The following is a 46,753-nucleotide window of genomic DNA, read 5'->3' on the forward strand; positions in this document are numbered from 1 at the left end:
TGTAGCGGGCAGTGGGGATGTTGTGGCGCATCATGAAGCCTTTGGCAAATTCCTTGCTACCTTCCAGTGTAGCACCTTTGGCGGTGGGGCCGATGATGTCGATATGGCAGGTGGCAGGGTCTTCCTTGAAGCTGTCGAAGATGCCTTGTACCAACGGGTCTTCGGGACCCACAACAATCATGTCGATTTCTTTCTCAAGGGCAAAGGCCTTGAGTGCGGGAAAGTCTGTCGCCTTCAGGTTCACATTCTCGCCTGCTTCGCTTGTACCTGCATTGCCGGGCGCAATATATAGTTTCTCTACTTTCGGGCTTTGGGCAATCTTCCATGCCAGAGCGTGTTCGCGGCCACCGGAGCCTAATAATAATACTTTCATGGGTTCATTTACAATTTACAATGTACAATTTGTCTGTGCTGTGGGGCATCAGGTAAGTTGTACAGATTGTTATACTTAATGATTTATTCTCTCTTTTATTCTCTTCTTTCTTCTACCATCTACTCCCTATTTGCACGCCCGCACTGCATAGCAAATTGTACATTGTATATGGTACATTGTACATTAAAGATATTCTTCAAAATATCTTGTTATCTTCTCGTGCAGATGCACACGGTCGCGTCCCAGGACGTTGTGCTTGTGCGTGGGATAGATAAACAAATCGGGATAGGTACGGGCATCCACGCACGCCTTCATGAATGAAAGGGTGTGCTGCAGCACGCAGGTGTCGTCGTGGTCGTCGTGTATGATGAGCAGATGTCCTTTCAAGTTACCGGCAAGGTTTTTCAGATTTGTCTGCTTGTAGCCTTCCGGGTTCGCTTGCGGAGTGTCCATATAGCGCTCACCGTACATTATCTCGTAGTATCCCCAGTCGATAACCGGTCCGCCGGCAACGCCTACCTTGAAAATTTCGGGATAGCGCAGCATCAGCGCCGTAGTCATGTGTCCTCCGAAGCTCCAGCCGTGCACGCCGATACGCTCTCCGTCCACATAAGGCTGGCTTTTCAGGAATTCTACGCCCTTCACCTGGTCTTTGCCCTCTTCGATGCCCAGCTGGCGGAAGGTGGCGTTTTCAAACTCCAGTCCACGGTTGCTGCTGCCACGGTTGTCGAGGCTGAACATGATGTAGCCTTTGTTTGCCATGTAGATGTCCCAGCCGCGGGCATCGTTCATCCAGCCGTTCGTTATCATCTGGGCGTGCGGGCCGCCGTATACGTAGACGATGGCGGGATACTTCTTTGCCGGGTCGAAGTCGGCAGGCTTTATCAGGCGGTAGTACAAGTCTGTCTTGCCGTCGGCGGCTTTGATGGTGCCTACTTCTATGCTGGGCATTTCAAAGCCTTCGTAGGGGTTCTTGGCTGTCAGCAGTGTGTGTTCCCGTTGTTTTTTCGGGTTGGTGGACATCAGTTTTATGATACGGGGGCAAGTGGGCGAAGAGGCATTGTCGATGAGGTAAGTTCCCATGAAACCGGAGATTTGTGCCGAGTGCATGCCGGTTGGGTCTCCTATCAAGCTGCGTTTGCCATTCTTCAGGTTGACAGCGTAAAGGTTACTCTGCAAAGGAGAGATTTCCGTACTCTTGATGATGAGCTCTTTCGTGTTCCGGTTAAAACCTACGATGTCTTGTACAAGCCAGGGGCCGGAGGTGAGTTGCTTCAGCAGTTCCCCTTCCGTATTGTATAGGTACAGATGGTTGAAGCCGTCACGCTGGCTTTGATAGATGAACTTGTGGCTGTCCCATGGCAGGAATAGAATGGGAGATTGCGGCTCCACATATTTGGGATGTCTCTCTTCGATGAGCACTTGTTGCAGCTTTCCGCTTTCCGCATCGTACCGGCACAGTTTGGAGTGGTTTTGGTCTCGGTTTAGCTCTATCAGATAGAGGCTTTTACCATCCGGTGCCCAGGTGATGTTGGTGAAGTAGCGGTCTTTTGGGTCGCCCATGTCCAGGTAGATGGTCTTTTGAGTAGCCGGATTGTAGATACCTACCTTTACCTGATGGCTGAGCATGCCGGCCATGGGGTAGCGTATTTTATCCACCAGTGCTATTCTTGTCGTGATGTCAACCAATGGATAGGGGGTGACCATGCTTTCGTTCATTCGATAAAAGGCCAGCAGGTCCCCGGCAGGATTCCAGAAAGTGCCTTTTGAAATGCCGAATTCATTGCGGTGCACACTTTGTCCGCAGACGATACCTTCCGGTTCGTTGGTGACTTTCAGGGTTTGCCCGTCACCGGTCATCACATAGAGATTATTGCCGATAGTATAAGCCAAATGGCGGCTTACCTCGTTCCAATCCTCATTTGCGGCTTGGGTGGGGCAAGGCTGGCTCCAGATGACTTTTTTCTTCTTCCAGTCGACGAGGGCACGGTACTTGCCGGTGTTCAGCAGCAGGAGTGGGTCTATTTGGACTTGAATACCCAGATTGACGCCTCGGGGTACGTTGACAGCCTTTGCAGCATGAAAGTGACGCAGTTTTCCAAGTCCTTTTTCTTCCAGCAGCGCGTTGGCTTCTTCCAATGTGATGGCAGTGAATTTCTCTCCGGGCTTGGCACCTAATCCTTTGACAGCCCATGTACCTTCTATATTGTCGATGCCAAGTTCCAGACAAGCGGCATCGCCCCACCACTGGTACGATTTGTTTTCCGGTTTGTGGTAGGTCTCACCTCCGGGAATCAGATCTTCCAGGGTCGGCTTTTTTAGTTCTTGTGCCATAGCGTTTGTTGCAAGCAGAGCAGGTACTGTTATCAGCAGTGCAAGAATGCTCTTACTTATTTTCTTTGCATTCATTCTCCTTGTCATTGTTCGTGTTATTCTTCTTCCTTCTTTCCCGCCTCTCTTCTTTTGCTTTCCGGGTAAGACTCACCCGACCTTGTTCTGCGTTCTCCACCGAATTCACGTCTTTCCCTCGGTCTGAACTCCCGTCTTTCCCCATCCTTGAACTCTCTTCTTTCACGCGGACGGAATTCGCGCTTTTCGCCGTCCTTGAATTCTCTTGGTCTGCGTTCGCCGTTGAACTCGCGTCTTTCGCTACCGAATTCACGTCTCTCTCCACTGAATCGGGGACGGAATTCGCGTCTTTCTCCGGGTTTGAACTCTTTCCGTTCCCCAGAAGCCGGACGAAATTCTTTGCGCTCCTTGCTCAACTCCTCGCCTTCGGCACGGAATTCCTTGTACTTTCCATCGAAGATTTCGTACTGGCGGAATTCGCATTCCAGCGCACCATTGAATAAAGGTATCTTGGAGGTGGCTTTTAGCCCGATTTGGTCGAAGCACTCTTCCCGGTAAGAAAGAATCCATGCGGTGTTGCCCGTAAAGGCATGTTTCAGACGCTCGCCAATCATGGAGTAAAGGCCCAGCAGGTCGTTGGTAGAGATACGCTCACCGTAGGGAGGATTGGTGATGATGATGGATTTCTCCGCAGGTTGCTCGAATTGCTGGAAAGGTTGCAGCTTCAATACCACGTCCTTGCTTACGCCGGCAGCCTTTATATTGTGTGTGGCAATTTCGTTTGCCTTCGGGCTGTTGTCGTAACCGTATATCTTATGCGTAAATTCACGTTCCTGGCTGTCGTCATTGTATATCGTGTCGAACAGCTCCTGGTCAAAATCCACCCACTTCTCGAAAGCGAACTCCTTGCGGAATACGCCCGGAGCGATGTTGCGTGCAATCAGCGCCGCTTCGATGGGAATGGTTCCCGAACCACACATCGGGTCTATCAGGTCGCATTCGCCACGCCAGCCGGTCATCAATATCATGCCGGCGGCCAGCACCTCATTCAGCGGGGCCTCTACTGCTTCCTGGCGATAACCGCGGCGGTGCAGCGATTCGCCGCTGGAGTCGAGAGACAGCGTACATTTGGTTTCGGCAATGTGTATGTTCAGCAGCACGTCCGGTTTGTTGACACGCACGCCGGGACGTTCGCCGGTCTTCTCGCGGAAATAGTCCACGATGGCATCCTTCACCTTGTAGGAAACGAACTTGGAATGACGGAACTCTTCACTGAATACAACCGCGTCCACGGCAAAGGTCTTGTCCGTATCCAGATAGTCTTCCCATCGGATGGCTTTAATCTGTTCGTAAACCTCGTCGGCATCCTTGGCTGTGAAGTGTTTGATGGGTTTCAGTATCCGGATGGCTGTACGCAGGCAGAAGTTTGCCTTGTACATCATTTCCTTATCACCACTGAAAGATACCATGCGGCGGCCTATTTCTATTTCGTTGGCGCCCAGTGCAGTCAGCTCTTGTGCCAGTACCTCTTCCAGTCCTTGGAAGGTTTTGGCAATCATTTCAAAAGATTGTTCGCTCATCTATGCATTTACTTTATGTGAATCGGCAATCTGGGTAGTTGTCACTCGTTTCTCTCATTAGTGGCTGATAACCATTTAACTACTTGAACTGCTGATTTGAGTTATTTACGATTTTAATTGTTTATTGGTTGTTTGTGACTTACTTCTTGGCCTTTGTCTGTACAATCCTTGCTCCTGCGGGAACATCTTCTGTCACCCAGATATTGCCGCCTACGGTGGCTCCTTGTCCGATGGTGATGCGTCCCAATATGGTGGCGTTGGAATAGACTATCACATTGTCTTCCAGAATGGGATGGCGGGGAATACCCTTGATGGGCTTGCCGTCTTCGTCTAGCGGGAAGCTCTTGGCACCGAGGGTCACACCCTGGTACAGCTTCACGTTGTTGCCGATGATGCAGGTCTCGCCGATTACCACACCCGTACCGTGGTCGATGGTAAAATAACCACCTATTTCCGCTCCTGGATGGATATCGATTCCCGTTTCACTGTGCGCCATCTCGGTGATGATGCGGGGAATGAGGGGAACACCCAACTTGAGCAACTCGTGTGCGATGCGGTAGTTGCTGATGGCGCGGATGGCCGGATAGCAGCTGATGACTTCGCCGAACGACTGTGCGGCGGGGTCACCGTTGTAGGCGGCTTCCACATCTGTGGCGAGTGTACGTCTCATTGCCGGCAGGTTGCTGATGAACTTGGCAGCCAATAAGGCGGCTTCTTCCCGTTGGAGCTCGGTACAACAGTTGCATTCGCCGTCGCCTGCAAAGCAGAGGCCGGCAAGGATTTGCTCGGTCAGCAGGTCGAACAAGCGTTCGACATTGACACCGATATGGTAAGTCACCGTACGGCTGTTGACCGTAGAATTTCCGAAATATCCGGGGAAGATGATGGCTCGCGCCAGTTCGATGATGTCGCGCAGCACTTTTGCCGAAGGCAGCGGGTTGCCGTCCGTATGCTGGTGAAACAGTCCTTTGTATGATTCGCTTTCCGATAGCTCATCGACTGCTTGTGTCAAAATGTGGGTAAAGTTGAGTGGACTCATTATGATATCCTTAAGTTTAAAAGTGGCAACAAAGATAGGAAATACTCGTCAAATATCCTACATATCCCTCATTTATAGTACGTATTTACCATATTTGTGGTATTTTCTACGAACCAATTTTGCGCTACTTTTGTCTTGTAAGAAATAACATACCTCGTTCCACTCCGGATTGTTAGTCTTTTCCCTTAGGGGAATGAGGAATTTAAAAACAGTTGGATTATGAAGAAGATAGCAGAACGCCTTACCGACCTGGTAGGCAACACTCCCTTGCTGGAGTTGAATAATTATAACAAGAATAAGCGTCTGAAAGCCCGTGTTATCGCCAAATTGGAATATTTTAACCCCGCCGGCAGTGTGAAGGACCGCGTGGCGCTTGCCATGATAGAAGATGCCGAGGCAAAAGGACTGTTGAAGCCCGGTGCTACCATCATCGAACCTACCAGTGGGAATACGGGCGTAGGGCTGGCTTTTGTGGCCGCTGCCAAAGGTTACAAGCTGATACTGACGATGCCCGACACAATGAGCTTGGAACGCCGCAACCTTTTGAAAGCCCTCGGTGCGGAATTGGTACTGACTCCGGGTGCCGACGGTATGAAAGGCGCCATAGCCCGTGCCGAAGAACTGAAAGCCGCCAACCCCGGCTCGCTGATTCTACAGCAATTTGACAACCCTGCCAATCCGGCAATGCACGAGCGTACTACCGGACAAGAAATCTGGCGTGATACAGACGGCCGGGTGGATATTTTCGTGGCCGGTGTAGGTACGGGAGGCACAGTGAGTGGTGTGGGTGCAGCCTTGAAAGCCAATAACCCAAAGGTAAGGATTGTGGCTGTGGAGCCCGAAGATTCTCCCGTACTTTCCGGTGGGAAGCCCGGTCCCCATAAAATACAAGGTATCGGTGCCGGATTTGTGCCGAAGAACTATAACAGTGCCGTGATAGACGAAGTGCTGCTGGTATCCAATGATGACGCCATCCGTACGGGTCGCGAACTGGCGAAGTATGAGGGACTGCTGGTCGGCATCTCTTCGGGAGCTGCCGTTGCTGCAGCTACCCGCTTGGCACGGTTGCCCGAGAATGAAGGAAAGACGATTGTAGCGCTGCTGCCCGATACGGGAGAACGGTATCTTTCGACGCTGTTGTATGCATTTGAGGAATATCCGTTGTAAAAGTAAATATTTCTGCCGGTTATCCGCTCCATCAATGTGGAGCAGGTGACCGGCAGATGGTATTTATAGTTCGCTTGGTCTTAACCCGAATGACCGGCAGCTTATTTTCTCTACTTTTACTTCCCATATCTTGACATTGCGTACGGCGGGTTCAGCATATTTGCATTCATTTTCCGTATATTGCTTCATCAGCATGTCGAGTACGCGTCGCTTCTCTTCCATGTCTTCCACGAAGTGTACTTTCCCACGACAGATAACACTGCGCGACTTCATGCTGTAGCTGCATGCCACTTGCCGGTGCATATAAACCAGCTCGTGTCCTTCGCAGAAGGTGATGCAAACTTGCGGGTGCTTTGTTACCATCTCCACTTTACTGCCTTCCGGGCCGGAATGCAAGTATATTACCCCGTCTTGATAGGCAAAGTTCATGGGAACCGTATATGGGTTTCCTTCAAGGTCTGTGATGCCCACTATGCAGTATGGGCATTTACGGATAATTTCCTCAATCTGTGTAGGGTCTGTAATAGTAATTGTCTTCATGTGCAAAGCCTCACCCCCGGCCCCTCTCCGAAAGAGAGGGGAGTGGGGAAGTGGGGATATTTAATATTGTAGGGTTATTCTTTATTTCACTTCACTCAAGTTTCGCAAGTTTTCAATTCATTGCTCTCCTCTCCCCTCTCTTTCGGAGAGGGGTCGGGGGTGAGGTTACACCAGTGCAAAGTCCAGCTGCTTCTTTTCCAAGTTAGCGCGTGCCACCTTAATGGTAATGGCATCTCCCAGACTATAAATTTTATTTTTGCGGCGTCCGCGCAGGCAGTAGTTCTTTTCGTCGAATTCGTAATAGTCATCGTCGAGGTCGCGGATAGGAATCATGCCTTCGCACTTGTTCTCATTCAGCTCCACGTAGAGTCCCCATTCCGTTACGCCGGAGATGACGCCGTCGAAGGTCTGTCCCAGGCGTTCGGTCATGAATTCTACTTGCTTGTACTTGATGGAGGCGCGTTCCGCGTTGGAGGCTATCTGCTCCATGCTGCTGCTGTGTTCACAGAGGGCTTCGTATTTCTGTTCGGACACGGTGCGGCCTCCCTGGTCCAAGTACTTGGTGAGCAGACGGTGTACCATCATATCCGGATAGCGGCGGATGGGCGAGGTGAAATGGGTATAGTAATCGAAAGCCAAACCATAGTGCCCCACGTTATGCACGGAGTAGCGTGCCTTCTGCATGGCGCGGATGGAGACGGTTTCAATCAAGTTCTCCTCCTTCTTGCCCTGGATGTCGTCCAGCAGGTGGTTGATGGACTTGGAGATGTCGGTCTTTGTACCGCTGGTACGCAGCTTGTAGCCGAAACGGGCGATGAACTGTGCCAGGTTGTCCAGCTTCTCCGGGTCGGGGAGGTCGTGAATACGGTATGGCAACACTTTGGCTTTCTTGCCTTTGGGCACGCGGCCTATCTTTTCGGCTACGGTGCGGTTGGCAAGCAGCATGAACTCCTCTATCAGCTTGTTGGCATCTTTCGACTCCTTGAAGTAGACGCTGACGGGTTTGCCCTTCTCGTCAATTTCGAACTTCACTTCGTAGCGGTCGAAGTTGATGGCTCCTGCCTTAAAGCGGTTCTCACGCAGTATTTTGGCAAGCTTATCCAGTTGGAGCACCTCTTCCTGGAAGTCTCCTTTGCCGGTTTCTATAATCTCCTGGGCTTCTTCGTAGGTGAAGCGGCGGTCGCTCTTGATGACGGTATGTACCACGCGTGAGTTCTTCACTTCGCCTTTTTCCGTCATTTCAAAGATGACGGAGTAGGCAAGCTTCTCTTCGTCGGGGCGGAGTGAACAGATGAAATTACACAACCGTTCGGGGAGCATTGGGATGGTGCGGTCTACGAGGTAGACGGATGTGGCACGCTTCTCGGCTTCCTTGTCTATGATGCCGCCCTCTTTCACGTAGTGGGTCACGTCGGCAATGTGTACGCCTACTTCCCAAAGTCCCCCTTTCAGTTTGCGGATGGAGAGGGCGTCGTCGAAGTCCTTGGCATCCTTGGGGTCGATGGTGAAGGTGGTCACACCCCGGAAGTCCTCACGTCGGGCTATTTCCTCGGCGGAGATTTCGGCGGGTATCTTGTCGGCAGCTTTCTCTACGGCAGCGGGGTAGACATAGGGCAGGCCGAATTCCGCCAGGATGGCGTGCATCTCGGTGGTATTGTCTCCTGCGCGCCCCAGGATGTCGATTACCTGGCCGATGGGGTTCTTGGCTTTGTCGGGCCATTCCACCACCTTTACGATGGCTTTGTCGCCCGTCTTGCCGCCTTTCAACTTTTCTTTGGGGATGAAGATGTCGTTGGCAAGCGTACGGTTTTCCGTTACAAGGAAAGCGTATGACTTGGCAACTTCCAGGGTACCCACGAAGGTGTCGTTGGCACGTTCCAGTATCTCGATGACTTCTCCTTCGGCTTCGCGTCCGCGACGCTTGGCATAGAAGGCGATACGCACTTTATCATTGTTCATGGCGTGTGCCGAGTTGCGTTCGGCCACGAATATCGGTTCGCCTCCACCTTCCGGTATAAAGGAATTCTTGCCGTTGCTCTTGCGCTGGAAGGTTCCGGTCATTTCCACGCCGTGGTTGTTCAGCTTGTATTTGTGCTTGTCCACTTCTGTGATGTAGTCGTCCATCGACAGTTCGGACAAGATGTCCATGCACAGCATCTTCAGCGGATGTGTGGTGAGGTGGAGTTGTTCAAAGATGTATTTCAGGGATAATACTTCGTCTTGCTTTGTGTGGAAGAATTCCAGCAGTACTTTGACGAGCTCTTTCTTCTTCATGCGTTTGCCGGCTTTCTTTTCTTTCTTTTTGGCCATAATGTTATGATGTATTTTATGTATAAATAGAGATTCTGTGTCAATCTGTGTAATCTGTGGTGATTACCTCTTGCAAAGTAAACAAATAAATATGTTCCTTCGTTCACTCAGACTTCAAAATATTATCATTCTATTGAAAATAATGAAGGAACGACAGATTGTAATGGATTTATGTACTATATTTGCACACAAAGTGAAGATAGGCTGTACCTTAGACGAAAAGCAGATGGAAATGCAAACTCTGAACAAAAAAGTAGATGCCACACGGGAAAAAGACATTTACCGGGTGACGGTTGTGGGAAGTGTGGTAAACTTTCTCTTGCTTGTCTTCAAATTCTTTGCAGGTATTGTAGGTCACAGTGCCGCCATGCTGGCGGATGCGGTACATTCTTTGTCGGATTTCATTACAGATATTATTGTCATTGTTTTTGTGCGCATTTCGGCAAAGCCCGAAGATGAAGGACACGATTACGGTCATGGCAAGTACGAGACGCTGGCAACTGCCATTATCGGTATTTTTCTGTTGTTTGTGGGATTCGGCATTTTCTGGAACGGGGCTTCCTCCATTTACCGCTTCCTGCAAGGCGGCTCTCTGCAGGAACCCGGTATACTGGCACTGGTGGCTGCATTGGTATCCATCGTTTTCAAGGAAGTGCTTTATCAATATACCGTATTCAAGGGCAGGAAGTTGAATTCGCAGGCGGTTGTTGCCAATGCCTGGCATCACCGGAGTGACGCGTTTTCGTCCATAGGCACGGCAGCGGGTATAGGTGGCGCCATTCTTTTGGGTGACCATTGGCGGGTGTTGGACCCGGTGGCAGCAGTTATTGTCAGCTTCTTCATTATGAAGGTGGCCGTGCAGTTGTTGATACCGTGTGTGGACGAACTGTTGGAGAAATCGTTGCCCGTCGAGGTGGAGGATGAGATACTGAAGACGATTCTTTCTTTTCCCGGTATCAGCTCGCCGCATCACCTTCGTACGCGCCGCATCGGCAGTTATTGTGCCATCGAGGTGCATGTGCGTATGGATGGCAGCATCTCGCTGGAGGAAGCTCACGAGACGGCAACGGCGGTGGAGAACAAGCTGAAAAGGCAGTTCGGCAAAGGAACACTGGTCAGCATCCATGTGGAGCCGGTGAAGAAGAGTAACGAGGCGACAGAGTAACACAAGGAGCGTCAAGGTGACGGACCGGATGAAAAGTAATTAGTAATTTGTAACAGAAGAAGTGGAATCGATTTTAATTACAGGAGCAAGCGGATTTATCGGAAGTTTCATCGTGGAGGAGGCGTTGAAGCGCAAGTTCGGTGTGTGGGCGGGTGTACGTTCGTCCAGCAGCCGCGAGTATCTGCGTGACCGCAAGATACATTTCCTCGAACTGGACTTTGCGCACCCCAATGAACTGAGGGCACAACTCTCGGGACATAAAGGGACCTACAATAAATTTGATTATATTGTCCATTGTGCCGGTGTGACGAAGTGTGTGGACAAGAACGAATTCGATTTGGTGAATTATCTGCAGACCAAATACTTCATCGATACGCTGAGGGAGCTGAACATGATTCCCAAGCAGTTTATCTTCATCAGTACGCTGAGTGTGTTCGGCCCGGTACGCGAGAGGACCTACGACCCGATTATGGAGAGTGACCCCCCTTCACCCAATACCGCCTACGGACTCAGTAAACTGAAAACAGAACTTTATTTGCAGAGTATTCCGGGTTTCCCCTACGTCATCTACCGGCCGACGGGTGTATACGGGCCGCGTGAGAAGGATTATTATCTTATGGCAAAGTCCATCCGGCAGCATACGGACTTTTCTGTAGGCTTCTGCCGCCAGGACTTGACGTTTGTATATGTAAAGGATATCGTGCAAGCCGTCTTCCTCGGGATAGAGAAGCAGGTGTCCCGCCGCGCCTATTTCCTGGCTGACGGGAAGGTGTATAGCAGCCGTGCTTTTTCCGATTTGATAAGGAAAGAATTGGGCAATCCGTTTGTTATTCGCTTGAGATGTCCGTTAATTGTATTGAAAGTCGTATCTTTGCTCGCTGAATTTTGGGCGAAGCGGCAGAACAAGACCAGTACGCTCAATTCGGACAAGTATAGAATAATGAAACAACGCAACTGGCAGTGTGACATCACACCGGCCGTCGAGGAACTGGGCTTCAGTCCTGAGTACGACCTGGAACGGGGTGTAAAGGAAACCATTGCCTGGTATAAGGATAAGGGATGGCTTTAGATTTATTTAAAAGGGTAGAAACCCGTAAGGGGCTTTTTGCGGTAGAGAAGATTACGCTGATATACAATTTGCTGACTTCCATTCTCATTCTGTTTCTTTTTCAGGAAATGGATCATCCGGTGCAGATGCTTGCAGACCGTGTTGTCATTGCGGGTATGACGTTCCTGCTGATGTATCTTTACCGGCTGGCACCCTGCAAGTTCTCTGCCTTTGTGCGCATAGCCATCCAGATGTCACTGCTTTCCTATTGGTATCCCGACACCTTTGAGTTCAACCGGATATTCCCCAATCTCGACCACGTGTTCGCGTCGGTGGAGCAGTGGATGTTTGGCGGACAGCCTGCTGTATGGTTCTGTGAAAGGTTTCCGCAGATGTGGGTGAGCGAGCCGTTCAATATGGGATACTTCTTCTATTATCCGATGATTCTGCTGGTGGTGGTGTGGTATTTCCTTTATCGTTTCGACCTTTTCGAGAAGGTTTCGTTCGTCATCGTCACCGCTTTCTTCATCTATTACCTTATTTATATCTTCGTCCCCGTTGCCGGGCCGCAGTTCTACTTCCCCGCCATTGGAAGCGACCATGTGGCGCAAGGTATCTTCCCGTCCATCGGTGACTATTTCCATCACCATCAGGAACTTCTTCCCGGTCCGGGCTATGAGCACGGCTTCTTCTACAACCTGGTGGAGAGTTCCCAGCAGGTGGGTGAGCGCCCCACGGCTGCTTTTCCCAGTTCGCACGTCGGAATGTCTACGGTACTGATGATTATGGCATGGCGTGGCAGCAAGCGTCTGTTTGCCTGCTTGTTTCCTTTCTATCTGCTGTTGTGCGGGGCTACGGTCTATATCCAGGCACATTACCTGATAGACTCTATCGTGGGTTTCGTATCGGCTTTCGGCATTTATATCCTGGCCACGTGGATGTTCAAGCGATGGTTTGCGCAGCCGATGTTCCGCTAGTCGGGCACGGTGATTATCTTTCCACTGTCTGTGGGCAATACCAATGTACGCGGATAAACTTCTGCCGGAAGTGAATGCTGGAAGTTTACGATGAGCTGTTTGAGCAGTTTTTTCTTTTTCATAAAGACATATTTATGGGATTCTTTCTTTCTTGGGAAGACGAATATAGGGACTTGTTTCTTTCTGCCAAAGAAACAATGTTTTTTTTCTTGCCTCCTTGTTGGCAAGGTTTTGCCTTCCCATTGGCAAGGCTTTGCCACCGCGTTGGCAAAACTTTGCCATAGGCATGGCAAAAGTTTGCCAAGGGCAAGGCAAGTGGTTGGCAAAATTTCTTGCTGACAGACAGTGAGTTATGCGGATGGCAACAAAGCGTGTCATCTGCGTCTGAATAGCCCCCCTCTCAGAAGCTATTCAAGAAGGGGCGTGAGGATGATTGCTCAAGTATCGGACTCGATGGTAAAAATCGTATGCGGTTTTCTCCTATGGCAGCAACGGTTCTATCTCTTCGAAGATGCGGTACAGTTCCTCCTTCGTCTCTGCCCGCAGCATGGCTATCCGGGTGTCGCGGAAATTGGGAATCCCTTTGAAGAGCGGGCTTGCTGCCAGGTGGCGGCGCACGTGCAGTATGCCCCGTCGTTCATCCAGCAGGTTGACGCTGTCTTCCACTTCCTGGCGGAGTACGTTCAGCCGCCATTCGGAACTCAGCGGAGGGAGTTCTTCGCCCGTCTCCAAATAATGCTTCACTTCCTTAAAGAACCACGGGCGGCCGAAGCTGGCACGGCCTATCATGATGGCGTCCACACCGTAGAGGTCGAAGCATTCTTTGGCCCGTTGGGGAGTGGTGATATCACCGTTGCCGATGATGGGAATGTGCATGCGTGGGTTCTTTTTCACCTCGCCGATAAGTGTCCAGTCCGCCTCGCCGGTATACATCTGGGCGCGGGTACGGCCGTGGATGGTGAGGGCGGCAATGCCGCAGTCCTGCAACTGCTCGGCAAGGTCTACGATGATTTTACTGTTGGCATCCCAGCCCAGGCGGGTCTTCACGGTGACGGGAATCTTCACGGCATCTACCACGGCACGAGTGATTTCCAGCATCAGCGGAATGTTCTGTAGCATACCGGCACCGGCACCCTTGCCGGCAACGCGCTTCACGGGGCAGCCGAAGTTGATGTCCAGCGTGTCCGGATGTGCCTGCTCCACAATGCGGGCGGCTTCTACCATGGTGGCGGTGTCCCGTCCGTATATCTGTATGGCTACGGGCCGCTCTTCATCGCTGATGTTCAGTTTCTGCTGGGTCTTGCCTACGGAGCGTATCAAGGCATCGGCAGAAACGAACTCGGTATATACCATGTCTGCTCCGAAGTGCTTGCACATCAGGCGGAAAGCAGGGTCGGTGACGTCCTCCATCGGGGCGAGGAATACGGGGCGTGGGCCCAGGTCTATATCTTTAATCTTCATAATCTAAGCGGATTTGTCCGCAAAAGTACAGAAAAAAGCCTACCTTTGCGTACTCTAATTCAAAAAGAAATGATGAAACACTCAATCAGTGACTTCGAAATCATGGCACCGGTAGGCTCGCGCGAATCTCTCGCAGCAGCCATACAAGCAGGTGCCGACTCCATCTATTTCGGTATCGAGAACCTGAACATGCGTGCCCGTTCGGCAAATACCTTCACTATCGACGATTTGCGGGAAATAGCCCGGACGTGCGACGAACATGGCATGAAGAGCTACCTCACCGTCAATACCATTATATACGACCATGACATTCCGCTGATGCGTACCATTGTAGATGCGGCAAAGGCGGCAGGCATCTCGGCAGTCATTGCCGCTGATGTGGCAGTGATGAGCTATGCCCGGCAGATAGGGCAGGAGGTACACCTCAGCACACAGCTCAACATCAGCAACGTGGAAGCCCTGCGCTTCTATGCGCAGTTTGCCGATGTGGTGGTGCTGGCGCGTGAGTTGAATCTGGAGCAAGTGGCAGAAATCTACCGCCATATCCGTGAGGAGAATATCTGTGGACCCAGCGGAGAGCAGATACGTATAGAGATGTTCTGCCACGGTGCCCTTTGCATGGCAGTCAGCGGAAAGTGTTATCTCTCATTGCATGAGATGAACCACTCAGCCAACCGTGGTGCTTGCATGCAGGTATGCCGCCGTAGTTATACGGTGCGCGACAAGGAGACGGATGTGGAATTGGAGGTGGACAACCAATACATCATGTCCCCCAAAGACTTAAAAACTATCCACTTCATGAATAAGATGCTGGATGCAGGTGTTCGTGTTTTCAAAATAGAAGGACGTGCCCGCGGACCCGAGTACGTGCGCACGGTAGTGGAGTGTTACAAAGAAGCCATCCGTTCCTATCTGGACGATACATTCACCGATGAGAAAATTGCCCGGTGGGACGAACGTTTGAAGACGGTCTTCAATCGTGGTTTCTGGGACGGCTACTACCTGGGACAACGCTTGGGCGAATGGACCAAGAACTACGGCTCTGCCGCTACGGAACGTAAAATCTATGTGGGTAAGGGCATCCGCTACTTCTCAAACATCGGTGTGGCAGAGTTCCTGGTAGAAGCAGCCGAAGTGAGCGTAGGCGACAAGTTGCTGATTACGGGTCCCACAACGGGTGCCGAATTCGTCACTTTGGACGAGGCACGCGTCGATTTGAAACCCGTGCAGACTGTAAAGAAAGGCCAGCATTTCTCGATGAAATCGGTGAAAATACGTCCCAGTGACAAACTCTACAAGCTGGTCAGCGTAGAGGAACTGAAGAAGTTCAAAGGCTTGGATGTGGAGAAACAACGTGGCTAAGTATCAAATAGTAAATAGTCCAATAGTAAATATGAATTATATCTATGAACTTCCCATGAAGGTGCGCGACTATGAATGCGACCTGCAAGGCATCGTCAATAATGCCAATTATCAGCATTATCTGGAGCATACGCGCCATGAGTTTCTGTTGAGTGCCGGCGTCAGCTTTGCCGGACTGCACGAGCAGGGGGTAGACCCGGTAGTGGCACGTATCAATATGGCTTTCAAGACTCCCCTGAGGAGTGGTGACGAGTTTGTCTCCAAACTCTACATGAAGAAGGAGGGTATCAAGTACGTCTTTTACCAAGATATCTTCCGTGCTTCCGACGGCAAAGTCTGTCTCAAAGGCATAGTTGAAACCGTATGTGTGGTGAACGGGCGGTTAAGCGATAGCGAACTGTTCGACCGTCTCTTTGCCCCTTATCTCAATCCGTGTGAATCTGTGTAATCTGTGGTGGAATGAACAGTGACGAACGGATTTGCAGCATAGCTCTCACACTTTGCCCCGGTATAGGACATATCGGGGCAAAGCGTTTAATAGAGGGTATGGGCAGTGCTGCCGAAGTATTCAGTCGGCGGAAGGAGCTCCCCGAAATCATGCCCGGTGTGAATCCGGGGGTAGTGACGGCTCTTGATTGTCCCGCTGCCTTTCTGCGTGCCGAGCAGGAGATGGAGTTTGTAGAGAAGAATCGTCTTTCCTGCCTGACGTTGAAGGATGAGGCTTACCCTTCCCGCTTGCGCGAATGTGAGGATGCGCCGATTGTACTTTTCTTTAAAGGAAACACCGATTTCAACCGCCTGCATGTCATCGATATGGTAGGTACACGCCGTGCCACCGATTACGGCAAGCAATTCTGTGCCGACTTCCTGCGCGATTTGGCCGTTCTTTGTCCCGATGTGCTGGTAGTAAGCGGACTGGCTTACGGGATAGATATCCATGCCCATCGGGCCGCTTTGGCAAATCATCTCCCTACCGTTGCTGTCCTTGCTCACGGACTGGACCGCATCTATCCGTATGTCCACCGGAAAACAGCCATCGACATGCTGGCACAAGGCGGACTGCTGACCGAATTCCTTACCGGGACGAATCCGGACAAGCATAATTTCGTCAGCCGCAACCGTATTGTGGCGGGTATGAGTGATGCTACCATTGTGGTGGAGTCTGCCGCAAAGGGAGGTTCCCTTATCACTGCAGAGTTGGCGGAGGGATACCATCGTGACTGCTTTGCCGTTCCGGGGCGTGTTACGGACGAATCTTCCATCGGTTGTAACCGGTTGATACGCGACAACAAGGCCGCCCTTATCCAGAGTGCGGAAGAGTTTGTGCAGATTATGGGCTGGGCCGTAGCGGAGCAGCCTGCCCGGACAGAAGGTATTCAGCGTAATCTCTTTCCGGAACTGACAGAAGAGGAGGAGCTTGTTGTGCGCATCCTTATGCGGCAGGGAGACCTCCATATCAATGCGATGGTGGTGGAAGCGGACATACCCGTCAACCGGATGAGTGCCTTGCTTTTTGAATTGGAGATGAAGGGAGTGGTCAAGGCAATGGTGGGTGGTGTCTATCACTTGCTGACTTGAGCGCGGCAGGTCTCTTGCCTTATATGGACGGTTTCCCGTATTTCATGATGAACTTTTCCGGGTGGTCCGTCGCTATGATGTCTACCCCCAGGTCGACTGCCTTCTGGTTCTCTTCCGTCTTGTCGTCCAGCCCCAAGACGAGTGCCAGTACCTGCAGGTTGTGCTCACGGCATTTCTTTACGAATTGTGGGGTAAGGGAGTCAATCCAGACGACAGCGATGTCGGGATGCAGTTCCTTTACGACATGCTCTATGTCCTTTTCACTTTTGATGTAGGCTTGCAGGGTTCTTACCTCGGGTGCCATCTTTCTGAAGCATTTGGCATGATACTCCTTGCTGAAGGTGAAGTTGCAGTTTTCCAGCATGCCTTCGTCCTTTATCAGATCCAGTAATTGGTGCAGACCGCCGTTGCGGTAGTCGATGGTGATTCTTAAACCGTGCTCTTTGGCCTTGCGTAGCAGGTCGGTAAGACGTAGTACCCGTTGTCCGGCAAATCGGGGCGCAAACCAAGAGCCGGCATCCAGTGTGTCGATGTCGGCGGACAGCCATTGGGAGATGGCGCCGGTACCGTTGGTGGTACGGTCGAGGGTGGAATCGTGCAGTACGTAGAAGACACTGTCCTTACTGATGCAGACATCGCATTCTATATTGCCTACACCGTATTTGATGCACGAATCTACGGATGCCATTGTGTTTTCGGGAGCGATGGTGGCGGCACCACGGTGTGCGCTGGTTAGGGGTATCTTGGTGGTGGCGGCAGGCCGTTGGGAACATCCTGCGGTAAGTAGGATTATGGAAAGCAATGCGAGTACCGGTTTTTTCATAATGGGCTCAAGTGGTGATGTTTTCTTCTTTAACAGTTATAAAAGCCATCGAAGATAGCTATTTTTTGTCATTCGGAGAAACGTATGGGCATAAAAAAAGGAGTACCGCTGTACTCCAACCTTTGTTAACCTTAAATCTAATACTATGAAAAAAATCACATTACAAATGTAAGGTTCCCGTTGTTATCTTCCAAATTTCAGAATGTTCCTGCTACTTCTTTTGTATTTCTTTCACTGAATTTTACTGTTTTCGCACACGGATTGACTTTTTGAGAGAGAAGAATCTATTCACAGCGTCCCGGATAAGGCAGAAGTTGCAAATCTGTTTCAATCGTTTCACAGAACCTTTCAGCCTTTGAAAAGAGTGATGGAAAGTGATTTTTATTCGGTAATTATCTTCTACTTTTGTTTGTATACAACGCGAAATTATGGGAAAACGCATTTTTATATATGTCTTTTGGCTACTCCTTTTTTGCATGATGTCGGGGCAGGTAATAGGGCAGAATAAGTCGGTAGAATCCCATAGCCATACTTGTAAAACGGTGCTGGCGTTAAAAAATAATTTGCTTTACGACCTGGCCTTGGCTCCGAACATAGAAGTGGAGCTGCCATTGGGAAAGAGGTGGTCTTTGAATGTTGAGTACAAATGCCCTTGGTGGTCTGACAGCGGATGTAATTTCTGCTATCAGCTCCTTTCGGGAGGGACAGAGGCGCGTTACTGGTTGGGAAACCGCCATACGCGCGGAAGATTGTCCGGACACTTCCTGGGAGCATATGCCGAAGGAGGTACCTATGATTTTCAGTTGAAAAAGGAGAAGGGATACCGGGGGAAGTATTACGCAGCTGCAGGAATAACTTATGGATACGTGCGTCCACTGGCTCGGCATCTGGCGATTGAATTCAGTGTGGGCATTGGATACTTGGATACGGAGTACAGGAAATATACTTCTTATGGAAATGACTTGGTTTGGGTCAGCAGTGGAAAGTATCACTTTATCGGGCCGACAAAAGCAAAAATTTCTTTGGTATGGCTTCTAACGTCGGGGAGATGAGTGGTATGAAAGATGCACGGCATATGATTCTCTGGCTGTTCTTCGGGCTGTTGCCAATGCTGGGAAGCTGTGACTTCCGCGATATGCTGGATGATTATCCCGTTAGCGGAGTACAGATTAAACTGGATTGGAAAGGGGTGACGGATAAGCTGCCGCAGACCATGCGGATTATCTTCTATCCGAAAGATACTCAGGGGAGAAAGGTTGAAAGTTATCTGCCTGCCGGAGGGGGTGAGGTGAAGGTACCGCCGGGGAAGTATGCGGTGGTGGCCTATAACTTCAATACGGAGAGTATACAGATACGGGGCGACGAGAGTTATGAGACGATTGAGGCTTTTACGGGACACTGTACGGGGCTGGATGTACACGAAGATATGGTTTGGTCGCCCGACCCTTTGTATGTGGTGGCTTTGGACGAGGTGGAAATAAGGCAGAGTGATGTGGCGCTTCCGTTGAACTGGAAGCCGGAAGCGGTAGTGGACCATTATTCCTTTGATATAAAGGTGGAAGGATGGGATAGAATATCGAGCATCATCTGCCATGTGGACGGCTTGAACGGAAGTTACTTTATAGGCAACCGTGCTTGCCATTTGAGCGAGGTACCTATATGTGTGGATACAAAGCGTGAAAACGGGCTTTTATGGGGGCATTTCTCCAGTTTTGTATTACTGAAAGATACCAAGACCCGTGCGGATAGTCCTATGTTGCTGACACTGAAGATTGTGAAACGAGATAAAACGGTTCAAGAGGTGAAGGTGGATATCACGGAAGTGATTGAAACAGCTCCTCCCTCGGGAGGAGGCGAAGAAGAACCTGATGTGGGCGTTCCTGGGTCGGAAATCCATATCGAGGTTCCCGTACCGGAGGACAAGGTTGTGGTGGATGATTTGGAACCGAGAACCGATGAAGGAGATGGAGGGATTGGTGGCGATGTGGACGATTGGGATGATGAGACGGATGTGGAGCTACCGGTGAATTGATAGCAAACAGACAAATAAATATATTAACTTTAATAACAGACAATTATGAAGAAGGTTTTATTTTTGGCTTTGGCTGCAGCAGCAGTAATGAGTTGCTCGGAAAGTGAGGAGATAGAGAATGCCGGACAAAAGGCGGAGATTAAATTGGGAACAGTAGTGGGTAACACTACGAGAGCCACAGTGACTGATTTGCCGGAATTGCAGAAGGTAGGGTTCACTGTGTATGCTTATAATACGGGAGCAACAACAATGGCCTCTGTTGCGACTTTTGATGCGATGAAGGAATTCATGGCAGCTGTTAAGGTAACTTATAGTGCTCCCGACTGGAGTTTGACTGGGGGAACATATTATTGGCCAATGACGGATAACTTGCAGTTCTTTGCTTACGGGAATCCGGGTACCGGGGCCTTGACGTACAATCAACCGGCTGCTAGTGCTATATATCCTTCCATTACTTATACGGTAGCGGATGTAGCTGCCCAAACGGACTTGGTAGCCGCGAAAGCGACGGATGCAACCAAGGCATCAAATGCCAGTGGGGTATCTTTGAAATTCGGCCATATACTGACCCAAATAAATTTCACTGTCAAGGCAGCCGACGCTTTGACTTATAAACTGAAAACACTTACAATATCCGGTGTGCACAATAAAGGAACTTATGGTTTTGATGATTCAATATGGAAGTCACAGGAAGGAACAGCCACTTATGCACATACGATTGACGATGGTGCATTGGAAGTGAATACAACGGGTGTGGAAGTGAATACAGCCTGGATGTTGATGCCCCAGACGTTGGATACGAATGCCAAAATCAATGTTGTCTATGACATCTATGAGAAAGACGTTCTTCTTGATACTGTAACTTCCGCCATTGACTTGAATGATACACAAGCCTGGGGTGAAGGCAAAAAGATACGTTATACGCTGACGCTGGCCAATAAGGCGGCAAAAGTAACCTTTGTACCTGAAGTTGGTCCATGGAGTACGGCTGATGATACGAACGTGGAAAAATAAAACGGCACTGTCCGCAATAAAAAACTGAATTACTTCTATTTTATTCATTCCCCGAAACTTCTTTATGAAAGTTTTCGGGGAATGTTTCTTTTATGAGTATTATTTATCTATTTTTGTCACTGCAACAAACAAATCTACTTGCCGATGCCCAACTCTTCTGCTTGCAGAGGTAAAAAACAATGCGCTCAATGTCCCAAGGCTGTGGACAATGCAATAATATATGCTTCCCACCTCAGAGGATTCCATCTGCCGGCGCGAAAGTGTGAGGAAAATATTATAATTTTCCTGCTGAAAGGAGAAGTGCTTGTCAACAGTAAGGAGTATGCGGGAACTGTGTTGCATGCAGGTGAGTTCATCCTTCAAGCTATTGGTTCCAAGTACGAAATACTTGCCATGACGGATGTGGAATGCGTTTGTTACCGGTTCAGTAAGCCTGAATTCTTCTGTGAGGACCGGTATAACCATATTATGAAAGAGGTTACCCCTCCATTGATATTCTATCCTTTGACCATTACTCCCGAGTTGCAGCTCTTTCTGGAAAGTTCCAAGGCCTATTTGTCCGAGGAGAAGATTTGCCGGGAAATGCTTTGTTTCAAACGGAAAGAACTTGCTTTCATTCTTGGAAATTACTACTCCGACTATGAGCTTTCCATGCTGATACATCCTCTTGCCCAGTATACTAATTCCTTCCACTACTTTGTCTTGCAGAATCATGCCAAAGTCAAGACGGTAGAGGAACTTGCCCAGTTGGGAGGATATACAGTAGCTACTTTCCGGCGTATATTCAATTCTGTTTTTCATCAACCGGTGTACGAGTGGATGATGGAACGGAGGAAGGAAAGCGTGGTTTATGAACTTCGTTATACGGATGCTTCTATATCAGAGATTTGCTATAAATATGGCTTTGAATCGCTGCCTCATTTTTCCAATTTCTGCAAAAAGAATTTCGGGGCTTCTCCCCGTAGCTTGCGTGCCGGCAATTTATCTGAAGTAAACGGCATGTCATAAAAAAACTCCTCCGGCGGTTTCCCGGCAGAGGAGTCTCTTGTGATATTAATCAAATATAGTGAAAGCTGAGTGATAAATCTGAGCTTGCTCAAAAGGTTTATCCGAAGCGCATCCTATATTATTTGCAGAAAGACCGGATTAGTCTTTCAGTTTCGCAATGATAAAGTCGCGGTTCAGGCGAGCAATGTTGCTGATGGAAACATTCTTCGGGCATTCAGCTTCGCACGCACGAGTGTTTGTACAGTTACCGAAACCGAGTTCGTCCATCTTGCTCAACATAGCCTTGGCACGGCGCAATGCTTCCGGTTTGCCTTGGGGCAACAGGTTCAGCTGGCTCACCTTGGCAGAAACGAACAGCATAGCAGAACCGTTCTTACAAGCAGCCACACAAGCACCACAACCGATACAGCTGGCAGCATCCATAGCCTCGTCAGCGATGGGCTTCGGAATCAGGATAGCGTTGGCATCCTGGGGAGCACCGGTACGTACGCTGACGTAGCCGCCTGCCTGCATAATCTTGTCGTAGGCCGTACGGTCGACCATCAAGTCCTTGATAACCGGGAAACCGGCAGAGCGCCACGGTTCAACAGTGATGGTATCGCCGTCGTTGAAACGACGCATATAAATCTGGCAAGTCGTAGCGCCGGTTGCAGGACCGTGGGGATGTCCGTTGATGTAGAGCGAACACATACCGCAGATACCTTCGCGGCAGTCGTGGTCGAATACAACCGGTTCTTTACCTTCAGAAATCAGCTGTTCGTTCAAGATATCCAGCATTTCGAGGAATGAAGTATCGCCCGGGATATCTTTCATTTGGTATGTTTCAAAAGCGCCTTTTGCTTTCGGACCCTTCTGGCGCCATACCTTGAGCGTAAATGATATATTTTTATCCATTTTCTTTAATTCTTTAAATGTTCAACTTCCCGATTAGCTCTTGTAGTTACGAGTCTGTACCTTGATTGCTTCGTAAACCAGCGGCTCTTTCAGCAATACCGGTTCCTTTTCGTCAGAACCCTGATATTCCCAGCAAGCCACGTAGAAGTAGTTTTCATCGTCACGCTTGGCTTCGCCTTCTTCAGTCTGATATTCTTCACGGAAGTGACCGCCGCAGCTTTCGTTACGGTTCAGTGCATCGTAAGCAACCAGCTCGCCCATAGTGATGAAGTCGTACAGACGGATAGCCTTGTCGAGTTCTACATTCATACCTTCCTTGTCGCCCGGGATGAACAGTTCTTTCTCGAACTCCTTGCGGACTTCTTTCAGCTTCTTCAGACCTTCCTTCAAGCCTTCGGCCGTACGTCCCATACCTACATATTCCCACATAATGTGGCCCAGTTCCTTGTGGATAGAGTCTACAGACTTCTTACCCTTGATGTTCATCATCCAGTCAATCTTCTCCTGAACGGCCTTTTCTGCAGCTGCAAATTCGGGCAGGTCGGTAGAGAAACGGGGAACTGTAATCTGGTCGGCCAGATAGTTCTGGATAGTGTAAGGCAATACGAAGTAACCATCGGCCAGACCTTGCATCAGGGCGGAAGCACCGAGGCGGTTTGCACCGTGGTCGGAGAAGTTACATTCACCGATGGCGAACAGTCCCTTGATGGAGGTCATCAGTTCGTAGTCAACCCAGATACCACCCATGGTATAGTGGATAGCCGGATAAATCATCATCGGGTTTTCGTATGGGCTGACATCAGTGATTTCTTCATACATATCGAAGAGGTTGCCGTAACGTTGTGCAACGACATCTTTACCCAGACGGTTGATAGCTTCGGAGAAGTCAAGGAATACGGCAAGACCGGTGTTGTTCACGCCGAAGCCCTTGTCGCAGCGTTCTTTGGCAGCGCGGCTGGCAACGTCACGCGGAACGAGGTTACCGAATGCCGGATAACGGCGTTCCAGGTAGTAGTCGCGGTCTTCCTCGGGAATATCTTTTCCTTGCAGTGTACCTTCCTGCAGTTTCTTGGCATCTTCCAGCTTCTTCGGAACCCAGATACGACCATCGTTACGCAGAGATTCGGACATCAAAGTCAGCTTAGACTGCTTGTCACCGTGAACCGGGATACAAGTGGGGTGAATCTGTACGTAAGCAGGGTTGGCAAACCAGGCACCTTTACGGTAGCAAGCCATTGCTGCAGAGCAGTTACATGCCATTGCATTGGTAGAAAGGAAGTAGGCATTGCCGTAACCACCGGTAGCGATTACCACAGCGTGGGCGGCAAAACGTTCCAATTTACCGGTAACGAGGTTCTTTGCAATGATACCGCGGGCACGTCCGTCAATGAGGACAACGTCTTCCATTTCGTAGCGGGTATACAGTTTCACAGTGCCTACGTTCACCTGGCGGCTCAATGCAGAGTATGCACCCAGCAACAGCTGCTGTCCGGTCTGACCCTTGGCATAGAAAGTACGGGATACCTGAGCACCACCGAAAGAACGGTTGTCCAGTGTACCGCCGTATTCGCGGGCGAAAGGAACACCTTGTGCAACGCATTGGTCGATAATATTGTTGGATACTTCAGCCAGACGGTAAACGTTGGCTTCGCGGGCACGGTAGTCGCCACCCTTTACTGTATCGTAGAACAGACGGTATACAGAGTCACCGTCGTTTTGGTAATTCTTAGCAGCATTGATACCACCTTGTGCAGCGATGGAGTGTGCACGGCGCGGAGAGTCCTGGATGCAGAAGTTGAATACTCTGAAACCCATTTCGCCCAGAGAGGCGGCAGCACTGGCACCGGCAAGTCCGGTTCCTACTACGATGATGTCCAGACGACGTTTGTTGGCAGGGTTTACTAATTTTTGGTGAGCCTTATAATTGGTCCATTTCTCAGCCACCGGTCCTTCCGGTATTTTAGAATCTATCTTAGTCATAATGCAATTTACAATTTAGTCATTTACAATTTGAATTTAGCAAGCGCCGCACAATGATTTTGCAAAGAATACGACAACTACCAGAGCGAAGCAGAGGACAACGATAGTAGAATAGATGTTGGAGATACATTTCCAACGGTTAATCCATACTTTGTTGTTCCAGCCCAAAGACTGCATGGAGCTCCAGAAACCGTGAGTGAGGTGGAACCACAATGCGCCCAGCCAAACAAGGTAAAGCACTACGAATACCGGATTGCTGAAGGTGTTCTGAATGTGATAGACACCGTTGGCTGCATATGCCAGCGTGAGGGTGTCAGCATGCATGCCCATGTTGTGCATCAACTCGGGAAGCTGCATTTTAGCCCAGAAGTTTACCAGGTGCAGGCCCAAACCCACGATTACGATGATACCCAGTACGAGCATGTTTTGAGAAGCCCATTCCACAGTCTTGGGCTTTTCCGTAACGGCATAGCGTTCGCTACCACGTGCCTTACGGTTCTGCATAGTCAGCCAGAAAGCGTAGATGATGTGGATGATGAATAAGGCAGCCAGACCTACCGTAGCCACCAATGCGTACCAGTTTGCTCCCAGGAACTCACAAACCATGTTGTAGCCATTAGCCGAGACTAATGCAACCAGGTTCATCGCCATGTGAAATGTCAGAAACAGGACAAGGGCGATACCGGTAACGCTCATCACCACTTTCCTTCCTACAGATGAATTACTTAACCACATAAATGATTGAATTTAAGTTATTTAATAGTTTGAAAATTTGTTCTATCAGGATACTTCTGTAAATGTTTCGCAAAAATAGGAGAAATCCAGCGATAAAGCAAGCGATTAAAGAAATAATTCCGTAATCCGGCAGAATGCGAAGTTTACGGACAAGTAAAAGGTTTACTCGTCCTCCTGGTCTTTGCCTTGCTCTTTGCAGATAATGGAAATCTTTTCTCCGTTTGCTGAACGTTTTCTCAGGGCGCGGGGCGTGTCTCCGAAAGAGTCTTTGCAGAAGTGGGCAAAGTGGGATAGGGAATCAAAGCCATAGCGGGCGCTGATGACTGAAATGCGTTGTTTGGTGTATTGCAGGTCGTTCAGAATTCCTTCACGTTTCTTGTCCAGAATCCATTCATAGACCGGGACCCCATACATATTTTTAAACAGACGGCGGAATGTGGTGGTGGTATATCCACCGAGGTGGGCAAACTCTTCCACATTCTTCACCTTGTCGTAGTTCTGCATGACGAAATATTGGAAGCTTTCCGTATAAGTGCTGATGGGGTAGAAGAATGTACTGATTTGGTGTAGCGGATAGTAGCATGTCAATATGTATACCAATTCCTGGCATTTCATTTCAATGTATTTGCTGCACGCATAGGGTTGCTCGTTGAGGTAGCAGGCAAGGCTTTTCAGGAGCCCTTCGAGCATGGAAATCGCGGTAAGCGGGGTATAAGTCAAGGGGGCTTCCGAGCGTTTCAGTATCTCCTTGTAGCGCTCTTCGCAAATCAGAGGAAGCTCGGTGAACCAATACACAATATATTCCACTTCGGTCAAAGCCAGGAGTTCTACTTTGGAGCCGATGGCTTGCAAGATGAGCTGGCGGCTTTGGAGAGTGGTGCCCGGATATTCGTCACTGTTTACAAGTAATTCACCTTTCAGCATAAATATCATGCAGTTCTGTGTGCACTTTTCAGCAGAGAAATGTTGTCCCTTGGGGTAGTGGCGGTAAACCAATACTCCTTCTGATTTTTGGGGACATACCATACAATCAATCTGTCGGTTGCAGCAAGTTTCCAGTCTCATGAAATGATTAGCGAATTATTATAAATGTGGCAACAAAGATAGAATTTTTTTGTGAAAACTCTATCTATTTGTCCTATCTTTGCGTCAAACTAATATAAAGGACTTATGAAAAAGGCTATTTTTTTTGTATATTTTATCTGCCTTGTTGTATCCGGTCTTTCGGCACAGAATTGGGATATTAACACTTTGCACCGGGTTAACAGTTGGGATGGCAAGTTTGTCCGTAACTATAATAAGATAATTTCACGTTCGGAGCCCTATGTTGCTGTCGGTGTTCCGGTGGCGATGGCGGTTGCCGCTTGGATAAAACATGATAAGGGTTTGCTGAAAGATGCGGTCTACGTAGGTACAAGTGTAGCGGGGGCTTTTGTTGTGACTTATGGAATGAAATATCTGGTGGACCGTGAGCGTCCTTATGATAAATATCCCGACAGAGTGCATGCATATAGCCATGAAGGCAGCCCGTCTTTTCCTTCCGGACATACGGCGACGGCTTTTGCCCTTGCCACCTCGCTCAGTGTAAAGTATCCTAAATGGTATGTGATAGCTCCGTCTGCCCTGTGGGCTTGTTCCGTGGGAGTTTCCCGTATGAACGAGGGAGTGCATTATCCGTCGGATGTGTTGGCGGGGGCTGCAATCGGTGCTGGATGTGCTGTGGTCAACATCTACGTCAACAAGTGGCTGAATAAGTGGCTGTTCGGAGAATGATTTTAGGCGCGGATTATGCGGAGTTAGATAAACTAAATCCGCATAATCCGCGCCTAAGTTTGTTTCAAGTCGGCTATTGGATAATAGTGCTGTAGATGCCTTCGTTCAACACTTTTAGAGCTTGCTGCACGCTCTGGTTCGTGCTGTTCATCACCTGGAAGTATTCGTTCATGTCCCATAGGTCACGGGCTATCAAGGCTTTAAGTTGTGTCTTGATGAGCGGTAGGGATTGGTTGTACTGTTTCTCGTCAAACTTGATTTTCTCTTTGTCGGCAAGCGTACGTATTTCGGCAAGGAAGTTATCGTCTATTTCGAACTTCTCGTTGAAGGCTTCGAATTTCTTGTATTTGTTCTGCAACTCCTTCCGGTGCTTCTCGATGTAGCCGGTAGTGGCTTTGATAACCACGCCTTTGGCTACGAGGTTGCGGTGATAGTCTGTGTACTGGGTAGTGTCGATGGGGACGAAGAAGTCGGGCATGATACCTCCACCTCCGTAAACGGTACGTCCCATACGCTTGGTCTGTGCTTTCAGGGAGTCGGCAAAATGGATACTGTCCGCATGAATCATTTCTCCATGATTGAAGCGGTCTATCAGTTCCTGGTTATACTTATCCTGACTGTTCTCGCCGGTTAGGCGGCCGTCGAGGTTGGCGGTGCTGTCGTAAGGCTTCTGGATACAACGGCCCGAAGGAGTATAGTAGCGGGCGATAGTGAGGCGAATCATGGAACCGTCCGGCAGGTCGATAGGACGCTGTACTAATCCCTTGCCGAAGGTGCGGCGTCCTACTACCACGCCTCTGTCCCAGTCCTGGATGGCTCCGGTCACGATTTCACTGGCAGAAGCGGAGTACTCGTCCACCAATATGATGAGACGGCCGTTCTTGAAGTTGCCCGTACCTTTGGCAAAGAAATCACTGCGGCGTGCGGCCCTTCCTTCGGTGTAGACGATGAGTTCTTTTTGCTTCAGAAATTCGTTGGCAAGGTCGATGGCGGCATTCAGATACCCTCCTCCATTTCCTTGCAGGTCGAGGATGAGGTCTTTCATTCCTTTCTTTTGCAGGCTTTTCAGGGCTTCTGCAAACTCTTCGGCGGTGGTTGCCCCGAAGCGGTTGATACGGATATAGCCGGTTTTGGGTTGTATCATGTAAGATGCGTCCAGGCTGAGGATGGGAATTTTGTCACGCTTCACGGTGAAGTACAGCTGGTCGTCCACGCCACGGCGCACGATGGTGAGTTTCACTTCCGAGTCTTTCGGTCCGCGCAGGCGGCTCATAATATCTTCCGTGCTCATTTTTACTCCGGCAATGGCGCTGTCATTGACGGCTACGATACGGTCGCCGGCAAGGATGCCCACCTTCTCGGAAGGTCCGTTGCTCACGGGTTGTATCACAAGCAGGGTATCTTCTATCATCTGAAACTGTACGCCGATGCCCTCGAAATTGCCTTGCAACGGCTCGTTCATCTTCTTCACTTCTTCGGCGTTGTTGTAGGTGGAGTGCGGGTCGAGTTGTGCCAGCATCTTGATGATGGCTTCTTCCACCAGCTTGTCTTCATCCACCTTGTCCACATAAAGGTTGGTGATGGCAAACTCTGCCATTTGCAGTTTGCGCAGGGCTTCATTGTTCGGCTTTTGCGCTTGTGCCGTCACCGCGCATATACATATTATAATAGTAAATAGTTTTTTCATCATTTCCATTTTAATCCCTAATCCTTTATCCTTAATCCCTAATCTCCATTCCCTCCGGTATGAACATGCTTATGTCCTTGCCGTATTGCAGCAGTTCGCGCACGGTGGTGGAACTGACGCAGGTAAGTTCTGGCTCGGTGAAGAGCAGGATGGTTTCTATGCCGGTCAGTTTGCGGTTGATGTCGGCAATGGTTTCCTCGTATTCGAAATCCTTCACGGTGCGTATGCCGCGTATTATCAGACTGGCATCTACCTGCCGGGCAAAGTCGATAGTCAGGCAGTCATAGGACTGCACAATGATGCGCGGCTCGTTCCGGTAGTAGTCTCGTATCATTTGTTCGCGCTTTTCCAAGGGGAAATACGTATTCTTATTTTCATTGATGCCGATGCCTATGACGATTTCGTCTATAAAAGTCAGTGCACGGCTCACTACCGAAGAGTGTCCGATAGTAAACGGGTCGAATGTTCCCGGAAAGATAGCTCTTCTCATGATGCCAAATCTTCTTCTATAACCAAGTTGTTGATAATAAAGTTTTGTCGTTCCATGGTATTCTTACCCATGTAGAATTCCAGCAGCTCTTTTACGAGGTCTGTCTTGCGCAGGGACACTTGTTCCAGACGCATATCCTTGCCGATAAAATGCTTGAACTCGTCGGGCGAGATTTCTCCCAGACCTTTGAATCGGGTGATTTCGGGGTTGGGACCCAGTTCTTCAATGGCTTTCACACGTTCCTCCTCTGTATAGCAATAACTTGTCTTCTTTTTGTTGCGCACGCGGAAGAGAGGGGTTTGCAGGATATATACATGCCCTTTCTTTATCAGGTCGGGGAAGAACTGCAGGAAGAAGGTGATGATGAGCAGGCGGATGTGCATGCCGTCCACATCGGCATCGGTAGCTACGATGACTTTGTTGTAGCGCAGTGTCTCTATGCCGTCTTCTATATTCAAGGCTGCTTGAAGCAAGTTGAATTCTTCGTTTTCATAAACTACTTTCTTGGTGAGTCCGTAGGAATTTAGCGGTTTACCACGCAGGCTGAATACTGCTTGGGTATTCACGTCGCGGCTCTTGGTGATGGAACCGCTGGCGGAGTCTCCCTCGGTAATGAAGATGCAGGATTCGGTTTCCTGGTCTTTGCCTTTACCGTCACTCAAGTGGTAGCGGCAGTCGCGCAGCTTGCGGTTGTGCAGGTTGGCTTTCTTGGCGCGTTCGCGTGCCAGCTTGGTGACGCCGGCAATGGCTTTGCGCTCTTTCTCGGAGTCTTGTATCTTTTGCAGCATCACTTCGGCCACAAGCGGGTTCTTGTGGAGGTAGTTGTCCACTTCCGTCTTGATGAAGTCTCCTACGTATTTGTTCACCGTGGGGCCGGCGGGCTTGTGTTCCTGCGGCGCGGCAGGCCACATGTTGTTGCTGCCCAGTTTCGTTTTGGTCTGGCTCTCGAACATGGGTTCCTCCACGTCGATGGCAATGGCGGCTACCAGTCCGTTGCGGATGTCGGCATATTCCTGGTTCTTGTTGTAGAACTCCTTGATGGTACGGGCAATGTGTTCCTTCAAGGCAGTCTGGTGTGTGCCGCCTTGGGTGGTGTGTTGCCCGTTGACAAAGGAGTAGTACTCTTCGCCGTATTGGTTGGTGTGTGTGAAGGCAATCTCGATGTCCTCTCCTTTCAGGTGGATGATGTCGTAAAGGCCTTCGCTGGTCATGTTGTCTTTCAGCAAGTCCTCCAGCCCGTGGCGGGAAACGATGCGCTGGCCGTTGTAAATGAAGGTGAGGCCCGTATTCAGGTAGGTGTAGTTGCGCAGCAGGGTTTCTACGAACTGGTTCTGGAAGGAATAGTTCAGGAAGAGTGTGGCGTCCGGTTCGAAGAAGATATAGGTTCCGCTTTCTTCTGTCGAGTCTTCGGTCACATCACTCAACAGCGTTCCTTTCTCGAAGATGGCGGTACGTACTTTGCCGTCGCGGTAACTGCGTACCTCGAAACGGCTACTCAGCGCATTGACCGCCTTGATGCCCACGCCGTTCAGTCCGACACTTTTCTTGAAAGCCTTCGAATCATATTTACCCCCGGTATTCAGTTTGCTGACCGCCTCTACCAGTTTGCCTTGCGGAATGCCTCGTCCATAGTCGCGTACGCTGACACGCAGACTGTCTTCTATAGTCACTTCTATACGCTTTCCGGCACCCATCTTGAACTCGTCGATGCTGTTGTCCATCACTTCTTTCAGCAACACATAGATGCCGTCATCGTTCTGTGAGCCGTCGCCCAGACGGCCTATGTACATACCGGAACGGACACGGATATGCTCCATGTCGTCCAGGTGGCGGATGTTGTCGTCGGTATATTCCACGCTGGAAACGGGGCTCTCTGTGATATTGTTGTCTGCTTCTTCCAGCGGCAGGGTCATATTGTTGTTATCTTCCATAAGTACGTTATTCCTTCATATTGCGCATTGCGACAAAGGTAATGAGAAATTCGGGGGTTCGCAAAAAAATAATGTCTTTTATGGACTTCTGACAAGCTTATATTCTGGATTTAGAACTTATTTTATTCCTTTCACAAAGCATCTTCTCCGTTTATGCTGTTCCGTCTTGAAGTACTCCCATTGCGCTTGCACCTTGCCGTTCAGCTCCAGCTCCGGATTACTCTCGGCATACTCGAAACCAAGTTGCTGATAGACGGGGATAAGGTCGGAGAACAACAATGCATTTACCCCCTTGTTCTGATACTCCGGTTTCACGGCAACCAGCAGCAAATCGAGCATCTTGGGATATTTCTTCAAGAAGATGGTCTTGGCCAGGTGATACCAACCCATAGGAAGCAGGCGCCCGTGGGCTTTTTGCAACGCTTCGGCGAGTGACGGCATGGAAATGCCTACGGCAAGCAGCTGGTCATCGGCATCGGTAATCAATGTCACCATGCGTAGGTCGAGGATGGGCAGGTACATCTTGACGTATTGGTCAATCTGCCGTTGGCTCAGTGCAGAATAGCCATAGAGTGGCTGATAGGCTTCGTTCATCAGTTCGAAGATGGCCTGACCGTAGTCTTGGGCAATCTTCTTGGCAGATGTGTATTTCTTTACCTTGAGGTTATACTTGCGCTGGATGAGGTCGGAGATGCGCTTGTGCTTGTCGGGTATGGCGTCGGGAATGTAGATTTTGTACTCCACCCAATCGGCATCCTTCTCAAAGCCCATGCGTTCCAGATGTTGCGGATAGTAGGGATAGTTATAAATGGTGGCCATGGTGCTGAGCTGGTCGAATCCTTCGATGAGCATACCTTCGGCATCGAAATCTGTGAATCCCAGCGGGCCTTGTATATGTGTCATTCCCCGTTCTTTTCCCCATTCTTCCACGGTGCGAATCAGGGCATCGGAGACTTCCGCATCATCGATGAAGTCTATCCAGCCGAAGCGGACTTCCTTTTTGTTCCAGGTTTGGTTTGCCTTGTGGTTGATGATGGCAGCTACACGTCCTACGATTTTACCTTCCCGATAAGCCAGGAAATAGTCGGCTTCACAAAATTCGAATGCAGCGTTTTTCTTCTTGTTGAAGGTGTTGAGCATGTCATCGAAAAGGTCGGGGACGGAATAAGGGTTGTTTTTGTATAGCAGGTAGTTGAAACGGATAAAGCGCTCCAGTTCCCGTCTTGTGGTTACTTTCTTGATTGTAATTGCCATAGTTGTTCAATATTGAGACCACAAAGGTAATGCAAACTGAGAGCAGAACAAAATAAGCTTGCTTATTTTTTATGCCGAGGTACAGCTTGCCTTATTTAAAAATACGTGATAATCTTTAAAATACCGCGTAGGGTGTCTGTAAATTTGCTGTTAGAGGTTGTATATCAGTACCGCTGTGTAGGCAATGTAGCAGAGAATCAGAATGCTTCCTTCCACCCGGGTGATGATGCGTTTCCCGAAAAAGATACCGAACAGCCAAAGCAGGATGCTGGACCCTACGAGTACCCACAAATCGAAATTGGTGATGCCCGTCAGACGCAGTGGAGTGATGGAGGCCGAACAACCCAGTACGAAGAATATATTGAAGAGATTACTTCCGATGACGTTTCCGATGGCTATTTCGGGGTTTTTCTTCAAGGCGGCTACGATGGAGGTGGCGAGTTCGGGTAATGAAGTGCCGCCTGCTACGAGCGTGAGACCGATGATGGATTCGCTGACACCCAATCCGCGGGCTATGCCGCTGGCACCGTCTACAAAGAAATTACCTCCGATGATGAGGCCGGCAAGTCCACCGATAATGTATAGGGCGGACTTCCACGCGGGTAACAGCCTGATTTCGTCTTCTTCCTGTAAGTGCTCCTTTTCCGGTTCCTTCATACTTCCATCCCTTTTTGCAATGGCAAAAGTATAACTCAGGAAAATGGTAAAGAAGCATAGCAGCAATAGGCCGTCGGTGATGCTGAGTATGTTCTCCCCACTGCTGTCCAGTAAGACGTCGTTGGCACAAATCAGCAGGGCGAAGGATGAAAGGATGCAAAGGGGTATTTCGCGTTTCAGTGTGTTACGGGTAATGGCTATCGGGGCAAAAAGGGCCGTACAACCCACAATCATCAGGGTATTGAACGTATTGCTTCCCACCACATTGCCGATGGCAATGTCTGCACTGCCTTTTAGGGCAGAGGATATGCTGACGGTGAGTTCCGGTGCGGAAGTACCGAAGGCGACAATGGTAAGCCCGATGACGATGGACGGTATACGGAAACGTTTGGCAACGGATGCGGCACCGTCTGTCAAGCCATTGGCACCCAGAAGAATGAGGAGCAGTCCTCCGACAAGAAACAATATATCCATAGGTATGTCAATTTTGAGTACAAAGATAGTGCAAACCGGATACAGAACTTTCATGTTTGCATGAAAAAGTTATATCGATTAGGGTAGGAAGTTAAAAACATTCCGTATGTTTGAAGCATTTATTGGGTATATTTGCATAATTAAAGAATCAAATCAAGAAGTTTATATATGAAGGTTATCCGTGCTTTCTGTCTTTGTTGGCTGTTGATGCTGGCGGACGGAGTGTCAGCTCAGTTGGTAGATAAAGTGCTCAGTGTTTTAGGTGAGGATAGTGTGGGGAGTGTCACAGTGGCAAGGACTGACTCCGATTCGATTCAGTTGTCGCTTGTCCGGCAGGAGTTGGAAACAGCCCGGCTGAATGAGGCGAACCTGCGGATGGAAATGGAGCAGATGAAGTTGGCGGGCTATGCGGCCGATTCGGTGAAGCTGGCATTGCAGAAACAACGCATTGATTCGTTGCGGACGGTGACACCGGGTATTCCGGTGGTGGTGGAGAAGGACACTTTGTTCTATCTGTATGCCAAGCGTGGAGGGCATACGCCCCAACAGCGAGCCAAAGATGTAAGCAACGTCATCGAAGCATTGGGCACGCGTTTCAATCTGCGTCCGGACTCTGTTTATTTAGAGAGTACGGATATTGTTACAGACTTGATGTATGGCGAAAAGGTCATCATTTCCTTTACCGATCAGGATGCTTTGTGGGAAAACTGTACCCGCGACCAGCTGGCCGCCAGCAAGAGGCATGTCGTGGTGGACAAACTGAAAGCCATGCAGAAGGAGCATAGCTTGTGGCAGTTGGGTAAGCGTATCTTGTACTTTATCCTGGTGCTTGTGGGACAGTTCTTCTTGTTCAAGTTTACCAACTGGCTGTTCAGAAAATTCAAACTACGCATTCAGAAGCTGAAGGATACCAAGCTGAAACCGATTTCCATTCAGGATTATGAATTGTTGGACACGCAGAAGCAGGTCAACCTGCTGGTGTTTGTTGCCAACCTGGTGCGTTATGTAGTCATGCTGTTGCAGTTGCTGCTGACGGTTCCGTTATTATTCTCCATTTTCCCTCAGACCAAGAGCTTGGCTTATACATTATTCTCCTACATCTGGAATCCTATAAAGGTCATCTTGAATGGAATAGCCGACTATATACCCAATCTGTTCACTATCTTTGTGATATGCTATGCGGTGAAGTATCTGGTCAGACTGGTGCGTTATCTTGCCAATGAGGTGCAGGCTGAACGGCTGAAGATAAACGGCTTCTATCCGGATTGGGCCATTCCTACCTATCACATTGTGCGCTTCTTGCTTTATGCGTTTATGATTGCCATGATTTACCCTTATCTGCCGGGTTCCAAGTCGGGAGTCTTCCAGGGAATCTCCGTGTTTGTCGGCTTGATTGTTTCGCTCGGTTCCAGTACGGTTATCGGCAATATCATTGCAGGACTGGTCATAACCTACATGCGGCCTTTCAAGCTGGGTGACCGCATCAAGCTGAACGATACTACGGGCAACATCATTGAGAAAACACCGCTCGTCACCCGCATCCGTACTCCGAAGAATGAGGTGGTGACCATTCCGAACTCTTTCATCATGTCTTCCCATACGGTCAATTACAGCCAATCTGCCCGTGAGTATGGATTGATTATCCATTCGGAGGTCAGTATTGGCTACGATGTTCCGTGGCGGAAGACACATCAGCTGTTGATAGAGGCTGCATTGAATACTCCTGGAGTGATAGATGATCCCCGTCCGTTTGTATTGGAGACTTCCCTTCAGGATTATTATCCGGTTTATCAAGTGAATGCCTATATCAGGGATGCCAACAGCCTTAGCCAGATTTATTCTGATTTGCATCAGAATATCCAGGATGTCTTTAACGAGGCAGGCATCGAAATCATGTCTCCTCACTATATAGCTACGCGTGACGGCAGTGAGACGACCATACCCAAGGATGACTTGCGGGAGAAAAAGCAGTAAGGGAGCCGGTTATCGTGCCAGTAAAATCTCTGCAAACGGTACGTAGAACATAAACATCCTCCATTCCTTTGTCTGGAAATCATAAGTTTCGATGAAGTCGCCTTCACGATAGCCTGCAAACTGCACGTAGAGTTTCCTTGTCTGCCCGTCCTTGGAGTAGTACATGGCAGCGGAGCGTACGGCGTTGGGGTAGGTGGCGAAAGGCTCTTTCAAGTTTCCGGCAGTAGTATCCCATAAGCAGAATTGCGTATCTCCACCATTGGCACGGGAAACGATATAGCCTCCTTTGCATTGCAGGCTGTTTGGGTTTTCGGGGGATGGTTCCATAATCCGGAAAGGTATCAAGGCTTCGGCTTTGATGGGGTCGTAGCAGTGCATCTTTTCTTTGGCGATGTCTATCACGACGGGCGAGAAGGTGCCGTCGCCGTTGTTGGCCGAGAGCAGCATGTGGACGTCGGCTATCACGCCCGGATAGCGTGAGAGGGATTCGGGCTTCAGTCCATCCGGTAATGGTATTTCGGGAGTATGTATCGGTGGCATATTCAACCGGGTATATACCGGATAAGAGATGCTACAGTAGGTGAGGAGCTTATCTCCGGCCATTTCCAGGGAAACAGTGTTGTTGAAGTCCGAGCAGATGGTAATTGCGTTACGTTCTACCGGGTTACACCAATAGTGCATGCAGAGGTCGTATCCGTCGATGAAACTACTGCCGTCTTTCTCCCGTATCCCGCAGAGGATGTTGGTGCCGGGGATGTTGGCGGCAAGGTGGAAATCTTCGTCGTCATGGAACTGGATTACTTCCGATATTTCTTGTGTTACCAGGTCGATACGGGTGATGCCGCGGGGAACGGTCGGTGTGTAAATGGCGTGGGAGTTGGTGATACCGTAGAGATATGGTTCTTCGGGGGATTGTCCGTCGGCTACCGAAATCTGGCCGAGAGGCTGAAGCTGTCCTGCCCGTTCCAGGAACATTTCTACCCGTGAGGCGGGCCAGTGTCCGGGGGCAAGGAAAGTAATGCTGTTGGTGGTTTGCTCCGTGGTAACGGCGCGTGTGTAGCGTGAATACCCTTCGGGAAAGAGAGGATTGTCGGCTATCGGCCAGTAGATGTCCAATATGATTTGGTCGCCGCTCTGCAAGCCGTCGGCTTTGACGGTCACGGCATCACCGGGATTGAAGGTCTTTCCGGCATCGGATATGGTGATATTGGTCACAAAAGCGGATTGTTTCTCTTTGTCGTCATCACTGCAAGCGGCAAGTAGCAGGCTGATTAGTAGCAGGAAGTGTATCTTCTTCATCATAGTTATGTATTGACAAATGCAAATATAGGGCTTTTTCTTGTATTCCTGCGGATAGGCTTTGTTTTTGTCGTATGAGATGGAAAAATCCTCCTACGAAACATGGTCTTTTGCTTCGTGGGAGGAAAGTGGTTGTTCGGCAGGGCTTCGGGGGAATGCGCCTGCTTGCGTGCCGGCTTGGATTATTTGCTGCGCGTCACCGTGTGCAATACATTCCCTTTCTTGTCAATCATGCGCAGTTCCAGTGTCTTTTTGCTGGCCGATACAATGGAGAAACCCGGTTCGGGGCTGCAGAATACGGTCCCTTCGATGGGCTTCACCTTGCGGGCGAGCGAACCGGCAGAATTGGTGATATAGTCGATGTCGCTGCCTGCCACGCGTACGTGCTGGAAGTTGTGGATGTGCCCGCAGATGTACATATCCACCTTGTGCTTGCGCAGGATGGGATCGAGACGTGCCTGCATATCCGCACGTTCGCTCTCGTCCTTCGGGGTTTCGGCATAGATGGGATGGTGTCCGGCAACGATAACCCAGTCCTCTTTGGCGGTAGTCAGTACGGAATCTATCCAGGAAAGTTGTTGCTGGTAATCCTGCTTGCAGGCATCGGGATAGGTCTCGCTTTCGTTGCGGTATTTGTCAATCATCGGGGCGGTGTCTACCCAAAGGATGCGGATGGTAGCGCCGTTGTCCTCGAACGTCTTGGTATAATAACGGGCGGGCATGGTCCAGCGGCGGCTGATATTACTGTAGTCGAGCACAGCCTGCGTATTGCCGCGGTATTCGTGGTTGCCCAGCAGGGGGAACCAGTCTATCATCAGCTCCGGGTGGCTGTAAATAAGTTCGTAGTTGGTCATCCAAAGCGGGTCGTTCACGCTACGTACGCCTTCAAAGTGGTGTACATCGCCGGTGGCAAGAACGAATTCGGGGCCTACTTCTTCTGCCATTTGTCCCATCAGTTCGGCGATGGGCTTTTGGTCGTAGTAGCCGTTACGGCCGAGGTCGTTGGCTACGTAGAAGTTGAACTTCTTGTCGAAGATGGAGTAATCGGTGATTTGGGCAATGGCTGCGTTGCCGAGTAGGGCAATAAACAGTAAAAGGAATATTTTCTTCATTGTCATTATTAAATTGTTGAGTAGTTAATGTTGATAACTTGTTGAGATAGAATTCGCTGTTTAAAAATTAATCTTCACTCCCGCATTCACTTTCACGCCGTAGTATTCTGCCTGCATGGTACGGTCTTTTGTGCCCTGGTAGTAGCGTAGCGGCTGGTTCAGCAGGTTGTTGGCTTCGGCGTAGAAGGTAGTCTTGAACTTCTTTCCGAAGGTATAGCTGGCGTTTACGTCCATATAGTTCACCTTGTCGTAGTAGCGGTCGTAGAAGGTGCTTTCTCCCATTTCGTCGATGAAATCGGAAGCGAAGTTATAGCTCAGGCGCAGATTCAGACCGCCTTTCTCAAAGTATAGGGAAGCATTTGCGGTATGCTCCGGAGAGCCTGGCATGCTCAAGTCTTTCTCATTCTCGCAGCCTTCGAAGTTGAAGTCTTCCACACGGGAGTGGGTGTAGGTGTACGTTCCGTAGAAACCTACACATTTCAGAGCGGGAGCAATGAAGCTGAAGTCGCGCTGGTAGGATAACTCTACCCCTACCAGGTTGGCGTTGCCCGCATTCTTGGGTTGGGTGAAGCGGGTGTAGGTGTTACCCTGGTATTCGTAGTTGGTGCTCACCTGGTCTACGATGAAGTCGTCTATCTTCTTGTAGAAGATGCCGGCGCTTATCAGACCGATGCTGCGGAAGTAGTAGTCGGCACTCAAGTCGAAGTTGTAGGAGACGGTAGGTTTCAGCTCCGGGTTTCCGATGGTGATTTCGTTGTCGGAACGTTTGATGTTCACACTGGGCACGAGGGCCGAGTATTTGGGGCGTGACAAGGTTTGGGTAAACGAACCGCGCACTTTGAAGTCATCGTTTACATTCCACTTTACGAGCAGCGACGGCAGGAAGTTGATGTAGCTGTTGCGCTGACGGTCGGTCTTGCTGGTGAGGTCTTCGTCGGCATCGTAGGTGCGTCCCGTATAGGCAAGGTTGGTGTTCTCTATGCGAAGTCCGGTCATCAGTTCCACGTCTTTTGTCAGTTTTTGGTCGAAGCGGAGGTAGCCGGAAGTCACGGTTTCGCGGGCGTTGAAGTTTCCGGCAAGTTCTTCCTGCACCTGCTCTTTCTCAAAGAGGGAAGCGTTGTTCAAGTCTAAAGAGCCGGTGTATTCCTTGCTGGCGTAGATGCCTGCCTGGTATTTGTTGTTGGGCATGAAGTTCTTGTTGGTCTGGTCCACTGTATTTGCCAGGCTGTTCGTCATGAAGGCATCCTCGTCCAGAGGAGAGTATTCGTAGAAGTCCACTTCTTTATCCTTGGTCTTGCGCACTACCTTTGCGCCGAACTTCAGCTTGTTGCCGTTCTTGAAGGGAAGTTTGAAGTTGGCGGAGAACTTCAGGTCCTGCTCCTTGATGTCTTCCTGCTGTTCCGTCAGCTCTTTCAGGCTGAATTCATCGTTCAATGTCATGGTAGAGCCTGTTTTGGGGCTGGCAAAGGGTTGGCGTTCGTCGCTCAGGTCCATGTCGAACTTCTGTTTCTTCAGTTGGAAGTCGATGTAGCGTTCGTTGGGACGTTCTTCGCTGGCTTTGGCATAGCTGGCGTGCCAGTCCATGGAGAGGGCGCCGAAGAGGTGTTCGCCGCCGAGGGCAAAGTCCATGGTGCGCTGGCGTTCCAGGCGGGCGTTACGGTTGTCCGGCGTACCGGCTTTGGTCTGTATGCGTACAGTGGCGTTGCCGTCGGGGTCAAGGTCTTTCAGCGTGGTACGGTAGCGGTTCTCCCAGTCGTTGCGGTTGTTGAAGATGCCTTTGAAGGTCAGTTTGTGGTTGGCATTGATGTCCCAGTCCAGTGCGGCAGAGTAGCTTTGGCGTTCGCGGGTGACGTAGTATTGGCGGATTTGGTAGTCGTTGACGTACGTCTTGCCGTCATCGTCCTGCTCCCACACGAATTCGGTGTCGTAGGAACCGGAAGGTGAGTTCTGATAGGAGGCCGATACAATCAAGCCGAGTTTGTCGTTGAAGAAGCGGTCGCCGTAGGTGAAGCCAAGGTTCAGTTGCGCCTTTTCGCTCACCCAGTTGTAGCCGGTTCCGGCGGTGGCGGCAATGGTACGCTTGTAGGGGGAGTTCTTGGTGACGAGGTTGATGCTGCCGCCGATGGCGTCGCCGTCCATATCGGCGGTTACTACCTTGTTCACTTCGATGGTCTGAATCATGTCTGCCGGAATGAGGTCGAGCTGTACGTTGCGCGTATCGCCTTCGGCAGAGGGAACGCGGTTGCCGTTGATGGTGACGGAGCTGAGGTCGGCACTCGTGCCCCGCACTTGCCCGAAGCGTGCCTCGCCTTGGTCGTACTGCACGTTGATGCCGGAGATGCGTTTAAGGGCGTCACCGATGTTGGAGTCGGGGAACTTGCCTACCTGGTCGGCAGAGACTACATTCGTAATCCCCATGTTGTTTTTCTGTGAGTTGATGGCACGGCGCTGTCCCTGGAAGGCGCCGCCTACCACCACTTCCTGCAACTCCACGCCTTCGTTCAGTACGACGTCTTTTTCCAGTGTACGGCCTGCGGGGATGGTGATTTTCAGTTCTACGGGAGAGTAGCCCACGTAGCTCACCTTTACTGTATAGGTTCCCGGGTCAAGGTTAGAGAAAGTGTAGAAGCCGTTGACGTCGCTCGTCACGCCAGTGTGTAGTTTCTCGATGTAGATGGATGCGCCCGGGAGAGTTTGTTTAGTGGCGTCGATGATGCGTCCACGTACAGTTCCTTGTTTCGTGACATTTGCTTTTTCGTCGGCAATGGCCGTATTGACGGTGGCGGTGAATAGGAGTAAGAATAAGAATGCTCTCAAAATCTGTTTCATACTTGTTATTATCTGTTAATAATCTGCCGCAAAAGTAGAGGGTTGCCGTTACGTGGAGGTTGCGGAGCGTTGAAGAACAGATAACGATTCAGTTACAATGAGGTTACATAAATTCTTGGAGGTAGTACCTTTTCGGCGGTATCTCCCTTTGCCGTCATCTGGCAGACTGATGCTAAAGATGCACGAGATGTGCATCTCGGACTGTATGAGATGTACATCTCGAGCAACATGAGATGTACATCTCGTGCAGGGGAAGGTATAGGGGTTGGTGTCTTATCCCGTAGCCTGGCAGCGGATAAGTACCTTCTTCTCGTCTGCCAGAATAGTGGCAAAGAGATAAGTGCCTCCCCCTTCGGCCAATTTCAGTCGTTTGCGCAGTTCGGCCACGGTGGCGGGGAAGTTGCGCACGGTGAGGTTCGCCTTTTTCTCGGCAGCCAGCATCTCTTTCACTTCTTTCTTGCCGAAGCCGCAGGAGGAGGTAATCCGGAACTTGCGGCCGGGGAAGTCCGGCAGGAAGTGCTCCGAGGTGTAGAGGTGGCTGTTGGGATGCAGTTTTTCCACCTTATACAATGAGGAGAGGCTGCGGAATGCACCGGCTTTCAGCACGGAGGCATTCGGTTCGTAGAGGTATGATTTCAGTTGAGGGGTGTAGGGGCATGCACGCTCCTTCTCCTGCCGGCGGGTGAAGACGAGGGCTTGGGGAGCCGGTACACCGGTGAAGTTGACGCAATGGATGGGGATGTCGTCTGCCGGCACTCCTTCGCCTTGTCCCAGCAAGAGCAGCAGTTCCTTGCATTCGTTGCCCACGGAGACGATGTGTGCCTGGCGGACATGCTTCAAATCGTTCAGGGCGAGGGTGAGGTCGAGCATGGGGGAGAGTTTTACCAGTACGTGTCTTGCCTTGCGCAGCAGCAGTTCTTCGAGGGCGGCTATATCGGGTTCGCAGTCGCCGATGGCTACGGTCTTTCCACCGTGTCCGTCGCGGCGGGCAGGGTCTATGAATATACAGTCCACGGGCTCCATCTCTTGCAGATGGCAGACGCTGTCTGCGTGGCAGACGGAGATGTGGTTCAGGCCGAGGACAGGGAAGTTGTGTGCGGCTATCTGGCAGAGGGTTTCCTGGCGCTCGACGTAAGTGGCATGCCCGAAGCGGGAGGAGAGATAGGCGCAGTCGATGCCGAAACCTCCGGTGAGGTCGGTAAAGGTGCCGGCTGATGCGGGGGTACTGTTCTGCGCGGGATGTTCTTGTTCTGTATGTAGCAGGTTAGTTATAATCTCCGCTTTATACTGTGCCGTTGCTTGGGAGGAGCATTGTTCCAGAGAAAGGTGGGCGGGGTAGAGTATATGCTCGTTCTCGGCCCATGCGGGTATCTTCTCTTTGGCAATCTGCCAGCCGGAAATCTGTGTGATGGCGGCGGGCATGTCTACCGAAGGGTAGCGGCGTGCCTGCAAGGCAAGGCTGCGCACGTCGTCGCGGCGATGCTCGCGGATGAAGCGGAGGGTGTCTTGGGATAAAGGCATGGCTTGGCTTATTTATTCTGATGCAAAGTTATCTCAAAAAGGACAAAGTGGGGCATAAATTCGCAGCTTTCTGTCTGATTATTTTTCAGACACAGATGACGCTGATAATACAGATTAAGAATATTAAAAATCCGCGTCATCTGCGTCATCCGCGTCAAAGCGATAGCAAATTTAAGTTTCCGGACAAGCTGGGGGTGAGAGTTAAGGGATGACCCGGTATCGCTCCTTTGCCGTCTGCCTGCTGACGCGGTTGAAGTGCCACCATTCGCTGGGTAGCGGGTGGAATCCGGCTTCTTTCATTACCTGCCGGAGCAGCAGCCGGTTTTCACGTTCTTGTTCCGTCAGCTTGCCTTGTGCCACGAGCACGGCTTCTTCTGTGATGTGGGCTTCCCTGCCCAGATGGTCTACCGGGGTGCCCATGGGCAGAGGGGTTCCTTTATCGTCGAGTATGCTGATGTCCACTGCCAACCCGTAGTTGTGCAGGCCGCCGCCGCGTGAGGGGTTGGAGACATAGATGTATTTGGAGGTTCCTTTCACTACGTTCCACATCTTCTGCTGTACGGACAAGGGGCGCGCTGCGTCGTAGACGATAAGGCTGTAGCCGGGGTACTGTTCTTTCAGCAGGCGTTGTGCCCGCTTCAGGCTTTTCATGGCATCGGGGTGCAGGTAGGCTTCTTTCAGGTCTTCGTACAATAGGGTTCCGGTGAAATTGTCGGCACGGGTGTACATCAAGTCGATGGCGATGCTGCTGTCCGCTTCGGCGATGCTGACGAAACCGAGGGAGTCCAGGTAGCGGGCTGTTCGGCTTTTGGCCGGAGCCGGAGGGACGGGTGCCGCTATGGTGTCGGCGTACGGGATGGTGGTCTCCGTATCTGGGTCTTGTGTCTGCTTTGGCGCTTGTTTTCTGCTACAACCGCATAGTGAGCAGCCAAGCAGCAGATATAACAAGTAAAAGAAATATCGTTCCATCTTACAAGGCATTCTTGGCGGTAAGGATTGATTTCATCAAGGCTATGTCCGAACTGACTTCTCCCTGCATCAAGTATTTGTTTTTCCGTTGGCAGGTGGCTTCGTAAATCTCCTTTGCTTTTGCTGTGTCCTTGTCCCGGTAGAGTGCCAGGGCGCAGAGCAGCCGCTGTTTGGAAGACGTCACATCCTTATATTGCCGGATGTAGGTATCCAGCTCATCGGTATATAATTCTTCTGCCCGTGCGGTCCTCTTTGTCACCAATGCGGTGAAGAGCAGCTCGCAAGCGGTTTCCTTTATCAAAAGCCCGATGACTTCGTGCCGGTGGCTCATTATTTTCTCAAATGCATTGTAGGCGGCTTCCCATTCTTCGCAGTCGAGCAGGCGCGAGGCGCTCATCAAGGCTATGGTGACCTGCAGGGCATCTTTGTAGTTGATGTCTTCCGTTTGGCTGAACCATTCGGCAGGCATGTCCTTAGGACGCATGCCCTCTTGCACCAATGCGTTGATGCGCAGCTGGGTGACCAGTGCCTGCTTGCTCTTGCTGTCCTTGAGAAGCAGGCACATGTTGTCGGCATCATTGCCGATGCCGCCCATCTTCATGGGGATGCCGTTCATCCCTGCAAGGAGAATGCCAATCAAAGAGAGCATCAGAAGGAAGAATTTCAGCAGGTAAGGCAGCCCGTCTACGGTCAGCAGGGGGAGGAAGGCAAGGATGGCGGTCAGCAGGTTGGCAAGCACTCCACCCAGGTTGTACAAGGTGGTTGGGATATCTTCAAGAGGCCTTTCGGGTGGGGTAAGCAGGCATTGGCCTCCCGTTCCGGCAAGGCTGAAACGCTTGATGCATAATTTCCCGTCTTTCCGTATGAAGGTAAGGTTGAAGATGCGGAAGGAGACGAAGCGGTAGCCGGTTGCCAGTCCGCAGACAAGATGCCCGCCTTCGTGCAGAAGCACTTGCAGGAAGATGGAGAACAGCAGAATCAGTATGGCTAACAAGGAAACTCCTACTGTCTCCAGCATGCCGGTTTCGGCAAACTTGCTGTGTAAACCGTCGAACGAGTCTCCTAAAACCAGGACTCTTACACCTATTATTCCTACAAAGCCGATGCATGCCCCGACCATGAATCCTCCGGCCAATTTAAATACTTTCTTCATCCTGATATCTTGATAAATGTGTTTGCCGGCAAAGGTAAAGGATTTTATCTGAAATGCAACAGCTTGCCCCATGTATCATAAAAAGAAAGAGATTGTGATTGCCACAACCTCTTTCCGTCACCTAAACCCACTACGCAGGCTACAGATAGGGAATTATAGTAATATAGATACCCGTAATGATGGCTGAAGTGATTACTCCTGAAATATTAGCCCCCAAGGCATCTCCCAAGATGAAGGAATTGGGGTTGTCCTTGCTTACTATCTTCTGGGCAACCTTCGCCGTAGTAGGCACGCAGCTCACGGCTGCAATTCCGATGACCGGATTGTAATTGCCCCGCTTGATGAAGTACATGATGTACCCTCCAATGATTCCGCCGATACCGGAGAGCAACAGTGCGCCCATGCCCAATACCAACAATTTAAGAATTTTAGGGTCGAGCAGCAGATGTGCGTCGCAAAGTACGCCCAACAACAGGCCGAGCATGAAAGTAGAACCATACAACAGCGGACCGCTTACAAAATCGTAGATATGCTTCATCCCCGACTCGCGTACTGCCACTCCGAGGAACAAGGAGAAGAACAGCGGTGAGGCAACCGGGAACAGAAAACACAGTACAGCACACAATATAGCCGAGAAAGCCAGTTTTACTTTGGCATCATAGTTTTTGGGCGGCTTCTTGCTCGTCATCTTGATGGCGCGCAGGCGTTTCGGTACCAGCAGCTTCACCAGATAGGGGTAACCGCCATATGTCAGTCCCAGATAGAGATAGGCCACTACCGTGATGGGTACAAACAGATGTTTGGCCAGGGCCAAGGAAGTGAAAAGCACCATCGGCCCGTCCGCACCTCCTACCATGGCTACGGAAGCGCTTTCTTTCAAGGACAGTCCCAATGCAGATGCGATGGGTACAGTCAGGAAAGTTCCCAATTCGGCACATAGGGCAAGGAATATGCTGGCAAACGGTTTCTGTAGCAGGAAGCCCACGTCGAGCAGGGTACCGATACCCATAAATACGAAGCATGCAATCAATCCGTTGCTGAAGGTCAGGGTGTAGACCGGTTGCAGGAAGTCTATCTGCATGGTGTTCATCAAGTCGTCCGTATCCGAAAGCATCGGGTCCAGAAAGAGATTCCCCAATGTGCCGTCGGGCATGAAAAGGGTGCCGCAATTGATGGCGACCATACCCAGTCCCATGGGAATCATGACCATCGGCTCCAGTACGCCTTTCCATCCCAGGTATATGAGCAGCAGGCCCAGGGCTATTAGAAATACACGGGCAGAGGAGAGTAGCCAGCCGCTTTCCATCATTGTTCCGAATCCTTGGAACAAGGTTGCAAAATCTATATTCTCCATAATTAGTCTTTGTTTTTGGTGTCGTTGTTCTTTTTAGTCTTGTTCTTGTTGTCACGGTGGCTGATGGCATCTTCCAGATACATCATAAGGGTATCTTCTGGGTAGAAGTAGTCTACCAGGTTTCTTTTGGAGACACCGTGGCTTACTCCGTGGTAATAGCCTCGAGGCTTTTCGTTTTCACGGTCCACACCCCGGCTGTAGTCTTCGCGCGTGTCGTTGCCGAAGATGTTTCCGTGCATGGAGGGGGTGTGTAGCATCAGTTCCATCTTCTGGCGGAACTTCTTTATGCGGTGCAGGCGGAGTAACTCCTGCTGGTGGGAACTGTAGAAATCGAGTGAATCGGCTGCGCTGGCTATCAGTTTGATGATGAATGCCACAAAGAAACCGATTGCAAAAGTGAGCCCCATCATCTCAAGGGTGGGGAGGAATAAATCGGACATAGTTATGATATTAATGTGATGAAATGGATAATAAAAAAGCGAAAGATGTACATGCAGTACACCTCCGGTAATGGTTTGCAATAAGTCCGATAAAGTCTAAATCAGGATATGCAGCAGTGCATAGATATAGTATCCGCAGGAATAGCGGAGAGCATTGGGATTGAATGAAAGGTTGGCGCTCTCTCCGGCAGACAGATGGCTGGAAAGCAGATGCTCCAGTTGCCCGGCTGGTTTCAGAATTCTCATCTTCAGGAATTTCGGAGAGGCGTGGTTATGTGTGTATAGGCTGTTCGGACACAACGCTTCGTTGGTCCAGCAGTCGGTTGTAGCTAACACTTGAAAAGGGACCCGGGTAGCATTTGAAACGTGTACCACCCGATAGGTTTTGCAAAGTTAATTAA

40 protein-coding genes and 1 pseudogene (1 of these 41 running past the window's edge) are annotated in these 46,753 nt (G+C 50.1%); 13 read left to right on the plus strand and 28 right to left on the minus strand.

The features are described 5' to 3' along the window. From purD to epsC, 4 genes are all read right to left on the minus strand, one after another. Positions 1-373 carry the beginning of a phosphoribosylamine--glycine ligase gene (gene purD / locus ACESTD_RS09495; protein WP_022400954.1) on the minus strand. 902 nt of this gene lie to the left of the window's left edge, so only the first 373 of its 1,275 coding nucleotides appear in the window; its start codon is at positions 371-373; the stop codon falls past the left edge of the window. Between the two features lie 183 nt (positions 374-556). Next, a complete protein-coding gene (locus ACESTD_RS09500; protein ID WP_373158827.1) occupies positions 557-2,782 on the minus strand; it encodes a DPP IV N-terminal domain-containing protein in 2,226 nt (741 codons plus the stop codon). Between the two features lie 20 nt (positions 2,783-2,802). After that, the gene (locus ACESTD_RS09505; protein ID WP_009037570.1) at positions 2,803-4,302 is read right to left on the minus strand and encodes a THUMP domain-containing protein; all 1,500 of its coding nucleotides are present in this window, start codon (positions 4,300-4,302) and stop codon (positions 2,803-2,805) included. A 139-nt stretch (positions 4,303-4,441) separates the two neighbouring features. After that, positions 4,442-5,341 (minus strand): serine O-acetyltransferase EpsC, encoded by a 900-nt coding sequence (gene epsC, locus ACESTD_RS09510; RefSeq protein WP_005830965.1) that lies wholly within the window; start codon positions 5,339-5,341, stop codon positions 4,442-4,444. A 219-nt stretch (positions 5,342-5,560) separates the two neighbouring features. On the opposite strand from epsC, the gene cysK reads away from it, so the two are divergent. Continuing rightward, positions 5,561-6,508, plus strand: coding sequence for a cysteine synthase A (gene cysK, locus ACESTD_RS09515; protein ID WP_022400956.1), 948 nt, complete (start codon positions 5,561-5,563; stop codon positions 6,506-6,508). Positions 6,509-6,571: 63 nt separating this feature from the next. Here the strand turns inward: cysK and ACESTD_RS09520 are convergent, their stop codons facing one another. Both ACESTD_RS09520 and rnr read right to left on the minus strand, forming a co-directional pair. Then, positions 6,572-7,048 carry a pyridoxamine 5'-phosphate oxidase family protein gene (locus tag ACESTD_RS09520; RefSeq protein WP_035457531.1) on the minus strand — a complete coding sequence of 159 codons (477 nt, stop codon included), beginning with the start codon at positions 7,046-7,048 and terminating at the stop codon, positions 6,572-6,574. A 165-nt stretch (positions 7,049-7,213) separates the two neighbouring features. Further along, on the minus strand, positions 7,214-9,358 hold the full coding sequence (gene rnr / locus ACESTD_RS09525; protein ID WP_005830959.1) for a ribonuclease R: 2,145 nt from the start codon (positions 9,356-9,358) through the stop codon (positions 7,214-7,216). A gap of 226 nt (positions 9,359-9,584) precedes the next feature. On the opposite strand from rnr, the gene ACESTD_RS09530 reads away from it, so the two are divergent. From ACESTD_RS09530 to ACESTD_RS09540, 3 genes are all read left to right on the plus strand, one after another. After that, a complete protein-coding gene (locus tag ACESTD_RS09530) occupies positions 9,585-10,523 on the plus strand; it encodes a cation diffusion facilitator family transporter (RefSeq protein ID WP_057098047.1) in 939 nt (312 codons plus the stop codon). A 61-nt stretch (positions 10,524-10,584) separates the two neighbouring features. Further along, positions 10,585-11,592, plus strand: a complete 1,008-nt coding sequence (locus ACESTD_RS09535; protein WP_005830955.1) for an NAD(P)-dependent oxidoreductase — start codon at positions 10,585-10,587, stop codon at positions 11,590-11,592. Beyond that, positions 11,583-12,548, plus strand: a complete 966-nt coding sequence (locus tag ACESTD_RS09540) for a phosphatase PAP2 family protein (RefSeq protein WP_005830954.1) — start codon at positions 11,583-11,585, stop codon at positions 12,546-12,548. The genes ACESTD_RS09535 and ACESTD_RS09540 overlap by 10 nt, the downstream gene beginning before the upstream one ends. On the opposite strand, the gene ACESTD_RS09545 is transcribed toward ACESTD_RS09540, so the two are convergent. The 3 genes from ACESTD_RS09545 to dusB form a co-directional block, all read right to left on the minus strand. Continuing rightward, positions 12,545-12,670 (minus strand): hypothetical protein, encoded by a 126-nt coding sequence (locus tag ACESTD_RS09545; RefSeq protein WP_005834280.1) that lies wholly within the window; start codon positions 12,668-12,670, stop codon positions 12,545-12,547. The genes ACESTD_RS09540 and ACESTD_RS09545 overlap by 4 nt on opposite strands. A 10-nt stretch (positions 12,671-12,680) precedes the next feature. Continuing rightward, a complete protein-coding gene (locus tag ACESTD_RS09550) occupies positions 12,681-12,926 on the minus strand; it encodes a hypothetical protein (RefSeq protein WP_055288301.1) in 246 nt (81 codons plus the stop codon). 102 nt (positions 12,927-13,028) lie between these two features. Continuing rightward, positions 13,029-14,009, minus strand: a complete 981-nt coding sequence (gene dusB / locus ACESTD_RS09555) for a tRNA dihydrouridine synthase DusB (protein WP_005834282.1) — start codon at positions 14,007-14,009, stop codon at positions 13,029-13,031. A gap of 69 nt (positions 14,010-14,078) precedes the next feature. Between dusB and ACESTD_RS09560 the strand changes: the two genes are divergently transcribed. From ACESTD_RS09560 to dprA, 3 genes are read left to right on the plus strand one after another with little or no spacing between them, the layout of a single operon-like run. Next, positions 14,079-15,371, plus strand: coding sequence for a peptidase U32 family protein (locus ACESTD_RS09560; RefSeq protein ID WP_005830944.1), 1,293 nt, complete (start codon positions 14,079-14,081; stop codon positions 15,369-15,371). 31 nt (positions 15,372-15,402) lie between these two features. Next, positions 15,403-15,819 (plus strand): thioesterase family protein, encoded by a 417-nt coding sequence (locus ACESTD_RS09565; protein ID WP_005834284.1) that lies wholly within the window; start codon positions 15,403-15,405, stop codon positions 15,817-15,819. Between the two features lie 11 nt (positions 15,820-15,830). Next, the gene (dprA, locus tag ACESTD_RS09570; protein ID WP_005834286.1) at positions 15,831-16,949 is read left to right on the plus strand and encodes a DNA-processing protein DprA; all 1,119 of its coding nucleotides are present in this window, start codon (positions 15,831-15,833) and stop codon (positions 16,947-16,949) included. A gap of 19 nt (positions 16,950-16,968) precedes the next feature. Here dprA and ACESTD_RS09575 read toward each other — a convergent pair whose 3' ends face one another. Continuing rightward, entirely contained in the window at positions 16,969-17,772 is an 804-nt protein-coding gene (locus tag ACESTD_RS09575) for a glycerophosphodiester phosphodiesterase family protein (RefSeq protein ID WP_009037576.1), read from the minus strand. A 536-nt stretch (positions 17,773-18,308) separates the two neighbouring features. Here ACESTD_RS09575 and ACESTD_RS09580 point away from each other — a divergent pair. From ACESTD_RS09580 to ACESTD_RS09595, 4 genes and pseudogenes are all read left to right on the plus strand, one after another. Further along, positions 18,309-18,824 (plus strand): annotated as a pseudogene (locus ACESTD_RS09580) (DUF3575 domain-containing protein); the annotation flags it as partial. Next, a complete protein-coding gene (locus ACESTD_RS09585; RefSeq protein WP_217291336.1) occupies positions 18,800-19,804 on the plus strand; it encodes a DUF5119 domain-containing protein in 1,005 nt (334 codons plus the stop codon). The pseudogene ACESTD_RS09580 and the gene ACESTD_RS09585, both read left to right, overlap by 25 nt. 45 nt (positions 19,805-19,849) lie before the next feature. After that, positions 19,850-20,818 carry a fimbrillin family protein gene (locus ACESTD_RS09590; RefSeq protein WP_009037578.1) on the plus strand — a complete coding sequence of 323 codons (969 nt, stop codon included), beginning with the start codon at positions 19,850-19,852 and terminating at the stop codon, positions 20,816-20,818. Between the two features lie 144 nt (positions 20,819-20,962). After that, the gene (locus tag ACESTD_RS09595; RefSeq protein ID WP_005834297.1) at positions 20,963-21,826 is read left to right on the plus strand and encodes a helix-turn-helix transcriptional regulator; all 864 of its coding nucleotides are present in this window, start codon (positions 20,963-20,965) and stop codon (positions 21,824-21,826) included. Between the two features lie 138 nt (positions 21,827-21,964). Here ACESTD_RS09595 and ACESTD_RS09600 read toward each other — a convergent pair whose 3' ends face one another. From ACESTD_RS09600 to ACESTD_RS09615, 4 genes are all read right to left on the minus strand, one after another. Continuing rightward, positions 21,965-22,720 carry a succinate dehydrogenase/fumarate reductase iron-sulfur subunit gene (locus ACESTD_RS09600; protein ID WP_005830925.1) on the minus strand — a complete coding sequence of 252 codons (756 nt, stop codon included), beginning with the start codon at positions 22,718-22,720 and terminating at the stop codon, positions 21,965-21,967. A gap of 33 nt (positions 22,721-22,753) precedes the next feature. Continuing rightward, on the minus strand, positions 22,754-24,700 hold the full coding sequence (locus tag ACESTD_RS09605; RefSeq protein WP_005830924.1) for a fumarate reductase/succinate dehydrogenase flavoprotein subunit: 1,947 nt from the start codon (positions 24,698-24,700) through the stop codon (positions 22,754-22,756). Positions 24,701-24,736: 36 nt separating this feature from the next. Then, entirely contained in the window at positions 24,737-25,435 is a 699-nt protein-coding gene (locus ACESTD_RS09610) for a succinate dehydrogenase/fumarate reductase cytochrome b subunit (protein ID WP_005830923.1), read from the minus strand. A gap of 162 nt (positions 25,436-25,597) precedes the next feature. Further along, on the minus strand, positions 25,598-26,500 hold the full coding sequence (locus ACESTD_RS09615) for an AraC family transcriptional regulator (protein ID WP_005834304.1): 903 nt from the start codon (positions 26,498-26,500) through the stop codon (positions 25,598-25,600). A gap of 105 nt (positions 26,501-26,605) precedes the next feature. Between ACESTD_RS09615 and ACESTD_RS09620 the strand changes: the two genes are divergently transcribed. Further along, on the plus strand, positions 26,606-27,208 hold the full coding sequence (locus ACESTD_RS09620) for a phosphatase PAP2 family protein (RefSeq protein ID WP_005830921.1): 603 nt from the start codon (positions 26,606-26,608) through the stop codon (positions 27,206-27,208). A 73-nt stretch (positions 27,209-27,281) separates the two neighbouring features. Here ACESTD_RS09620 and ACESTD_RS09625 read toward each other — a convergent pair whose 3' ends face one another. From ACESTD_RS09625 to ACESTD_RS09645, 5 genes are all read right to left on the minus strand, one after another. Continuing rightward, positions 27,282-28,895 (minus strand): S41 family peptidase, encoded by a 1,614-nt coding sequence (locus tag ACESTD_RS09625; RefSeq protein ID WP_034529349.1) that lies wholly within the window; start codon positions 28,893-28,895, stop codon positions 27,282-27,284. 31 nt (positions 28,896-28,926) lie between these two features. Continuing rightward, positions 28,927-29,385: a pantetheine-phosphate adenylyltransferase gene (gene coaD / locus ACESTD_RS09630; RefSeq protein WP_005830918.1), complete on the minus strand. Its 459-nt coding sequence runs from the start codon at positions 29,383-29,385 to the stop codon at positions 28,927-28,929. Beyond that, positions 29,382-31,316 carry a DNA topoisomerase IV subunit B gene (locus ACESTD_RS09635; protein WP_005830915.1) on the minus strand — a complete coding sequence of 645 codons (1,935 nt, stop codon included), beginning with the start codon at positions 31,314-31,316 and terminating at the stop codon, positions 29,382-29,384. Before ACESTD_RS09635 ends, coaD begins: the two co-directional genes overlap by 4 nt. Positions 31,317-31,433: 117 nt before the next feature. Next, the gene (locus tag ACESTD_RS09640; protein WP_005830912.1) at positions 31,434-32,570 is read right to left on the minus strand and encodes a hypothetical protein; all 1,137 of its coding nucleotides are present in this window, start codon (positions 32,568-32,570) and stop codon (positions 31,434-31,436) included. 150 nt (positions 32,571-32,720) lie between these two features. Then, entirely contained in the window at positions 32,721-33,701 is a 981-nt protein-coding gene (locus tag ACESTD_RS09645) for a calcium/sodium antiporter (protein ID WP_195325660.1), read from the minus strand. A 168-nt stretch (positions 33,702-33,869) separates the two neighbouring features. Between ACESTD_RS09645 and ACESTD_RS09650 the strand changes: the two genes are divergently transcribed. Then, positions 33,870-35,675 carry a mechanosensitive ion channel family protein gene (locus ACESTD_RS09650; protein ID WP_195325661.1) on the plus strand — a complete coding sequence of 602 codons (1,806 nt, stop codon included), beginning with the start codon at positions 33,870-33,872 and terminating at the stop codon, positions 35,673-35,675. Positions 35,676-35,684: 9 nt separating this feature from the next. Here ACESTD_RS09650 and ACESTD_RS09655 read toward each other — a convergent pair whose 3' ends face one another. The 9 genes from ACESTD_RS09655 to ACESTD_RS09695 form a co-directional block, all read right to left on the minus strand. Next, positions 35,685-36,977 carry a WD40-like domain containing protein gene (locus ACESTD_RS09655; RefSeq protein WP_117887735.1) on the minus strand — a complete coding sequence of 431 codons (1,293 nt, stop codon included), beginning with the start codon at positions 36,975-36,977 and terminating at the stop codon, positions 35,685-35,687. A gap of 179 nt (positions 36,978-37,156) precedes the next feature. After that, positions 37,157-38,086, minus strand: coding sequence for a metallophosphoesterase (locus ACESTD_RS09660; protein WP_034532659.1), 930 nt, complete (start codon positions 38,084-38,086; stop codon positions 37,157-37,159). A 60-nt stretch (positions 38,087-38,146) separates the two neighbouring features. Then, positions 38,147-40,915 (minus strand): TonB-dependent receptor, encoded by a 2,769-nt coding sequence (locus tag ACESTD_RS09665; protein ID WP_373158828.1) that lies wholly within the window; start codon positions 40,913-40,915, stop codon positions 38,147-38,149. 273 nt (positions 40,916-41,188) lie between these two features. Then, complete coding sequence (locus ACESTD_RS09670; RefSeq protein WP_098032011.1) at positions 41,189-42,436, minus strand: SAM-dependent methyltransferase; 1,248 nt, start codon at positions 42,434-42,436, stop codon at positions 41,189-41,191. Positions 42,437-42,637: 201 nt separating this feature from the next. Next, positions 42,638-43,405 (minus strand): M15 family metallopeptidase, encoded by a 768-nt coding sequence (locus ACESTD_RS09675; protein ID WP_022400968.1) that lies wholly within the window; start codon positions 43,403-43,405, stop codon positions 42,638-42,640. 1 nt (position 43,406) lies between these two features. Next, on the minus strand, positions 43,407-44,558 hold the full coding sequence (locus ACESTD_RS09680) for a hypothetical protein (RefSeq protein WP_229079537.1): 1,152 nt from the start codon (positions 44,556-44,558) through the stop codon (positions 43,407-43,409). Positions 44,559-44,697: 139 nt separating this feature from the next. Then, positions 44,698-45,912: a sodium ion-translocating decarboxylase subunit beta gene (locus ACESTD_RS09685; RefSeq protein ID WP_005830884.1), complete on the minus strand. Its 1,215-nt coding sequence runs from the start codon at positions 45,910-45,912 to the stop codon at positions 44,698-44,700. A gap of 2 nt (positions 45,913-45,914) precedes the next feature. Continuing rightward, positions 45,915-46,352: a hypothetical protein gene (locus tag ACESTD_RS09690; RefSeq protein WP_005834332.1), complete on the minus strand. Its 438-nt coding sequence runs from the start codon at positions 46,350-46,352 to the stop codon at positions 45,915-45,917. A 96-nt stretch (positions 46,353-46,448) separates the two neighbouring features. After that, positions 46,449-46,688, minus strand: a complete 240-nt coding sequence (locus ACESTD_RS09695; protein WP_272195419.1) for a hypothetical protein — start codon at positions 46,686-46,688, stop codon at positions 46,449-46,451. Positions 46,689-46,753 lie beyond the last annotated feature (65 nt).

The sequence above is a fragment of the Bacteroides sp. AR20 genome (assembly GCF_964250605.1).
In the GTDB taxonomy this organism is placed as follows: Bacteria; Bacteroidota; Bacteroidia; order Bacteroidales; family Bacteroidaceae; genus Bacteroides; species Bacteroides uniformis.

What these genes read in the sequence shown, in the direction of transcription:
- ACESTD_RS09645 (WP_195325660.1), bottom strand. Translation starts at nt 33,701, where the DNA reads ATGGATATATTGTTTCTTGTCGGAGGACTGCTCCTCATTCTTCTGGGT.
- coaD (WP_005830918.1), bottom strand. Translation starts at nt 29,385, where the DNA reads ATGAGAAGAGCTATCTTTCCGGGAACATTCGACCCGTTTACTATCGGA.
- dprA (WP_005834286.1), top strand. Translation starts at nt 15,831, where the DNA reads ATGAACAGTGACGAACGGATTTGCAGCATAGCTCTCACACTTTGCCCC.
- ACESTD_RS09650 (WP_195325661.1), top strand. Translation starts at nt 33,870, where the DNA reads ATGAAGGTTATCCGTGCTTTCTGTCTTTGTTGGCTGTTGATGCTGGCG.
- ACESTD_RS09610 (WP_005830923.1), bottom strand. Translation starts at nt 25,435, where the DNA reads ATGTGGTTAAGTAATTCATCTGTAGGAAGGAAAGTGGTGATGAGCGTT.
- ACESTD_RS09670 (WP_098032011.1), bottom strand. Translation starts at nt 42,436, where the DNA reads ATGCCTTTATCCCAAGACACCCTCCGCTTCATCCGCGAGCATCGCCGC.
- ACESTD_RS09545 (WP_005834280.1), bottom strand. Translation starts at nt 12,670, where the DNA reads ATGAAAAAGAAAAAACTGCTCAAACAGCTCATCGTAAACTTCCAGCAT.
- ACESTD_RS09675 (WP_022400968.1), bottom strand. Translation starts at nt 43,405, where the DNA reads ATGGAACGATATTTCTTTTACTTGTTATATCTGCTGCTTGGCTGCTCA.
- ACESTD_RS09655 (WP_117887735.1), bottom strand. Translation starts at nt 36,977, where the DNA reads ATGATGAAGAAGATACACTTCCTGCTACTAATCAGCCTGCTACTTGCC.
- ACESTD_RS09565 (WP_005834284.1), top strand. Translation starts at nt 15,403, where the DNA reads ATGAATTATATCTATGAACTTCCCATGAAGGTGCGCGACTATGAATGC.
- ACESTD_RS09590 (WP_009037578.1), top strand. Translation starts at nt 19,850, where the DNA reads ATGAAGAAGGTTTTATTTTTGGCTTTGGCTGCAGCAGCAGTAATGAGT.
- ACESTD_RS09550 (WP_055288301.1), bottom strand. Translation starts at nt 12,926, where the DNA reads ATGACACGCTTTGTTGCCATCCGCATAACTCACTGTCTGTCAGCAAGA.
- ACESTD_RS09615 (WP_005834304.1), bottom strand. Translation starts at nt 26,500, where the DNA reads ATGAGACTGGAAACTTGCTGCAACCGACAGATTGATTGTATGGTATGT.
- ACESTD_RS09690 (WP_005834332.1), bottom strand. Translation starts at nt 46,352, where the DNA reads ATGTCCGATTTATTCCTCCCCACCCTTGAGATGATGGGGCTCACTTTT.
- ACESTD_RS09635 (WP_005830915.1), bottom strand. Translation starts at nt 31,316, where the DNA reads ATGGAAGATAACAACAATATGACCCTGCCGCTGGAAGAAGCAGACAAC.
- dusB (WP_005834282.1), bottom strand. Translation starts at nt 14,009, where the DNA reads ATGAAGATTAAAGATATAGACCTGGGCCCACGCCCCGTATTCCTCGCC.
- ACESTD_RS09640 (WP_005830912.1), bottom strand. Translation starts at nt 32,570, where the DNA reads ATGGCAATTACAATCAAGAAAGTAACCACAAGACGGGAACTGGAGCGC.
- ACESTD_RS09625 (WP_034529349.1), bottom strand. Translation starts at nt 28,895, where the DNA reads ATGAAAAAACTATTTACTATTATAATATGTATATGCGCGGTGACGGCA.
- ACESTD_RS09595 (WP_005834297.1), top strand. Translation starts at nt 20,963, where the DNA reads ATGCCCAACTCTTCTGCTTGCAGAGGTAAAAAACAATGCGCTCAATGT.
- ACESTD_RS09520 (WP_035457531.1), bottom strand. Translation starts at nt 7,048, where the DNA reads ATGAAGACAATTACTATTACAGACCCTACACAGATTGAGGAAATTATC.
- ACESTD_RS09500 (WP_373158827.1), bottom strand. Translation starts at nt 2,782, where the DNA reads ATGAATGCAAAGAAAATAAGTAAGAGCATTCTTGCACTGCTGATAACA.
- ACESTD_RS09575 (WP_009037576.1), bottom strand. Translation starts at nt 17,772, where the DNA reads ATGAAAAAACCGGTACTCGCATTGCTTTCCATAATCCTACTTACCGCA.
- cysK (WP_022400956.1), top strand. Translation starts at nt 5,561, where the DNA reads ATGAAGAAGATAGCAGAACGCCTTACCGACCTGGTAGGCAACACTCCC.
- ACESTD_RS09665 (WP_373158828.1), bottom strand. Translation starts at nt 40,915, where the DNA reads ATGAAACAGATTTTGAGAGCATTCTTATTCTTACTCCTATTCACCGCC.
- ACESTD_RS09585 (WP_217291336.1), top strand. Translation starts at nt 18,800, where the DNA reads ATGGCTTCTAACGTCGGGGAGATGAGTGGTATGAAAGATGCACGGCAT.
- epsC (WP_005830965.1), bottom strand. Translation starts at nt 5,341, where the DNA reads ATGAGTCCACTCAACTTTACCCACATTTTGACACAAGCAGTCGATGAG.
- ACESTD_RS09540 (WP_005830954.1), top strand. Translation starts at nt 11,583, where the DNA reads ATGGCTTTAGATTTATTTAAAAGGGTAGAAACCCGTAAGGGGCTTTTT.
- ACESTD_RS09505 (WP_009037570.1), bottom strand. Translation starts at nt 4,302, where the DNA reads ATGAGCGAACAATCTTTTGAAATGATTGCCAAAACCTTCCAAGGACTG.
- ACESTD_RS09560 (WP_005830944.1), top strand. Translation starts at nt 14,079, where the DNA reads ATGATGAAACACTCAATCAGTGACTTCGAAATCATGGCACCGGTAGGC.
- ACESTD_RS09620 (WP_005830921.1), top strand. Translation starts at nt 26,606, where the DNA reads ATGAAAAAGGCTATTTTTTTTGTATATTTTATCTGCCTTGTTGTATCC.
- ACESTD_RS09680 (WP_229079537.1), bottom strand. Translation starts at nt 44,558, where the DNA reads ATGAAGAAAGTATTTAAATTGGCCGGAGGATTCATGGTCGGGGCATGC.
- ACESTD_RS09685 (WP_005830884.1), bottom strand. Translation starts at nt 45,912, where the DNA reads ATGGAGAATATAGATTTTGCAACCTTGTTCCAAGGATTCGGAACAATG.
- rnr (WP_005830959.1), bottom strand. Translation starts at nt 9,358, where the DNA reads ATGGCCAAAAAGAAAGAAAAGAAAGCCGGCAAACGCATGAAGAAGAAA.
- ACESTD_RS09530 (WP_057098047.1), top strand. Translation starts at nt 9,585, where the DNA reads ATGGAAATGCAAACTCTGAACAAAAAAGTAGATGCCACACGGGAAAAA.
- ACESTD_RS09605 (WP_005830924.1), bottom strand. Translation starts at nt 24,700, where the DNA reads ATGACTAAGATAGATTCTAAAATACCGGAAGGACCGGTGGCTGAGAAA.
- ACESTD_RS09600 (WP_005830925.1), bottom strand. Translation starts at nt 22,720, where the DNA reads ATGGATAAAAATATATCATTTACGCTCAAGGTATGGCGCCAGAAGGGT.
- ACESTD_RS09660 (WP_034532659.1), bottom strand. Translation starts at nt 38,086, where the DNA reads ATGAAGAAAATATTCCTTTTACTGTTTATTGCCCTACTCGGCAACGCA.